The organism is Flavobacterium zubiriense, assembly GCF_041729725.1.
In the GTDB taxonomy this organism is placed as follows: domain Bacteria; phylum Bacteroidota; class Bacteroidia; order Flavobacteriales; family Flavobacteriaceae; genus Flavobacterium; species Flavobacterium zubiriense.
Map to the genome: position 1 here is coordinate 1 of NZ_JBCFQL010000013.1, position 57,671 is coordinate 57,671.

Below are 57,671 nucleotides of genomic sequence, written 5' to 3' on the forward strand. Positions count from 1 at the left end.
GCTTCAAGGGCCTGCATATAAAAATCAAAAACCAGGAAAAAACACTGTAGAACAAGATTTAGTTGAAGTGAAAATTGGTTCTGATAGACAAAAATTAACTGGGCCAGCATACAAAAACCATGGTCCATGGAGTAAAAAAGGCTAATGTATTACTAATTGAATTAGATAGTCCAGAAATTTGTTACTGACTAAAATCTGATTCAACAGCCATTAGAAAACTAAAGAGGCTGTTCGAAAATTATTTTTTCGGACAGCCTTTATTTTGTTTACCCTACCCGATAACTTCGGAGAAAATTTGGATTAATGCTAAATGTTGTGGAGAAACATAAAAACTCATACGTTCTAATTATTTTTTACCGCAGAGAGCGCAAAGATTTTCAACTAAGAATGCTTCAAAAGCATAAAGTTCGCAAAGCTAAGTCAATATAAAGCTTTGCGAACTTTGCCTTTCTATAAAAGCTAAGGGTAAAAAACTTAGCGCTCTCTGTGGTAATTTTTTTCTAACTCCACAGATTTATTATGTTGATCCTGAAATTTACAGTTAACGAACAGCAGTCTTCTTGTAGAGATGCTTCTTTCTTCATTCGCAGGATTATGTTTGCGGATATTAATCTTTATACAATTTAAATAATTCTTCCTCACCTTTTACCGTAATATCAGTATGTTTTTCTTTTCCTTTACTATCTAAATAAACCAATTTATAGGAATTATTTTTTGTTACTTTGAACTTTAAAAATTTATTTAAATCGTCTATAGGCGAAGGCGAATAGCCAAAATCTAATTCTTTCCCTTCTTGTTCTATGCTTATTTTCTCTGACACTCGTTGCAAATTTTTATCTGATTTGTAAAGTTGTAAGCTAATCCATACTTCATCTGGTTTTAAATTTTCTAAAACTTTCTCTTTTTCATACAAATCGATGTATCGTTGAGTAACATTTTCGGCATGAATAGCTTTAGAAAGGGTATCCCATTCTAATCTAAAATAAGTTTCTTTTGGTTTATAAGAAGAAGCATAAATCCAGTGTCTTGGATTGGATACATCAGCTCTTCCTGCATCGGCTAAAAACCAGGCTTTATTTAAATCCTCAGGATAATATTCTGTAAAATACCACTGACCATCCACCCATACTTCTACCCAACTATGATTTCCTTTCATATTTGTCCACATAGGAGTGCCCGCCATTCGAGCTGGAATCCCAACCGATCTCAATGCATCTACCAATAAAAACGAAAGCCCTGTACAAGTAGCCATTTTTTCCTTTATAGATTGAAACGGACTAATATTTACAATACTGCGATTCACATTATAATCAACCGATAAAAGATTCCTGATGTTAGTGCTAACAGCCTTAATTGCTTCCCGAACGTTTTTACTATCCTTAACCAATGGTGAAAATTTTAAATAAAAATCATTTCTCCAGTTATCTCTATTTTCATCAAAGCAATAATAGGGTAATACTTCATTAAAAAAAATGGAATCTGGTAATTTAGCACTCCATGAAAATTCTTTTCTCGCTTTGTAAGCACCATCAATTTGATCCTTAATAAACGGTATTGATAATGATTTCAAGTCTCGTTCAGGCATATATGCTATTAGAAAAGAAGCCGCTTCATAATGACGCATAGGCACCGCATTTAAAAAATATTGCAAGGAGTCCTTTCTATCACCAGATTTCTCTAATGCTTTATGCAATAAGGTATCATATTCTGGTAGAAAAACTCTGTTTTTAATTTGGCTGAACGCAAAAAAAGGAATAATTATAAAAACGAAAATAAAACAACTAAATTTCTTCATGGATTTAAAAATGGGGGTTACATATAAAAACTTTAATAATTCTAAAATTCAATTTATATGCGATTATAGGATTTACGGGCTATGACAAGCTTAAAAAATTGAATTTTGAGAACTAAAACTAGTAAAAAACAATATAATAATTCAACTGAATATTAAAAAGATTCTATATTTAACATATAGAAATACCCTATTTAATAAAGAATAAAATCATGAATAAACAGCTGTCTTAGTGAATTATTAATTTTTAACATCTTAATTTTTTTAAAGAAAAAAATCATTATTCTTTACTGTTTAATCCATAAATTATCTCATTTTTATAAAATTACGCTTTCACCTAGATCCGAAAACAAATTTGAAAAAACCATCAATGATTTTGTCTGAAAAAACTTTACATAAAATTTTAATCGGTGTTGTATAGTCGTAGTTTATAGGTTACCATAATGAGATTGCTTCGCTAGTTAGCTAGTGCTCTTGTACTCATTCTTACTAAAAATGCTAGTCTTACAGTTATTTTTTTAATAGCATTAAATTCTCAAATCTAAATTCTGCTTTCTAAAATCTGAAATCTGTCTTCTAAAGTCGTTTCGCTTCTTCCCAGAAAATATCCATTTCTGATAAGGACATATCCATTAAGGATTTACCTAATTCTCCTGCTTTGCCTTCTAAATATTGAAATCTTTTGATGAACTTTTTGTTCGTTCGTTCTAATGCATCTTCTGGATTAATATTCAGGAAACGGGCATAATTTATCATCGAAAATAATACATCGCCAAATTCGGCTTCCATGGCATCTTGATTTCCTAATTTTACCTCCTCTTGCAGTTCTTGTAATTCTTCCTGCACTTTGTCCCAAACCTGATGTGATTCTTCCCAGTCAAAGCCTACTCCTTTTACCTTATCCTGAATTCTACTGGCTTTTACTAAGGCTGGTAAACTTCTAGGAACGCCTTCCAAAACTGATTTCTTACCTTCCTTGAGTTTTAATTTTTCCCAGTTTTGTTTGACTTCTTCTTCATCTTTCACCACTGTATCGCTGTAAATATGCGGATGACGGTGAATGAGTTTTTCGCAAATTTCGTTGCACACATCGGCAATATCAAAATCATTGGTTTCGCTGCCTATTTTAGCATAAAAAACAATATGCAATAACAAATCCCCCAACTCTTTTTTTACTTCATTCAAATCATTGTCTAAAATGGCATCACCTAATTCGTAAGTTTCTTCAATGGTAAGATGTCTCAGGGTTTGCAAAGTTTGCTTTTTATCCCAAGGACATTTTTCACGCAAATCGTCCATGATATCTAATAATCTTTCAAAGGCCTGTAGTTGTATTTGTCTTGCATTCATGGTGTTTTGTTTTGTGTAAAAATAAGAAATCCTGTGTCCTAATTAGTTTAGAACACAGGATTTTTATAAAAATTCAGAATGTATTTATTCTGTTACTTTTGTAGCTTTTTTTGGTTTTTCTGCCGGAGCTTCGACTTCGGCAGCAACTTCTTCTTCTACTGCTGTTTCAGCTTCAACCAATCCTTTTGCCTGCAAAGTATTGTACCAGTTTAAAATTTTCTTAATATCTGAAGCATATACTCTTTCTTCATCATAAGTTGGCAAAACTTCTTTAAAATAAGCTGCTAAGGCCGCATTGTCTTCTTTGTGCGAAATAGCTGGACCATTATTTTCTTTTTCAGCAATATTACTCATTACTTCTTTTAATGGTTTTTCGCCATCATAAGTATAAACTGAAATCTCAGATAATAAACTCACATTACTTTTTAAATTTACTGTGATTTTTTTTCCATCTGCCAATGATTCTGCTACAAAACCAGTACGTGTTTGTACTTTTAAAACATATAATCCTGGTTTTCCAGAAATGGCTAATATTTTTTCTAAATTCATGCTTTTATTATTATTATTTAAGAATTCATTTTATTACTTATTGCTATTATTCAAAAACAATACCAAAATAGATTTGTCTCAGGATTTTTATCTTCCTTTTTTACCAAAAAATCGCATTCTATATTCCTGAAATGTTTTTCCTTCCATGATATTTTTCAATTTCCCTTTGATTAATCGCTTTTTTAAAGTGGATATTTTATCGGTAAATAAAATACCTTCTATATGATCGTATTCGTGCTGAATTACTCTTGCGATTAATCCATCAAAAACTTCTGTTTTCAAAACAAAATCTTCTTCGCAATATTCGATTGTGACTTTTTCTTTGCGATAAACGTCCTCTCGAACATCAGGAATACTCAAACAACCTTCGTTAAAAGCCCATTCCTCACCTTCTTCCTTAATGATTTTAGCATTAATAAAAGTACGTTTGAATCCTTTTAACTGTTTTTGTTCCTCCGCTTTTAAATCTTCGTCGTCACTAAAAGGCGTTGCATCAATTACAAATAAACGTATCGCTATTCCTACTTGTGGTGCCGCCAGCCCTACTCCAGAAGCGTTGTACATTGTTTCGTACATATTGGCAATTGTTTCTTTCAAATTAGGATATTCGGCTGTTACTTCCTCTCCTACTTTTCTCAAAACGGGATCACCATATCCTACAATTGGTAAAATCATTGTTGTTGTATTAAAAATTATCCCCTTTAAACAAAGGTTTAGACTCCTATAATTTAGGATTGCCAAAAATAGTAAAAATTTAGACAAAGCTTAAAGCGAAAAGAATAAATAGTGTTTTTAAATTAAAATCGGAAAAACACTTCCATTAAACTCATTGATAAATGGCACAATTCATACCTTTGTAAATAATTCTAAAATTATGATTTCGAAAATTCAGAAATTCATTTCGGGTACTGATTTCAGTAATGCGCTGAAAGTAACCATTGCAGCCGTTTCCCCCGTATTATTATTTTCCTATTTTGATCATTTTCAAATTGGTTTTACTATTGCTCTGGGTGCATTTTTTACTTTTCCGAGTGATATTCCAAGTAACTTAAAACATAAAATTAACGGATTATTAGTAACTTCATTAATTATTGCTGGTGTCAATTTGATTATCAATCTTTGCTACCCCTATCCGTTGCTGTTCTATCCTGTACTGGTTTCACTCATTTTTTGTGTATCCATGATTTTAGTGTACGGACAACGTGCCACTATGGTTTCTTTTTCAGCCTTATTGTCTCTTTCTCTGGCTTTTGCGCATTTAAATTCGGGTTGGGAAATGCTCCAATATTCGGGACTTTTATTAATTGGAGGTTTGTTTTACATGCTTATTTCAGTTATTTTTTACTATCTCAAACCCAATCGGTATGTCGAATTACAAATGGCCGAATGCATCCGACTTACAGCAAAATACTTAAAATTACGCGGTGATCTTTGGGAATTGAATTCGAATAGAAAAGCCATAACCAAGAAGCAATTGCATTTCCAAGTGGAACTCAATGTCTTGCACGAAAACATTCGGGAAATACTTGTTACAAGCAGAACAAAATCAGGTTCTTCTTCTCAAAACCGAAAAATGTTATTGAGTTTTATTTCATTAGTTGAAATACTAGAACTTGCAATATCTACTTCTTTCGACCATAATAAGTTGCATCAAAAATTTGATAGTTATCCTAAAGCCCTTGAAAACTATCAAAAATTAGCGTACAACTTAGCTAACAGCTTAAAATTATTATCTAAAAGCATTCAGGAAAGCAAGCCGTATGAATCAAAACACAATCTGATTGAAGATTTACATCAATTTGAAGACACCATAAGCGATTATAAAAAAGAATTACAAACCGATTCTTCTTCGGAAGAGGTTTTAATGCTTATTACTATGCTGCATTATGCCGAAAAACAAGTGGAAAAAATCATCACCTTAGAACGTGCTTACACTTTTAATATCAATTTTGGAGACTTAAAAGGACTTGATAAAGACATTGAAAAATTCATCAAACCACAATATTATCCGTTAAGTACTTTTGTACAAAATTTTAGTTTTTCTTCTACTGTTTTTAGGCATTCACTTAGAATAACCATTACTATTTTGTTAGGTTACATGATAGGGAAAGTGCTTCCTCTGGAAAACGTCTATTGGATTATCCTTACTATTGTAGTGATTATGAAACAAGGATTTGGACTTACAAATGAACGTACGTATCATCGTATTTTTGGAACTTTAGCTGGAGGAATTATTGCTTTCGGTATTCTTTCTGTGGTTCATGATTCATATTTAATTAGTACGATTGCTATTGTTTCAATGCTTTTAGGGTTTTCTTTTAATCCTAGCAATTATAAAATTGGAGCCACTTTTATTACCATTTATGTTATTTTAATCTACGGGATTTTAGCTCCAGATAATGGAAATGTAATTGAGTACCGAATTTTAGACACTATCGTTGGTGCCACTTTATGTTTGCTTGCTAATTATTTTTTATGGCCATCATGGGAGTTTTTAAACCTACCTGCGTATATCAAAAATGCCATTGAAGCCAATCGAAATTATTTGAAACAAATTTCCTTACTGTATAATAAAAAAGGAGAAGTGCCTACTGAATACCGTTTAGCCAGAAAGCAAGCTTTTATTGAAATTGGTAATTTAATGGCTTCTTTTCAGCGCATGTTACAAGAACCAAAATCCAAACAGAATAAGCTTGCTCAATTATATAAACTCACGGTTTTAAATCATTCTTTGTTATCCTCTACAGCATCTTTAGGAACATATATTCAATCACACAAAACAACTGAGGCGTCCAAAGCATTTAATGTTGTTGTCGATAAGGTAATTGAAAACCTAGAGTTTGCCATAAATATTTTGAGTAATCCAAATCCTGATCCCAATACAGTGGCCTCAAATGAAGATTTAAATCAAAGACTTACCGAATTGAAAAACATTCGAGCCAAAGAATTAAAACAAATAAAATTGATTGACGAAGAAGCTTATCAGATCAAGATGCAAGAAGCTCAATTAGTGATCGAACAATTAATTTGGTTGACTAATTTATCTGAAAATATTGTAAAAACAACAGAAATATTAATGGGCATAGAAAAAAATCCCATTAACGGTGGCTAATGGGATTCTTTGTATGTGGTATTGATAAACTATTCTAACTTTAGAATTGTTGCTGTATTTGCTCTAACTTCATCCAGCAGCTCTGGATTTTCATTTAATTTTTGTCCGTAAGAAGGAATCATCATTTTAAACTTTTCTTGCCATTCTGGAGTTTTCATTTGGTCTTTATAACATCTTCCTATTACATCAAGCATAATAGAAACCGCTGTCGAAGCTCCTGGAGAAGCACCTAATAAAACTGATAACGTTCCATCGGAAGAGGTAATTACCTCAGTACCAAATTCTAACTTACCACCTTCTTTTTCATCTTTTTTAATTACCTGAACTCTTTGTCCAGCACGCTCTATAACCCAATCCTTAGATCTTGCGCCCGGGACATATTCTCTTAAAGCTTTCATTCTATCTGCTGGAGATTGACGAACTTGCTCAATAAGATATTTAGTTAAAGGAATATTTTTAATTCCAGCCATAACCATTGGTACAATGTTATCTAATTGAATGGATTTTGGCAAATCAGAATATTTACCATTTTTCAGGAAACGAGTAGAAAAACCTGCAAAAGGTCCAAACAACAATTGTTTTTCGCCATTAATCATTCTCGAATCAATATGAGGAACTGACATTGGTGGTGCACCTACACTTGCTTTACCATATACTTTAGATTCATGTTGAGCAATTACTTCGGGATTTGTACATCTCAACCATTGCCCACTTACTGGGAAACCTCCAAAACCTTTTCCTTCTGGAATATTAGCTTTTTCTAATAATGGTAATGAACCTCCACCTGCTCCAATAAATACAAATTTTGGATAGGCTTTTCTGAAAGATCCATCCGTTAAATTTGTGATTTTTATTCTCCAAGTTTTATCTTGACGTTGTCTTAATTTTTGAACTTCATGATGAAAATACATATTCACCCCTTCCATTTTAGTTAGGTAACTAAACATATTTCGGGTTAATTCCCCAAAATTCACATCAGTTCCTATCGCCATAGAAGTTCCTGCTACCTTTTCTGATTCCTTTCTGCCTTCCATCACTAGAGGCATCCATTTTTTTAATTCTGAAAAATCAGTACTAAATAGCATTTCCTTAAAAAGCGGATTGGCTTGCAAAGCTTTGTAACGTTTTGTTAAATACTCCACATTTTTCTCTCCCCAAACAAAACTGATATGTGGAATTCTTTTAATAAAATTTTCTGGAGCTGATACTTTTTCTTGTTGCACCAAATAAGCCCAAAATTGACGAGAAACCTCAAAAGATTCCGCAATACTGATGGCTTTTTTAGGATCAATGCTTCCATCACTTCCTTCTGGCGTGTAATTCAATTCACAAAATGCAGAATGTCCTGTTCCAGCGTTATTCCACGCATCAGAACTTTCAGCTGCTGCACTATCTAATCTTTCGTAAATATCAATGGTAATATCAGGTTGCAATTCTTTTAAAATTATACCTAAAGTGGCACTCATTATTCCAGCTCCAATAAGAACTACATCACTATGTGAACGTATGGTTGTATCAGACATAATATTTTTTTTTATGATGCGCAAAGATACTTTAATATTATCGTAATTAAAAGACTAATTCAGACCGAAAAAGTTACATTTATCACTAAGTTTCGCCACTTTAACAAAGAATTATTAAAACATTTTGCGTGACAAATAATCTTGTAGCATGATGGTTGCCGAAATTTCGTCAATCAAGGCTTTATTTTGACGCTGCTTTTTCTTTAAACCACTATCTATCATGGTTTGGAAAGCCATTTTAGAAGTAAAACGCTCATCAACCCGAAGCACTTTCATATCTGGAAAATGATTGGTAAAATGCGTTACAAATCCTTTTATGATCGAAGCACTTTCAGAAGGTTGTCCGTTCATTTGTTTGGGTTCGCCAATGAGCACTAACTCTACTTTTTCTTTCGAAAAATAATCTTTCAAAAAATCGATCGCCGTAGCACTGGGAATGGTTGTCAATCCCGAAGCTATAATTTGCATTTCGTCAGTAACAGCAATTCCAGTACGTTTTTGACCGTAGTCTATGGAGAGAATTCTGGGCATTTTATAAAGAGTTTTTATGTTTTAAAATTGCCACAACTGAAACAAATTCCTGTTCGACATTAACTTTATAAACAACTGTGTAACCTTTAAAGACATAATCTCTAATATTCTCATCACCATTAGAATAAATAGATTCTTTATAATGGAATGGTTGTTTCAAATCTTTCTTGATATTTTTAATTAACTCCGTTTTAAAATTTTTTGCAGCAAGAGGTTTGTCTTTAGCTATAAAATTAACTATCTCCCTTAAATCAAAATTAAATTCAATAGTTAATTTAACCTTCATACTTCGAAATAGTTTCATCCAGCAAAATATCCAACTCGTCAAAAGTCGAATAAACCGCAGTTCCATTATCAATTTTATTGATTCGGGACTGAATCATTTTTTTTTCTTCTTCAAAAGTGGAATTATCCTGAACTATTTTTAATTCATCCGAAGAGAATGAACTTAATAATTCTAAAATTTTTTCTTTAATCTCTGATTTAAACTCTAATCTAATCGCTTCCATAACAGTTTCATTTACTGTACAAATATAAGCTTTTCAAACTATTTTTAATACCGGTATTTTTATGCCTCAAAAGTCCCTTCGGAGTGATTCTAATTTTATTTTAAAAAACTATATTTGCCGAAATTTCTTAACTAGCAAAAAGTAACCAACAACCTCATATAATGAGTTCAAAACCAACCTACAGGCCCGATATTGATGGGCTAAGAGCAATCGCAATACTACTTGTCATTATTTTTCATGCTGGATTTTCGCTATTTCCAGGAGGCTTTATTGGTGTTGATGTTTTTTTTGTAATCTCCGGATTTTTAATTACTTCCATAATTGAAAAAGAGATTAAAGAAAATTCCTTTAGCTTCAAAAATTTCTATCTTAGACGCATCAGACGCATAGTACCCGTGTTAGTGTTTATTATGCTAATTATTACTATTCCCGCCTATTTTATTTTGTTTGCCAACAATTTAGAAGCGTATTCTAGAACTTTAATTTACACCTTTCTGTGCGCTAACAATTTTCATTTGTACTTTAATTCGGGAGATTATTTTGCCGAAAGCTCTGATTTGATTCCTTTTTTACACACTTGGTCATTATCGGTTGAAGAGCAATTTTATTTCTTTCTGCCTCCATTTCTTATTTTATTACATAAAAAGGTCAATTCAAAAAAACGCTTCATAATCATTATTTCACTTTGTATCATTGGATTATTATTTTCTATATACCAAAGTTATGCTAATCCAAAAATGGCTTATTTCCTATTGCCTGCAAGGCTTTTTGAACTTTTAATAGGCTGCTGTCTTGCAATATCTTGGGAAAAATTACCAAATTTTAACGTATTCAAGAACCATACTCTATCTATTATTGGGATTTTATTGATCCTTATTCCTGCCATAGTTTTAAACAATTCGAGTGTGTTTCCAGGATTAAATGCACTTTGGCCGTGTCTAGGCACTGCCCTTTTACTAATAACTGGAAAAACAGAAGCGTCCAAAGGTATTGTAAACCAACTTATCCAAAATAAATTAATGGTCGGGATTGGATTAATTTCTTATTCTTTATATCTCTGGCACTGGCCCATATTTGTATTAATTAAATATTTAGGAATTAACCTAGAAGGAATGATACGAATTATAGCCTTAGCCGCTACTTTTCTACTTTCTTACCTTAGTTGGCGTTATATAGAACAACCTTTCCGAACCACTTTGAAATTTGATTTCAAAAAAACGATCCTTATTATTTTTGCTCCTTCTCTAATTATTATTGGAATCATTTATGGAGTTTTAGACGCCAAAGATGGTTTTCCAGAACGTCATCCCGATTTAGCTGAATTCAACCCTAAAAAAAACTACCCAAATAAACTAAGAAGTCAATGCTTTGATAAATTTAAAGTAGGAAATTGTGAAGATTGTTTTTTAGGAATTAAAAAAGACTCGCTAGACGGAATGCTTATTGGAGATTCTTTTGCGAATCATACAGCGGCTTTTCTTGATGTTTTAGCCAAAGATGCTGATTTATACATTCATGATAGTGCAGCTGGCGGATACCCTCTTATGAATGGATTAAATAAAGATGGTTCGGCAAATTTTCCTGAACAATATGCCATAGACCGTTTAAACTATGCTAAAAAATTCAAAACGATTTATATTGCAGCCAATTGGGAAGGACTTTCAGAATCTAAAAATGCACAAACCTACCATAGTACACTACAATCTTTAGGAGAATTGGTAAAAAGTGGAAAAAAAATAATTATTTTTGAGGCCTTAAGAAAAATGACCGCCTTAAATTTGCACCGAGCAAAATTAGTCAAGGCAAAAATACCAGTCTATTTTTCTGAAAAGGACTTTTCTATTACTGAATACAAAAGACCAAACGATTATATTATTGATGTAATTAAACAAAAATTTCCATCAATAATGATTATCGATTTAAACCAACTAATGTGCGAAAATGGAAAATGCGATATTGAATTAAACAATACCATTGTGTATCGAAACGAAGATCACCTCAATACCAGTGGCGCTCAACTATTAGGAGAGCTGTACATAGAAAAATATGGAAATCCCTTAAAAAAAGTAAAATAACAATTAATAAACATAAAATGAATTCATTACAAACAATTATAGAACAAGCTTGGGAAAACAGAGCTTTGTTGCAAGAAGAAACAACAACTAACGCGATTAGAGAAGTAATCGAATTATTAGATTCAGGAAAATTACGTGTAGCTGAACCAAAAGCTGATTCTTCGACTTCACTCAGTACAGGCTCTTGGCAAGTAAACGAATGGGTAAAAAAAGCAGTAGTAATGTACTTCCCTATTCAAAAAATGGAAACTTTAGAAGCTGGAATTTTCGAATACCACGACAAGATGGAACTGAAAAGAGACTACGCCGAAAAAGGAGTTCGTGTAGTTCCTGGAGCTTCTGCTCGTTATGGTTCTTTTATTTCTAGCGGTGTTATCATGATGCCTAGTTATGTAAACATTGGTGCTTATGTTGATGCTGGAACAATGGTAGACACTTGGGCAACTGTAGGTAGTTGTGCTCAAATTGGTAAAGACGTTCATTTGAGTGGTGGTGTTGGTATTGGTGGTGTTTTAGAACCATTACAAGCCGCTCCTGTTATCATTGAAGATGGTGCTTTTGTGGGATCTAGATGTATTGTTGTTGAAGGTGTTCACGTAGGCAAAGAAGCTGTTCTTGGTGCCAATGTATGCTTGACTGCATCAACAAAAATCATTGATGTTACTGGAGATACTCCGGTAGAAATGAAAGGTTTTGTTCCTGCTCGTTCAGTAGTGATCCCTGGAAGTTATACTAAAAAATTCCCTGGAGGAGAATACCAAGTGCCTTGTGCTTTAATCATTGGTACTCGTAAACCATCTACTGATTTGAAAACTTCATTGAATAATGCGTTACGCGAATATGACGTAGCGGTATAAATTCTAAATCTCAATATTTTAAATTCCAAATTCCAATTAATATTGGAGTTTGGAATTTTTATTTTAAAACTAATCTCTAAAATTGATTTTTTTTGCTTCAATTTGTAATAATCTAAATCAATTCCTTTTTCTTAAAGAAATGAAAATACTTGTAATTCAAAACAAAATGATTGGCGATGTACTTGCAAGCTCAAGTATTTGCAACACCTTAAAAAATGAATATCCAGAGGCACAAATAGATTATCTGATTTATACATTTACCAATCCAGTTGTTGAAAACAATCCGAATATTGATGATATCATCCTTTTTACAGATAAAATTAAAAACAGTAAAATTGAACTTTTAAAATTTTGTTTTAAAATTAGAAAATCTAAATATGATGCGGTTGTAGATGCTTATGGAAAACTCGAAAGCAATCTAATGGTATCATTCTCGGGAGCTAAAATGAAAATTGGATTTTACAAATCATACACTAATTTAATTTACACTCATACTTTCAAAGAACATTCAGTCCCAGAAACTTCAGCAGGACTAGCACTTGAAAACAGGATGCTTTTATTACAACCATTTTCCTTAAAAAAGCCATTAAAAATTAAACCTGAAATCTTTTTGAAGGAATCTGAAATAGAAAATGGAAAACAAATTTTAACTGAAAATAATATTGATTTTTCGAAAAAAATATACATGATTGGAGTTTTAGGAAGCGGAACAACAAAAACGTATCCAGGCAAGTATATGGCTGAACTGTTAGATAAAATTGTATCAAATACTGATGCCACACTTTTATTTAATTACATTCCGTCTCAATTAAAAGAAGCACAGGAAATTTTTAATTTATGTGAGCCAAATACACAAAAAAATATAAAAATAGATATTGTTCCTAAAACCATCAGAGAGTTTCTATCAATTACACATCATTGTGATGCGTTAATTGGGAATGAAGGCGGAGCGGTAAATATGGCAAAAGCATTAAATAAACCAACCTTTACTATTTTTTCAACCTGGATAAAAAAAGAAGCCTGGAATAGTTTTGATGATGGAATAAAAAATGTTTCAGTACATTTAAAAGATTTCAAACCTGAATTATATGGTATAAAATCAGCAAAAGAAATGAAAAAACAAGCTATGGATTTATACAAAGCTTTTTCTCCTGATTTAATAATTCCTGACTTAGAAAAATATCTGAAAGCTAATAATTAGAATCAATCCCTGTAGTTGTTTTAACCACCTTATTTTTCTTAGTATTTTCCCTGATTGCGAAGTTTTTCTTCCAGGTTGCTTCGTTTACATAACCTCTTGCGTGGTCTAAATGTACGACTATCGCGCTATAGCGAATTTGTTTCGATTTCAGCCCTTTATTAAAAAGCCTTTCTCCTAATTCCCTATCCTGTCCTCCATATTGCATTTCCTGATTAAAGCCATTGATAAAAACCAAATCTTCTTTCCAGCCTGATGCATTATGTCCGTTCCAGGTAGCTTTTGTAGGCGTTACAAAATTTAGAAATTTTGACAGAAAACCAGAAGCAGTGAGTTTAGAATTTTTAAATGATTTTTTTAAACCGTTTTTTACAAGCCATTTTGCATTAAAACAGTTTTGCTCTAAAATATCATTTTTGGTAATTGCTTTTGAAATATCCATCGGAAGCATAAAATAACCTCCTGAAAGAAAATATCCTTTTTCTCTGTAATTTAAATGTGTTGCCACAAAATCTTTTCTCGGAATGCAGTCTCCATCAGTAAAAACAAGATAATCTGAATTTGAAGCCATTATCGCTTTATTCAAAATCTGAGATTTTTGAAAACCATTATCTTCTTGCCAAACGTGTATTAAAGGCATGGTAATCTGAGGTCTTAGAGTATCCAATAATTCTTTGGTTTTTGACTTCGAACCATCATCAGCAACAATAATTTCGAAATTAGTTTCGGTTTGAACACTTAATCCCCAAATAACTTTTTCAAGCCATTCTTCGGCATTATAAGTACTCATTATTACAGATGCTTTCATATTTTACAGCTAATAACTATTATTTTTTCCAAAATTTTATTTTCTTTTTCAATCTTTTTTTTCGAGCAAATTTTTCTTGAAATTCATGGGTTTCCTGCCACATTTTATTAAAAATTTCAGCTTCAGATTTTTCAGTGTACCATTTTGAATATTCGTTACTCATTATGGCAATCATCACCTTTTGAGGTGTTAGCCGATTAAAATTTTTCATCCTTGAATTAAAGTCCATTGATTCATGGAAATTCATTCTGTTTAAATCTACCAGAAAAAATTGATACTTGCCATCAGTGGATTTTTTAATTAAGGTGTTTCCTGGTGAGTGATCTAAAAATTCTATTCCTTTCTCGTGCAAACCAAACGTAAATTGTGTGAACTCCCGGATAATTAATTCTCTATTTTGGAAATCTTTATTTTCAACAATATCTCTAAACTCGAACACATTTTCTAAATGTTCGCAAACGTAATAACTGTCTTTTAAACCTATAGCATCATAATTCTCAAAAAAAGCAATAGGCTTTGGAGTTCCAATTTGCATTTCGATTAATTTAGAGGCAAATTCAAAAGAACGCCTGGCTTTTGATTTTCTGAAATATTTATAAGCGATCTTATTAATTAAATGAGGAGTCTTAAACGATTTAATATTGATTGTTTTTCCATTTAAATCGAAAAGCTTGATTATATTGCGATTTCCATCTCCAAAAACAACTCCTTGTGAATTAAAGTTTTTAATTGCACTAACTAAATAATTTTCTTTTTCAACAAAGGCAGGATGGATTTTTAGTTGCATATATAAACGTAAAAGGCTAACAAAAGTAAATATTTCATTTTATTAATCCAATTTAAGTTTTACTTTTACAAAACTATATTCTTTGTACCGCTTTTTTATTTCCCTCTATTAGGGAAGGCTTTGGACTACCTCCAGTTGAGGCGATGAGTTTTGAAAAACCTGTATTTTTATCAAACAGGGCTTCCTTACCAGAAATTGGCGGAGAATCTTCTTATTATTGGAAAGATTTTGATTCTGAATATATGAAAAACAAACTAATTGAAGGTTTAAATCATTTTTACAACAATCAATATGAAAATGAAACTATTGTAAAAAAGAGGCTCGGGTTTTGATTGGAATATTGCCGCTGCACAATATTTGAAGGTTTATCAAAATATATTAATTTAATATTATATTTTTGCAAAAATTAATATTAGTAATCTTTTACAGCTTTTTGTTCAATGAATATGGTGATATTTTTTTCTTAACTCAGCCTCAAAAATTATAATCTCTCTATGTCAATTAAAATATTAAATGTTACATCTATAAAAGAATTAAGAGGTGGAGATGCACAAATGTATACTGTATATAATCTTTTGAAAAACAAAAATGATTTAAAACAGTATATTTTATGTCCTGAAAATTCAGTATTGGCTAAAATTTGCAAGGAGGACAATGTTAACTGCTTTACTTACAAAAAAAATAAGTTTAAACTTCTCAACCTTACTTTTGCTATTATAAAAATTTGTAAAAAAGAATCTATAGATATACTTCACATTCATGATTCATCGGCCTTGAATTCTGGTTTAATTGCAAAAAAGTTTATTAATAAATCAGTTTCATTAATTTTAAGCCGAAAAAGAAATAATAAAATAAAAGACAAATTTCTAAACAGATATAAATACTCTCATCCAAATATTAAAAAGATAATTTGTGTATCAAAAGCTGTTGAAGCAATTTTTGAAAACATTATACCTAATAAGGAACGTTTATTAACTATATACGACTCAATAGATGTGGAGAAATTCACTTCTAAAAATAGCCAAAATCTTTTACACAAAGAATTTGACTTCACTCCAGACACAAAAATAATTGGAAACATAGCTGGTTTAACCAATCAAAAGGATATTTATACTTTTATTGATACAGCAAAAAAAATTAAATCTAAAAACAACTTTACTTTTCCTGTGAAATTTATTGTAGTTGGAGATGGCCCCCTAAAAAAAGATTTAATCGATTATGCCAATATAAATGATTTACAGGAAGACTTATTCTTTACCGGCTATAGAAGCAATATAGCCGATTTATTGCCTGAATTTAATATCTTTCTAATCACTGCAATTACAGAAGGACTACCTCTAACTATTTATGAAGCATTTGCTTCGAAGATTCCTGTGGTAGCAACAAAAGCAGGTGGTATTCCGGAAATTATAATAAATAACGAAACTGGATTTGTAACTGAGTTAAAAAACAGTGACGGCCTTTCAGATTTAGTTATTGAACTTTTAAAAAACCCTGATTTAGAAGAAAAAATAAAAACAAATGCATATAAGTTGGTCAAAGAAAATCATGACTTAAATAATATGCAAAAACATTATTATAATTTTTATAAATCTCTAGTGTAAAAAACTAGAATCAAAATTCAAAAACCTCTGAAATCCAATAATTTATAGAATATTTTTTTAATATTTCAGGAGCAATTTCAACATACTTACCTTCAAAAAAATCTTTTGGAATCTGGTAATTCTCTTCGGTAATCACAAAAATATTATTTGGATTATAAAAATCATAAGTTACAATATCCTGATTATTTGTAATTAATTTTTTACTGTATCCTAAAGCTTCAAAAACACGAAAACTTAAACCAGACTGATTTTTCTTTTGTAAATCTACCAGAGCCAGACTTTCAGACAAAATATTTTTCACTTCAGGTATGGACAAATAACAATCTGAAAATTCTATTAAATCATGAAAAATGGGTTTATCTTTTTTGACTATAAAACGAAAAGCTACATTAATCTCATTTAAATAGTTTGCTAAATTTTCTAAAAAAGGAAATCTTTTGTCGTAAGAAGAAATATTAAAAGCCAAATTAGTAATAGGTTTTTCTTCAATTTTGTCATCATAGATATAATTTGTAAGGAAGGCAAAATTATATTTTTCTACGTCTTTTTTGTCATAACTGTATACAATATCAAAATACTTTAATGTTTTCTTCTGGTTTTTAAAGTTATCAATGCCATCAAATAAATAACATACCAGTTTAGAACTTCTTTCTTTTAAGTACAATAAAGCTGATTTTGAAATCTTATCAGGCCTTATGACTAATATTTGATCAAACGAATTTTTAGAGAGTTGTTCTTTAATATAATCAGTTCTGTTTATTTCTTTCAGACTCGGTAAAGAAAACGCTTTTCTAAAAGCATTTCCAATTCGTGAAAATTTATTTTTATATGAAAAAGGTATTGAATCAATATTAATATATACTAAATCAACATTATCTGCTGCATTCAGTTTAACAGCTAAATAATCAATATAGCCAAATGAGTGTGTCGTAATGATGGCAATTCTTTTATTCTTGAGCATCTTTAAATTTATTTACTATAATAATATTGAAGTTCATTTAATTGAATAAACTTAAAATTTTTGATTCAATTGTAAGAGTAGAAAACGGTTCAATAACTTTTTGAGAATCATTGCTTATTTGTTTCCAAAGTATTTCATTTTCATAAATTGAGATAATATTGTTAACAATTTCCTGCGTATTATTTCCAATTAATAATGCCGCATTTTTACCAAAATCAAATCCTTCAGCACCAATATCGGTTGTAACTAATGGCAAACCGTATTCTAAACTTTGTCCTATTTTACCTTTTATACCTGCACCATAGCGCAATGGCGCTACAAAAACCTTGGAATTTAAAAAATACGGAGCAATATCTTCGATATATCCGAGTATTTTAAATCTTTCAGAATTTAATTTTTCAATAACCTCAGGTACATTACTGCCAATAATATCTATTGAGATATCCGGTTTAGTTTTCCATAATAAAGGCATAATTTCTTCATATAAATACTGCACAGCATCGACATTAGGTTTATGATCTAAACCACCAATGAATAACAAATTCTTACGCTCTTTAAAATTTTTAAATTCAACATTTTCAATATACTGATGAATGTTTCCTATAGCTATTGTTTTTTCGGCATTATCATAATATTCTTTTAAGTTTTGCTTTTCTATTTCTGAGATAACAATGATTTTATCTGCTTTTTGACAATTATCAAGCTCTAAATTCAACATTTTTTTGGCTTTCTTCATAATTTCAGCATTGCCGGACAGCTCAGATTCCCTTTTAAATCTTAAGTAATGAAAATCAACCATGTCAAAAAACATTTTTATTGAAGGTTTGTGTTCTTTAATAATCGGATAATATTTTTTAAAAATTTCTGGTCGATGCAACCATGCGTAGCTTACTTTAGGGAGAATCATTTTTAAAAAATCATTTTTTGTAATCAAATCACCATAATTATCTATTGATGGTTCATACACTATAACACCTAATTCTTTAAAAAATGAAACATACTCTAATTTATAACGATATTCTTTAAAATCTGAAAGTAAAAAAACACCAATTTGATTACCTATTAGCAATTTGATAATTTCAGTTAATCTTCTCGAACCAGAATCCTTGTCATATTCAGGTATTTTGGTGTCAACAATTAAAACATAGTTTTTATATTGCAAATCGTTAATGAAATTGATTTGCTTTTTTGCTTTTTTAAGCTTTTGAGCCAACATTTTTAGCCTAAAATACAACTTAACTGATTTATACATTTTATGCGATTTAATAATATTCTAAATTGAAAATTATCATCAAAGTAACTATTTTAAAAAACAAGAAACTATATAAACTTTCTTTTTTTTGGTAAAAAAGATTAGAATTGCTGAAATCAGCTAATAAAGAGTAGTTTACAAGAACCGAAAGTGGTATCGGTAACGATTTAGTAATGGTGCTTACTGCACTCGCTTTCATCTGATTACCTTGTAAATCATTAATGCAAATGTAATATTAATGGGTAAGGTACACTACTGCTTTACCCTTTTTTTCGTTCAATATGCGAAAAAAGTTCCCCCATAGGGGGCAATCTGTGATATTGGCTTCGATACTATTTCCAAAATTTGGCGTATCAACATTAGTTGCATCTCTGAAACAAATAGTGCGCGTGCAAGATATTCACGGCATATTTTCCTTTGTGGAGGTTTTAAAAGTAATCTCGCCTTGCAAAATCATTTCTTTACTATCTTCTTATTATCCATTTATACATCTCAAACCACAAAACCGAAGCCGCTGCAATTAAAAATGACATTCCTAATTCCGAGATGTTCAATCCGGTTACGTGAAAGAAATCGGCAAAAAGTGGTATATACAATATGGCAAAAAGTAATGCCAACGTGGCTCCGATGATAACTGGAAATAAACGGTTTTTGTATTTGAAGCTGTCAAATATACTATAAACGCGAGAGCGGTTCACCAGGCTCAAAAATATATTGGCAAAAATTAAGGTAGTAAAAACCATTGCTCTTGTAGTTTCTTCGTTGCTTCCTTTTTGAACGGCAAATTGATAAACGAATAATACACCTGCTGTAATTATCAGACCTTGAATAATGCTGATGCTTAATTCTTTCCGGTTCAGAAAGGTTTCTGTCATTTTTCGTGGCTTTTGTAACATTGCATTTTTCTCTATCGGTTCGTTTTCATAGACAATGGAACAGGTTGGTCCCATAATGAGCTCCAGAAAAATAACGTGTACCGGCGTAAAAATATGCGGGTAAATCCAACCTAAAAACAAAGGCAGTGAAACGGTCAGAATAATCGGGATATGAATGGAAATGATGTACTGAATGGCTTTTTTGATATTGGCGTAAATCCGTCGCCCTGCAGCAATTCCTGTAATGAGTTTGTCTAAATCATCGTTGGTAATAACCAGTGAAGCTGCTGCTTTGGCTATTTCTGTTCCTTTGTTTCCCATAGCGACACCAATATGAGCGGCTTTTAGTGCAGGGGCATCGTTCACACCATCACCCAACATAGCCACCACTTCTCCGTTTTGCTTCAAAGCGTTTACCATTGCCAGCTTTGCTTCGGGAAACATCCTTGTAAATAAAGTTGTTGTCTTTGAAAACTCTATCAATTCCGCATCGGAATGATGAATGATTTCAGCACCATTAACAGCCGGAGTATGATTGATAATCCCAGCTTGCCGGGCAATGGCATTTGTGGTGTCAGCATTGTCGCCTGTGATCACTTTTACTTTAATTCCGGCATCGTAAATTTTCCGGAATACCTGCTGGATATTTTTTTTAGGTGGGTCGTAAAATACCGTAAATCCTAAAAAGTCAAAATTGAAATCCTGCTGTTTTTCGGGAAAATTGTTTCCATTAAAATAACATTTGGCAACGCCTAATATCCGGTAACCTTGTTTGCCAAAATCACTAATATGCTGACGCAGTTTGTCTTTTTCGTGTTCCGAAAGATTGGAAACAGCAAGAATGGCTTCGGGAGCACCTTTGGCTGCCACTATTCTTTCGCCTGAATGGTTTTCAAAAAGATGCGTCATCATCGGAGGTTTACCGTCCAACGGATATTCGTGCACCATTTGAAAATCTTTCCGTCGGTCATTCGGTTGAGCTTGCTCATAAATCTGATGAAGTGTTTTTTCCATCGGATCAAACGGAACGGGTTCACTGCTCCACATCGCAAACTCAATGAGTTCGGAAAGTTCGGGTGCATTGAAACGTTCTTCGTCAAAAACCTGATTGGATTTGTAATCGAAAAGGGCTTGCAGTCGCATGGAGTTTTCAGTAATTGTTCCGGTTTTATCTGTACAAATTACAGTAGTGCTTCCCAGTGTTTCTACCACGCTGCTACGCTTGATTATTATACCTTCACGCATTAGTTTCCACGCTCCCAATGCCATAAACGTAGTGAAAGCCACGGGAATTTCTTCCGGTAAAATGGACATTGCCAAAGTCAGCCCGACCAATAGACTTTCTATAATATTCCGTGATTGCCAGAAACTGTATGCCCAAACCATCAGAAAAAACACTATTCCAATAACTGCCATCCATTTTACAAATTTGGTAATCTGGATTTGCAGTGGTGAACGCTCTTCTTTAATCTCCTGAATAGATTTCCCGATTTTCCCCAACTTCGTTTCTGAACCGATTTTTTCTACTTTAAAAACCGCCAGTCCTGAAACTGTCAAAGTACCGCTATATATTTTTCTGTCTTCGGTATCCTGATTTTTAAACACCGAAAAACTTTCTCCTGTAAGAGAGGCTTCATTTACGGAAAAATCATTGCTGTGCACTATTTCACCATCGGCATTAATCATTTTTCCTTCCTCAGTAATGCACAAATCGCCCACGGCAATTTCGTGGGTAGGAATTTGTATTACTTTTGAATTTCGGATAACCGTGCTAAGCGGTTCGTTCAGTTTTTCCAGTGCTTCCAGTGCCTTTTTGCTGCGATTGTCCTGATAGAATGAGATGCCTGAAACAGCTATGATTGCTCCAAACATAAAAGCCGCTTCGGAATAATTGCCCACAGTCACATAGATAACAGCCACTGCAATGAGTAAAAGCAACATCGGTTCTTTGAGAATAGCCAATAACATATTGTACCAGGTATTCTTTTTTATACTGTCTGAGTGGTTATAACCAAATTTACTTTGGGAAATTTTTACATCTTCTTCCGAAAGACCTGTGAGATGTTTTGGGATATTATAGGTTGTCATAATTTTTAATTTTAGATGATTAGTTTCAAGTATTGAAACTGCTTTTGGAATAACTAAATTAGTAGGTTACCAATTATTTTTTTTATGAATTATCTATTTAATCTCCGCCAATCATTTTTGACGTTATTCCCTTTTTGCCTGTTAATTCTGCTATAACAATTCCTGTAATGTGTACCAATATAAAAATCGGAAACCAGTATATCGCCAGCTTATGTACGGTTTCCATAGGCTCTTTCCATTCCCCGTTACCCCATTTGAGATAAAATCCGGTGATACCGGCAATAATGGCAAACACATAAAATAATATATATGTCATCCCTTGCAGACGTTCTTTTATGGACTGTGTTCCGATAAAAGGATTGGGGAAACGAACTCCTTTCATCAACATATAAGCAATCCTCATTAAGAAGATGAAAATGATGACATACGATGCGTATTCGTGCCATTGCCACATAGGATTAAGAATATCATTAACTATAGTCATTGTCTGTTCCTACGTCATCACTCCGGGAGCATCCTGCTCGATGACCGCAACAATGGGCTTTCTACCCATCCATTGCATTCTTAAAAATCCGGTGATGAACAGTACGGTCATCAGAAGTCCCAATGACCAGTGCAATATTCTATGAGTTACAGTAAACTCTTTCTTAATAATTGTTTTCATTGTTTTAAAATGTTTTAATAATTGTAAGTCCAACAGTTTTGGATTGATAGAAAGGAACAACAGACAATGCTTCCCTTTCTTCTTTCGACGAAAACCATTTCGATGTGAGAGGAAACAGCCAATAGGCAATCTCGGTGGACAAGATACCAATACCTGCCCCCGCAACAATATCACCGACCCAATGCTTATCGTTGAACACCCTGTATATTCCTGTCATAGCTGCCAGAGGATACCCTGATATGCTAAGTCAGAAATTACTGTCCTTATATTCCCTGAACATAAAATGGGCTGATGAGAAAGCCGTAGCCGTATGTCCGGAAGGGAAAGAAAAATTATTGGAACCATCGGGGCGTTCTTCGCCTACGAATTGTTTTGTGGGCAATACCAATGCTGCAGAGATTAATTGAGACGTAGCATAGATAATGGTTCTATCTTTAAAATTATGTTTTCCTTTAACTCCGGCAAGATTAAGTCCATATACCGCTGCTGCCGGAGCATATTGCATATAATTGTCTATGGTTGCTCCGGCAATGATATGTTCCCGTGTTTCGTAGCGTGTGGACTGGTTCAATGACTTTAAATCATCAGACATCAAACTCAATGCTCCGTATGAAATCAAAACAGAAGGAACGATCAGTTTCTTTGCCGAAAATTTATACGCTTTATCTTCAATGCTTAATGTGTCTTTGCCTACTGTTTGAGCTTTTAAGCTCAACGCATACAAGAAAGTAATCAATAACAATATAGGTTTCATCTTAATCTTCTGCTTTATTTTTCAATGCCATTAACAATGTATAGGCTCCTTTTTGGGCGATTTTTTTACCGCTTAATTGGTTTTCATTGACAATCTCTATCCAGCCATCTCCAGAGGAACCGATTTCTACTGCTGTCATTCTGAAACTGTTCTTTTCCAGTACTTCAAAGACATAATGTTTTCCTTCAAAAGTCACAACGCTTTCCTCCGGAATTGCTAATGCTTTGATTTCGGGTATGGGAACTTCGGCATTCATATAAAGACCAGGAATAAGTTTTGCGTTGTTTTCCGTGAAATGGGCGTGAACCTCCACCGCCCCGTCTTGGAAAATATTTTTACCGATTAGAATGATTTCGCCTCCATATTTCTTCTCCGGATTGCTGTTGGTGTATTGACCTGAAAAACTTCTTTGATGAAGTTGACCATTGTTTATTACTGAATTTAATCTACAAAAAAGTGAAATGCAAAGCTACGATGCAACTGATACGCAAATGGCTCAGAGCACCGATTAAAATCAACGGAAAGCTACAAAAGAGAAGAAAAGGCGTTCCGCAAGGAAGTCCTTTAAGTCCATTATTGTCGAACATTCTACTGCATCAATTGGATAAGGAAATGACTCGAAGAGGACATAAATTTGTGCGTTATGCGGATGATTTTAGTATCTATTGCAAAAGCCACAATCAAGCCAAAGCTACTAGAGTGGTAATTGAAAAGTTTCTGAAAAACAAACTCAAATTAACTATAAATGAAGAAAAGAGCGGGATTAGAAAACCAATCAACTTCACAATTTTGGGTTTTGGATTTGTGTCTACGTACGAGAAAGGAAGCAAGAATCAATACCAACTCATTGTATCGGAAAAAGCATGGAAGAAACTAAAAGAACGACTTAAAACAATCACTCGAAAAACTACACCTGCCACCTTTGAAGAGCGTATTGCCAAGATAAAAGAAGTGCAACGAGGATGGTTAAACTATTTTCAAGGCACAAGTATTTTAGGTAAATTAAGCGATTTAGACGGTTGGCTACGAAACCGACTGCGCTACTGCATTTGGCATCATTGGAAAAAACCCGAAAGGAAAAGGAAAAACCTGATTCGATTAGGTGTAGACCAAGACCATGCCTACGCTTGGAGCAGAACGAGAAAAGGTGGTTGGGCAATAGCAAAAAGTCCTATTTTAGGCACTACCATTACTTTACAACGCTTGAAGAAAAGAGGTTATATTTCCTTAACCGAATTACATTTACAGCTTAACCCATCTCTTTGCGAACCGCCGAGTACGTGACCCGTACGCTCGGTGGTGTTTGAAATAAGTGTTTATTTTTTATAGGTATTTCAAGATATCGCTTCGCTAAGTTGAGAGGCGCACTCCGTCAGTTTCTGGCGGAGCCGTCTACTCGATTACCCAACGTCATTTTTTTATTTTTAAATTCATTATTAAAACATTATTAACTCTCTTTTTTCTTTTTATTTAACAACTCTCTTAGAATCCATTTTTCGATACTAATTACAACAAAAATCAATGAACCAGCTACAAACGAAATAAATAAACCTTTCCCATCGAGAGACGCTGTTCCAAACACTTTTTGCATAAACGGGGTGTATAAAAACATTGCTTGCAGAAGCATTATTGACCCAATACCCAAAAAGATAAAGCCATTACTGAAAAGACCAATTTTAAAAACCGATTCTTTCAGAGACCTACAGTTTATCAAATAAAATATTTGGAAAAATATAATAAATGTTACTGCTATACTTTGGGAACGAGCCAACGCATCTGTTTGTGCCATTCCGGTTGAAAGTGAATAAGAGTACTCCCAGCTAAAAAGCACGATAGTTCCAACTGTCATAAGTATCGAAACAAAAAACACCCTAAAAGTTACAAATCCGTTGAAAAGAGCTTCATCGGGTTTACGAGGGGGACGGTTCATTACATTAGGTTCTTTTACTTCGAATGCAAGCGGCAAAGCCAATGCTATGGCTGCAACCAAGTTTATCCACAACAATTGTACTGGCAACATAGGAAGCAATAGTTCTTTCGTTATAGGATTAAAAGGAAAGAATATAATGCCATAAATCAATATAAATGCAAGTCCCAAGTTGGTTGGAAGCAAGAATGCGAGAGACTTTAGCAGATTGTCGTAAACCCTTCGCCCTTCTTCAACAGCTGCTGCTATACTCGAAAAATTATCATCGGCAAGTACAATGTCTGCAGATTCTTTCGACACAGAAGTTCCGGTAATTCCCATCGCAACACCAACATTTGATTGCTTGAGCGATGGGGCATCGTTTACGCCATCACCGGTCATTGCAACAACATCATTGGCTTTTTGCAAGGCTTTTACCAAACGAAGTTTGTGTTCGGGGGCTACACGGGCAAAAATATTGGTTGATTGTATGGTTTTATCAAGTTCAGCATCGCTCATTTTCGACAAATCCACTCCTGTTACAACAGTCCCATTGGCCGAGAGGTTTAATTCCATGCCAATAGCACGTGCTGTGGCATGGTGGTCGCCAGTAATCATTTTTACTGTTATTCCCGCATTATGACATGCTTTTATAGCTTCGATTGCTTCGGTGCGTGGCGGGTCAATCATACCTATCAAGCCGATAAACTCAAATCCGTTTTCAATATCATCTACCGATATTTCATCACTTTTACTTTGAGTTTTTTGAGCTATGGCAAGCACTCGCATCCCTTTCGAACCAAGCAATTCTATTTGAGAAATAATCTTTTGTGTATCCAAGTTTACACCACCAACATGTGTTGAACAACGTTTTAGCACAACCTCTGGTGCCCCTTTAAGAATAATATTGTCGTTAAGGGTTGCCATGTATTGCTTTTCAGAGTCGAAAGGCACAACATCTTTTCTTGGTATTTCCTGACGTAAACCATCAATTGAAATCCCCGCTTTTGCAGCTGCAACGACCAAAGCAACCTCGGTAGGGTCGCCCGAGATACTGTATTCGTTTGCGGTATAAAGCACATTTGCATCACTACAAAGCACAGCTTTTTTAAGCAAAAGCAACATATCTTCGGGTAAAGCTGCTAGTTCAGCATTGTTTTGTTTGAAAACACCAGCTTTATGATAACCAACACCTGTTACTTGTATGCTATAGTTATAGTTCCACAATTCACTTACAGTCATTTCGTTTCGTGTAAGTGTTCCAGTTTTATCAGAGCAAATAACAGTTGTACTTCCTAAAGTTTCAACCGCAGGAAGTTTACGAATAATGGCGTTTCGTTTTGCCATACGTTGTACCCCAATGGCAAGGGAAATGGTAACAACAGCCGGGAGACCTTCAGGGATAGCACCAACTGCCAAAGCTATTGCAAAAATTAAGCTTTCTTTAAGTGCATCGAACAATAATACCCCTTGCCCCAATGCACGGTATGTTCCAATAAACATAATAATTGCAGTGATAGCAACAATACCAATGGTTAAGTATTTGCCAATAACACCTAACTTTTTTGTTAATGGCGTATCTAAATCAACGGTTTCGTTAAGCATATCGGATATTTTACCAAGTTCGGTATCCATACCCGTTTTTACAACCACTGCCGTAGCAGTGCCTGAAACTACTAAAGTGCCACTATATACCATACATTTTCTGTCGCCAATTACAGCATCGGGAGTTACAGCTTCGGTAGTTTTTTGAGACGGCACCGATTCTCCTGTTAAAGCAGCTTCTTCTACTTGTAGGTTTTTTTGCTGTATTATCCTCATGTCGGCAGGGATGCGGTCGCCGGCAGCCACCTGAACAATATCGCCGGGAACAATCTCAGAAACAGGTATGGTTATTATATTGCCATTTCGAATTACTGTAGCATTTTCGGGAACCATGTTACTTAGAGCTTCAATGGCTTTACCTGCTTTGTATTCCTGAATAAAGCCAATAATTGAGTTTACTACCACTACGGCAAGCACTACCATTCCATCGGTAATTTTACCCAATGCGGTAGCCAACGTGCTTGAACCAATTAAAACCCAAATCAATGGATTGTTAATTTGCCGCCAAAGCACTTTTAAAATGCCATCTTTATTTTTACGTTTAAGTTCGTTTGCTCCGTACTTTTGACGTCTTGTTTCTACTTCTTCTAATTCAAGCCCTTGTAATGAACTCTCAAAATTTTCAAGAACCTCTTTATAGTCAATGACATGCCATTTCCCGCTTTCGTTTTTTACCATCTTTGAGAACAAATAAGTTTGTTAATAAAAATTCACATTGTAATGCTTTCAACTATTTTTTTAAAAGCTAAAATTATAGTCGAAAAAAATAATCCAAAATATATAAAAGCTCCCAAAACGGAAAAATATCCAAGAAGAATTATAATTCCGTCTTTCTGAATAATTCCTATTGATAGAAAAAGAATAATTAATGCCGGCAAAGTATTACTAAAGGGCATTAGTCCTAAAGGTATCATTAGCAAAATAGAACCAAACAAAATCAAAAAACCATTGATTTTATTTGCAATTTTGTTACATGTTATGAGTCTAAAACGATGCGGCTTGCTTATTTTTTCTAAAAAATAAAACCACTTTAACCCTTTGTTTAAAGCAGTGCGTAACTTTTCCGATGGGAATGACTTGTTTTTTATAGAAGAAGGTAACCACAAACTTTTATTTAAGAAATTACTTATTCCTATAAAAAAAATTATGCCTCCAAAAACAGTACTAATACCAGGTATTGACACTGGAATTAGAAATATTATAGATAATATTGATGCAAATATTAATAAACCGTCGTTTCCTAATAGGTTTATTATTTCAGATAATGTCAGATTTCTGTCAGGTATTTTACTAATTATTTTTTTTACTTTTTCTAATAATGTATTGTCAAAAAAATCATCTTTTTTCAAAAAGACAACTAATTCTCTATTTTTAACTTGCAACTCTTGTGACATAAAAATAAATTATTTCCAAACAGATTCAATAGAATTACTTTTAAAAGTCAAAAAGCTCTCCTAAGAGTCCTTTCTTTTTTTTGTAACGATAATCATTGTCCCTTGAATGATATTGCTTGCCATGAAACATATCGTCTTGTGGGATTTTAAGATTTTGAGTTGTCCGTTCAATGATTTTATCAAGTTCACCGCGGTCAAGCCAAACACCTCGGCATTCAGGACAGTAGTCAATCTCTATTCCGTTACGGTCTGTCATAACCAGATTTACATCTTTGCAATTTGGACATTTCATTTTTTTAGTATTTAGTTGGTTAATAATTATTTGCTTAAAGGTTTTGTAACTTTATTAACTACAGAATCAAGTTTAGTGGATGATTTCTGTATAAGTGAATCAAGTTTTATTACCTTTTGATGTTCTTTATCGATTAGCGAATCGAGAGTTAGAACTTTATCGACCTCTTGGTTTAGCAATGAGTCTAATGATTCTGTTTTTTTTAGTAACTGTTCCATCTTTTCGTCAACTTTTTTGCTTACATCGCTGCAAGAAAAAAATGTAATCGAAAAGAATGCTAGAAAGATGCTTATTTTCAAAACTTTTCCCATAATTGTGTTTTTTTAGTGTTTCTCAAAAATACTTAATTTATAGTTTTATTTATACGCTGTCCATTTCTTTATTATGTTGGGTAACGTTTTGTGGCTTGCTTTCAGTGGCGTTGCACCAACACCAAGCCATTGCAAATATTTAAATTAAACAACTTCGCCATTTCAAAAATTCCCGAAGCCAGCCATATTTTTAAACCGCTGTGTGTGCCCTGCATATGCAGGACACACCCCGAAAGCTTTTCAAATAGTTCAAAAATACAAATTTAGTTTTACGAACCAAGTTTTCGGGGTGTTATTTTTCCAGAGGGTGCAAGTTCCTTACGAGCGGATTGAAATCCCGAATCGTTAGCACGTCGCAAGCTGGTTTATCGTGAGATATGCAGTGAAGGAAGCGAAACGGCAAAAGTCTGTACCGACGAACAGAAAGTACATAAGAGGCATAGCAATAAGGATGAGTATCCACAGCAATACGAAGTCCAAAACAGTGTTCTGAACATGCTATTAAATCAGATTATTGTTATGTAGATGTACCGGTGATAGACTGAAGGAAAAAGCATTTACCAGGGGAGGTCTTGGCGATTACGAGTTAATCAAGCCAAGAAGTCAGCAGAGGTCATAGTACTTGAAGGCAAACGAGGTGTAAATAGAAACTGCATAGGACTCACAAACAAGGAAGGACTGAACGTAAAGAGGTTTTCAATAAGTAACGGAATCTCGCCAAGGCGGATAGCCTTACTTAACGAAAACAGGTTAAAACAAGCTAAAATGATAACAAGAGTAGTACAACCGTTTCATCTTCACAAAGCATTGGAACACGTGATTGCCAATAAAGGCAGTGCGGGTGTTGATGGTGTTTCTATCCGAGAACTCCGCAAGGTGTTTTCAGAAAAGAAACTACAACTGATTGAAGCAATCAAACAAGGCAACTATCAAGTACAACCCATTTTAGGTATTGAAATTCCGAAAGGAAATGGGAAAACCCGATTATTGGGCGTTCCCACCACTACAGAGCGTGTCTTGCAACAAGCTGTAGCACAAAACCTTGCACCACTTTTTGAACCCGAATTTAGTAATTACAGCTATGGATTTAGACCACACAAGAACGCCCGACAAGCCGTTGGACAATCTCGGGATTACATCCATTCAGGATTAAACCACATTGTGGATATTGACCTGAAAAACTTCTTTGATGAAGTTGACCATTGTTTATTACTGAATTTAATCTACAAAAAAGTGAAATGCAAAGCTACGATGCAACTGATACGCAAATGGCTCAGAGCACCGATTAAAATCAACGGAAAGCTACAAAAGAGAAGAAAAGGCGTTCCGCAAGGAAGTCCTTTAAGTCCATTATTGTCGAACATTCTACTGCATCAATTGGATAAGGAAATGACTCGAAGAGGACATAAATTTGTGCGTTATGCGGATGATTTTAGTATCTATTGCAAAAGCCACAATCAAGCCAAAGCTACTAGAGTGGTAATTGAAAAGTTTCTGAAAAACAAACTCAAATTAACTATAAATGAAGAAAAGAGCGGGATTAGAAAACCAATCAACTTCACAATTTTGGGTTTTGGATTTGTGTCTACGTACGAGAAAGGAAGCAAGAATCAATACCAACTCATTGTATCGGAAAAAGCATGGAAGAAACTAAAAGAACGACTTAAAACAATCACTCGAAAAACTACACCTGCCACCTTTGAAGAGCGTATTGCCAAGATAAAAGAAGTGCAACGAGGATGGTTAAACTATTTTCAAGGCACAAGTATTTTAGGTAAATTAAGCGATTTAGACGGTTGGCTACGAAACCGACTGCGCTACTGCATTTGGCATCATTGGAAAAAACCCGAAAGGAAAAGGAAAAACCTGATTCGATTAGGTGTAGACCAAGACCATGCCTACGCTTGGAGCAGAACGAGAAAAGGTGGTTGGGCAATAGCAAAAAGTCCTATTTTAGGCACTACCATTACTTTACAACGCTTGAAGAAAAGAGGTTATATTTCCTTAACCGAATTACATTTACAGCTTAACCCATCTCTTTGCGAACCGCCGAGTACGTGACCCGTACGCTCGGTGGTGTTTGAAATAAGTGTTTATTTTTTATAGGTATTTCAAGATATCGCTTCGCTAAGTTGAGAGGCGCACTCCGTCAGTTTCTGGCGGAGCCGTCTACTCGATTATAGCCAGTTTTCTCCTACAAAAATGTTACTTCACCAGTATCCATATCGTAAACAGCTCCAACAATTTTGATTTGTCCACTGTCTTCCATTTCTTTTAAAATTGGACTATTTTGTCTGATTTGTTCGATGGTATTTTTTACATTACTCTCACATACTTGATGCACGAACTCTGGATTACCTGATGTACGGTCGCCTTCGTAAGTAACTTTCTCAACTGCTGGACGAATTTTAGATAACATTGCAGTGATGTTGCCCAACTTTACATCATCAATGGCAGATTTTACTGCTCCACAATGTTCGTGTCCAAGTACAAGAATAACTTTTGCACCTGCTACTTTGCAACCAAATTCCATACTTCCAAGTAAGTCTTCGTTTACAAAATTACCTGCAACTCTGCCAACAAAAATGTCTCCAATCCCTCTGTCGAAGACATCTTCAACAGGTACTCGACTGTCAATGCAAGAAAGTACAACTGCCTTTGGAAACTGGCCACTAGCAGTTTTTCTTACTTGTGCCGAATGGTCTCTGGCAGTAATATCATTATTTACAAACCTTTCGTTACCTTCTTTGAAAGTCTGAATGATTTGGTCTGGAGTAAGAGCGTCCCTTTGCTCTTTGGTTAGCACTTCTTGTACCAATGCTTTGGCTTGATTCACTGCTGATTCATTTGCCGAGGTCTCACTCGGTTTTGGGTTGTTACAAGCTGTTAAAAAAGCGAGAGCAAGCCCTGGAATGATTAAAAACTTTTTTGTCATTATGTTTATTGTTTAATTTTGCCTACTTTGTAAAACGGTGTTCGGCTTTTCCGTTTTTTTAAAAGTTTACGAATGTTATTAGATTCAATTGGTTTCTTGACACACTGTTAGTTGTTTGATTCATTACGCCAATTTCTGTTCGTACAGTTTTGGAAAACCTATATCCAACACCACCATAGAATCGATTGCGGTCAAAAAAGTTTTGCTCTGTATTCACGAAAATTTCATTGTAAATCGAAAGATAAACAGTCTTGTCCTGCATTTGTTTGTGATTCAAGGCAATGTTTGTAGACAAGAAGTATCTTAACCGAAGTCTAAAATCATCTTCAAAAAATCGTTGTTCAAAACGATAGCGGTGTTGTAATGAAATTCGACCAAAACTCTGTCTGGTGATGAACTGTTGATAAATTCTGTGCTCATTGAAGTTAGCCTTATTCTCAGTACCTGCAATGTAGGGTTCGCTATAAATAAAACCGTAACCAAGATGAATGTTGTTATTATTTTCTGTTAGGTTGTAGCCGATACCTGTTCTTAAAAGTAATTGTTCAGTGTCCCCAATAAAGTTGAAGTTTCGGTACTGTACTTCGTGATGCCAGTTCCAACGATTGTCTATTTTTTTGTCGCCAAAATAGATTAACCAGTTACCAAAGTCGCTTTGTTGAGCCATCAAGGTCAATGGAAAAAAGGCTAATAGTGTTAAAATTCTCTTCATTCTGTGTCTGTTTTAAAATTGGCTATAACGTCAGTCTGTGAAAAAAGTACACAAACTCCTTTCAAATATAGTTAATATTTCATAAATTCATAAGGTATTCATAATTCACGGTTTTATGCCTATAATCAATGGTTTAGACAGACATCAACTTACATTCTCTAGTTTAGAAGCTGCAATTGCTACCGATAATGATGTCCGATTTATAGATGCTTTTGTAGAAAAATTAGATCTTCAGCAACTAGGTGTTCGCTCTTTAACTTCCTCGGATAAAAAGAAAGAAGGTCGGTCATCTTTTAGTGATTCTTTATTTCTCAAACTCTATCTTTACGCTTACCTCAATGGCATTCGCAGCAGCAGAAAGCTTGAGCGTGAAGCCATCCGAAATATAGAATTGCAATGGTTGTTGCAGGGACTACATCCCAATTACCATTCCATAGCCGACTTTCGTAAAATCAATGCGACGGCGCTACAAAATCTGTTTAAACTATTTGTTTCATTTCTGAAAGATGTAGGATTAGTAGGCGGAAAAGTAATCGCCGTAGATGGCACCAAAATTAGAGGCAACAACAGCAAAAAAAATAATTACAATCCTAAAAAGATCCAACGCCACTTGGATTACATAGCACAAAAAAGCAAGGCATTGCTAGAAGAATTTGAGCAGACCGATGCCTCCGAAGATGAAGCGATAAGCCTTGGTGATGTGCAAGAAAAACTAGCTCGATTACAGCAACATAAGATAAAATACCAAGCCTTACAAGATCAGCTGGCTCAAAGCCAAGAACCACAAGTAAGCACAACAGATCCAGATGCGAGAGCCTTATTGGTAAGAGGAGTTGTTGTAGAAGTGGGTTATAATGTGCAGGCAGCCGTGGATCAAGAGCATAAATTAGTAGTGGCTACACACACGATCAATCGCAATGATAAAAATGCCTTGTATGCTATCAGCAAAGAAGCAAAAGATAATATCGAAGCAAAACAATTAACGGTCTTAGCTGCAAAAAACGGCTATAGTATACCACCTTCAGCGGATTAAAGTGAGCATAGCGCAACGGCTCAAAGTGACCCACCTTCAGCGGGTGAAAGTGAACCACTAAAAATCGATTCTATCTGTATATATTTTCCGATCTTTTTTTAACAAAAAGATTAATATAACCAAAAGTGGCTAATAAAGGTATGCGTCCGATAGAACCATATTTTAACAGATGGATGTAGTTCGTAATCTTGTTTCATGAAAAATGAGACAGAAAAAATGCGCGAACTGTACGATCAGTGGCAGACGCAAGGGATAAGCAAACAGGCTTTTTGCAATCAGAATGGTATGGGGTACCATAAATTCAATTACTGGGTTAAAAAATTCCGCGGCAAGAATGTGGCCACTGTGGCACCGGCCCGTGGGTTCAGTCAGATATCAGTTCCGCAACCAGGATTAATTGCGCCAGACCAACAGGCGCTGGCCGCAATAACTTTTCCATCCGGAGCACGTATAGAGCTATTCGGTTCTTTGGACGCATCATTTATAAGGAAGCTCATTCTTTAAAATGCTGGCCTTATCTAATAGTTGCCGGTACTTCCTGTACCGGAGCCCAACTGACATGCGCTATGGTATATACAGTTTGGCGGGTCTGGTCCGGAATGAATTAGGCTTTGATCCATCGAGCGGCGATGTTTTCGTTTTCTTAGGTAAACGACTTAATCAAATCCGGCTCTTGCAGTGGGACCGGGACGGGTTTGCCATGTATGTCAAAAAGCTGGAACAGGGCACTTTTGAATGGCCAAAGTCAGAAAATATAGCCATCACCAGCCAGCAACTGACACTTCTTTTACAGGGCGTAATGCTGGATTCCGTCCGCCTCAGAAAACGTTATCAGCACACAAAACAAGACGGGAAATTCGTGAAAAAAGTGCCATAATAGCTTGTATGGGCGTATTTTAAGCCGTATCTTCGGGTATGGAAGACACGGCGACGGACTATAAATTACTTTATGAACAAGCGCTTGCTGCACATAAAAAGTCGCTGGAATTAATATCGGAAAAGGATGAGCAGATCCTGGCCTTGAACTTTGAGCTTGATAAATACAAGCGGTATATATTCGGCAAAAAGAACGAAAAACTTGCCAGCATACACACAGATATAAAACAGATTGACCTGTTTGAGCTAGGAACCGACCAGCAGCAACAAGAGGAGCTTTCTGAGCAAGCAGTTGAAGTTGTAAAGGAAAAAACTCCCGCTAAAAAACGTGAAAAGGGAACGGGGAGAATGCTGCTTCCTGAGAACTTACGCCGTGAGATCATCATCATTGAACCTACCGAAGACGTTACCGGCTGCACTATAATCGGAGAAGAGGTCACTGAGGTGTTAGACCTGATTCCTGCTGAGTTTTTTGTGAAGCGTTATATCCGTTACAAATATGCCCGTGCCAATGGTGAGGGCATCATAACCGCATCTCTTCCAGACCGTGTAATAGATAAGGGCATTCCTTCGGAAGCAGTTATTGCCCAAATGGTTGTTGATAAATATGTTTTTGGGCTTCCCCTTCACCGGCAGATAGACAAATACAGACGGTTAGGAGTAAATGTTCCTGCTTCCACGGCCTCTGACTGGATTATGCGAGGCTGGCAGCACCTGGCTCCCTTATGGGAGCTCTTGAAACTGTTGGTTCTCAACCAGAAATATTTACAGCTAGACGAATCCCCACTAAAAGTGCTTGATAGAGATCATAAAAATGGGATCCATCAGGGCTACATGTGGATATATAATGCCCCTTGTGATAAGCTTACGCTGTTTGACTACCGGAAAGGTCGCGATCAAAGTGGGCCCAGGCAGATGCTGGAGGGATATACCGGTATACTGCAAGTGGATGGCTATTCGGTGTACGAAAAGCTTTTTGGTAATCATTCTGACATTCTTTTGGTCTACTGCATGGCTCATTCTCGCCGCCGATTCGTAGACGCTCTTAAATATGATAAGGAAAGAGCTACTTACGTGCTCGAACGCATGCAAGTTCTCTACGCTCTCGAACAACAAATGCGGGAAGAGCAACTGGATTGGGAAGAAAAGACAAAGTTAAGACAGGAAAAGTCAGTTCCGGTTCTTTTGGAATTAAAGGAGTGGATGACACAACAGCTCCCACTCGTAATCCCTAAAAGTCCACTGGGTCAGGCCATTGCTTACAGCTTATCTCGCTGGGAAGGACTGAGTGCGTATGCATTGCATGGTCAGATTGAGATCGACAATAACCTCGCGGAGAACGTAATTAGGCCTCTTGCAATCGGAAGAAAAGCATTTTTGTTCGCTGGTTCCCACCAGGCAGCAGAAATGACAGCAGCTATGTACTCCTTTATGGCTACGTGTAAGAAGAACGGTATTGATGAACAAGAATGGCTGAAAGATGTCTTTGAAAGGATCCAATCACATAAGCATAAAGATCTTTATCAACTGCTTCCAAATAACTGGATTAAGTTCCGGAATCCGAACGGTTAACTTACTTGACAAAATGCCAAACTACACAATACGGGTTCGTCGGATGCATACTAATAAAGAGTAGTTTACAAGAGAGAAAAACTCTATCGGTAACGATTTAGTAATGGTGCTTACTGCACTTGTTTTCACCTGATTACCTTGTAAATCAATATTGCAAATATAAAAAATAAAGGGTAAAGAGTATTGGTTATTTATCCTTTATTTTTACCCTTTCCTTCTACTTAATAACAAATAAAATCTCCCCACTGGGGAGAAACTGTGATAATAGTTTCAATATTATTCCCAAATTTTGACATATCAACAATAGATGAAACTCCGAAACAAATTGTGAGAACCTCTAAACGACTATGCTATGGAAATCGTGTTGAATAAAATATTATCGCAAATTCATTATCAAGAAGACAAACTATCTTCTCAAATGATGCCAACAGCGGATGAGGCTTATCAAATGACGTTGTTCCTCAACGAAATGTTATGTGCCATAAAAACCAAAGTCTTACAAGCCGGATTTAGGGATCAAAACCAGGAGATTGAATTTTTTAGGAATATTAAACCGCAAATATTAGGAAAGCTAATTTACTACAATAAAGTATTCCGCATAGAAACAACCTGTCCTGTCAATAACGGCAAAATACATCAAAACTATTATGAGAACCTATTAAAAAACCTCAAATCAGAATATAAAGAAAATATTTGCAATGAAGATTTTTACAGATACTACCGTGCTGGTAGAACAGATCGTGACCATACTTATTTCAAGCTTGGAAAGATCAATTATCACGATGGTTTAAAGAGCGGTGTATTTGAAATAGACCTTAGTTTCTCAACGTATTATGATAATAAGATAGCACATATTATTGCCAATGAATTACTTTATACTTATATGCTCAGCAAAATCAATCCCGAAGAAAACCCAGATACGATTTTACAAAATTTAGATACAAACAAGGATATTTCGTGGACCAATTCTCAAAATGCACTTATCGAACTGATATATGCTCTGTATGCTTCAAATTCCATTGCATACGGAAAAATAGGCATCCGAAAATTAGCTTTGATTTTTCAAGTGCTATTCCGAACTCCCTTAAATGATATTCATCATTCTTTCCACCGAATGAAAACAAGAGCAGGTTCAAGAACTGCATTTTTAGACCAACTCAAAATATCCCTCGAAGAATATATGGATAAAGACCTTTAGCTATATCAAAAATAACCGTTTGAAAGCAGTACCAAAACGTACTGCTTTTTTCTTTGCCCATATCTGCCAATTGGCAAATGCTCTCAAAACTTCATTACAAAATATCCAAAATCCCATAAAAACCTTGTTAAACAAGGGTTTTCCCTAATTGTAAAAATTTTAAAAAAACAGACAAACCAATTGGCAAGGCTTGGCAGACAAACACTGCCACCTTTCACAATTTTGCATAGTGAACTTTAAAAAGCTATGCAATGAAAATAATAACCATCGAAGAAGACGTGTGGATACAGCTAAATAGCCGTATCAATGCCATTGCCGACTATTTGAAAAGACAGGAAGATAAAAGCTATGATGACCTGTGGCTCAATAACCACGAGGTATGCCAATACCTGCATATCAGCGAAAAAACCTTATGGCGTATGAGAACCAAAGGCGAGATTAGTTATTCAAAAATCTACGGTCAATATTTCTACACCATGGGATCCATAAAAGATATGCTTAATGCCAACGCCATACAGAGTAGTGAGGAATTTGTACAGGAGCTTATGGCAAAAGGTAAAAGCTATATAGAAAAAGGCAGAAAGCTAAAGACAGATAAAAAATAGGTATGAACCCTTAAAAATATCATTATGAATATTGACAGAATGGAATTTTTGGCGTGGATGGAACGCTTAATGGGACGTCTTGATATGCTGGGCGATAATATAGATGATTTACAGAAGAAACGTAATAGCATAGATGGCGAGGAACTGCTCGATAACCAGGATTTACTTCAGATGCTGAAAATCAGCAACCGTTCCCTGCAACGGTATCGCTCCATCGGCAAACTGCCCTATTATACTATTAGTGGAAAGCTTTATTACAAATTGTCTGATGTTCATCAATTCATCAGAGATAGCTTTAACCCACCCACAATTAAGATGAACGTCAATAAGTGACAAACACTGCCTTTGAGTGCCAAGTAATGCAATTCAGTGAAGGCTTCCTTTACATTCGGCATTGAATTTTAAAATTTTCAGACTATGAGTGAAGAAACAACAAATAAGCAGGAAATGCCCGAACAGTTATCGGACATATTGCTGGTGCTGGATAAAGAAAAAATGAAAATCCAAGCCGTAAAGAGTATAGACGAAAACGGGAAAATGGAAACTGTTGATCCCACGAAGAAAAACCAAAACCAGTTTATGCGTGTGGACAAAAGTGGTGATTTCTTTTCGAACTTCTTCTCCAATTTTTTCAGCCAGCTAAAGAACCCTACCAATTTTTCATTCTTTAAAGTGCCTGCACCTGTCGCTGTTGAAAAAGCACAGGAAATGCAAAAGCAGGTTGACAAGCCAACTCCTGAAGGCGAAAAAATAATGAAAGAGCACGAAGTAAAAATAGAACAGCAATCGGATAAAAAACAAGTAAATCAAAATAATATGGCAACAACAGAAACAACACAGCAAGCAAGCGAATACCGCTACAAACCGGAGCAGATTGATTGGGATACTATGACCAATCTCGGATTAAGCAAGGAATACCTTGAAAAGAGAAACCTACTTGAACCTTTATTGAAAGGTTACAAAACGAATGAACTCTTACCGATTGGTGTCAACCTCGGTGGTACAATTCTTCGTACAGATGCCCGCTTGTCTTTACAGCAAGCCGAAGACGGAAAAGTTGTGGTAGGAATACACGGCATCAAAAAAGAACCCAATTTGCATTTTGAATTTTTCGGGCACAAGTTTACGGATGAAGACAAAAAGAACCTGCTCGAAACTGGTAATATGGGGCGTGTGGTAGATTTGAAAAATTCCAAAACTGGCGAACTGATGCCTTCCATTATCAGTATAGACAGACTAACGAATGATGTAATTGCATTGAGGACGGATTTTATAAAAGTTCCAGATGAAATTAAAGGCGTGAAATTGGACGATGCCCAGAAACAAACCTTAATGGAGGGTAAACCGCTAAAGTTAGAGGGTATGATTTCTACCAAAGGAACAGAATTTTCGGCAACAGTACAATTCAATGCAGACAAGCGATATGTGGAGTTTCTGTTTGACCGCAACAATTCTAACAGGCAAACCCAAAGCAATGGACAAACTCAAAACAATCAGCAAAACCAATCTCAGGAAGCTCCAAAAACATTCAGAGGTAAAGAATTGACCGATGATCAACATAAGGATTTTAAAGCCGGTCAAACCATCTACATTGATGGATTGAAAGATAAAAAAGGGCAACCATATCAAGGTTATATCACTTTCAATAAAGAAAATGGAAAAACCAATTTTGAATTTCCAAATCAATACAAGGAAAGAGTAAAACCAACCGAAGCCCATAAAACGCAAACTGCTGTCAATTCGGAGGGCAAGACCAATGAAGCGACCAAAAATATCAAAGAGCCTTTGAAGTCTGGTCAACAAACACCGAAAAACAAACAACAGCAGGAACAACAGGAAAAGCCCAAAGCTCCAGCAAAAACCAGAGGCAAAAAAATATCTTAAAGTATGAAAACAATCATTGCAGAAAAACCAAGCGTAGCAAGGGAAATAGCCGGACTTTTGGGAGCATCTGATAAAAAGGAGGGCTACCTTACAGGCAACGGCTATTTTGTTACCTGGGCATTCGGACATTTAATAGGGTTGGGAATGCCCGAAGATTATGGAATTTCGGGATTTGATAAAACAGCGTTACCAATTTTACCCAATTCTTTTTTATTAACTGTTCGCAAAGTAAAAAAAGATAAAGGCTATACAGCCGATACAGGAGCGTTAAAGCAACTAAAAATTATTGAACAGCTTTTCAATAAAAGCGAGAGCATTATTGTGGCTACCGATGCAGGCCGTGAAGGCGAATTGATATTTCGTTACATCTACGAATACCTGAAATGCAACAAACCGTTTGAACGGCTTTGGATAAGTTCGTTGACCGAAAAAGCCATCAAGCAAGGATTTGAAAACCTAAAACAAGGAAAAGAATTTGACGGATTATACCAAGCAGCACAAGGCAGAAGCCGAGCTGATTGGTTGGTAGGCATTAATGCAACACAAGCATTGAGCATTGCCGCAGGAAATGGTATCTATTCCCTCGGAAGAGTGCAAACGCCTACCTTGGCTTTGATATGCAAACGTTATTTGGAAAACAAGAATTTCAAGGTTAAGAATTATTGGCAGATACAGCTATCGCATAATAAAGAGTTGATAGATTTTAAAAGTATTTCCAAAACAAAATGGGAAGACCAAAAACTTGCCGTTGATACGCTGAAAGCCATTCAACGAAACGAAACTACAACAATTACATCAGTAGAAACCAAAAGCGTTACGGAACAACCGCCTTTGCTATTCGATCTTACCGGATTGCAGAAAGAAGCCAATAAAAAACTGAATTTGTCTGCTGACGAAACCCTAAATATTGCTCAAAGCCTCTATGAAAAGAAGTTTATCACTTATCCACGTACCGGAAGCAAATATATTCCTGAGGATATGTGGGCAGAAATCCCCAATCTTGTAAGGGCTTTACAGGACAGAGAAAGCTGCAAACAAGCGATTACAAAAATGAAATGGGGTCGCTTCAATAAACGTATTGTGAACGATTTGCGTGTTACCGATCACCACGGTTTGTTGATTACAGATAAAATTCCTTCAGCACTGAATGCAAAGGAAAATTCCGTTTATGATATGATTGCCTTTCGATTGCTCGAAGCCCTTTCACAAGCCTGCATCAAGGAGATAACCGATGTTGCTTTACAGTCATTGCATTATGATTTTACCGCAAAAGGCTGTAAGATAATTGAACCTGGTTGGCGTTCCATCAAAGGGAATTTCTCCGATGATGATATTGAGCCTGTACAGGATTTACCTGAACTAAATAAGGGCGATGAACTCAAAATAAAAGAAGCTTCCGTTCTCGAAAAGAAAACCAAACCACCTGTACTTTATACCGAAGCAGGACTTTTATCAGCTATGGAAAGTGCTGGAAGAGAAATAGAAAATGAAGAAGAACGGAAAGCGTTGCAAAACATCGGTATCGGCACTCCCGCTACAAGGGCCTCCATCATCGAAACCCTGTTTACTCGAAATTATATCCAACGAGATAAGAAATCTTTAATACCAACTGAGAAAGGATTACAGGTTTACGAATTAGTCAAAAATCGCAAAATTGCAGACGTGGCAATGACAGCCGAATGGGAACTCACATTGCAGAAAATCGAAAACAACGAAGCAGATGCAAGGGTGTTTCAAAAGGAAATGGAAAATTACGCCTCATCTATTACCAATGAGCTGTTGCAGACTTCCATTGCCCAAAACAACTTGCCAAAACTCATTTGCCCGAAATGCAAAAGCCAGCAACTCATTATCCGTGATAAAATCGTGAAGTGTACTGATGAGGCTTGTAATTGGGTTCAGTTCCGTAATGTGTGTGGTATACAAATCGGCATAACCGATATTGAAAATCTTGTCAATAAAAAGAAAACTTCACTTATCAAAGGAATGAAAAGCAAAGCAGGAAAAAAATTCGATGCTTATATCGTGTTGAATGAAAATGCCGAAAGTTCCTTTGAGTTTGATAAAAATAAAAGCTACAAAAAGTGATGGAAAATAAACTTATCATTACCAGCAAGGAAATAGAAAACCAAATCTATACTGTAAGAGGGCAACAAGTGATGCTCGACAGCGACCTTGCAAGGATTTATCAGGTAGAGACCAAAGTCTTCAATCAGGCAGTAAAACGTAACGCAGGTCGTTTCCCTGAAAACTTTCGTTTCCAATTGGCACAGGAGGAATTTGATGCCATCAACTTGAGGTCACAATTTGTGACCTCAAGTTTGAATTATGGTGGCAGGCGTTATCTGCCCTACGTTTTCACTGAACAAGGTATTGCAATGCTGGCTTCGGTACTCCGCTCAACGGTAGCTATAAAGGTCAGCATTGAGATTATGAATGCTTTTGTTGAAATGCGAAGAATGCTAATGAGCAATGCTTCGCTTTTTCATCGTCTGGATAAAATTGAACTGAAACAATTAGAAGCTGACCAAAAATTTGAAGAGATTTTTAAGGCTTTGGAAAGCGATAAACTCCACAGCGAAAAAGGGATTTTCTATGATGGACAGATTTTCGATGCTTATAGCTTTGTTTCTGATATTATACGAAGTGCCAAAAGTTCTATTATCTTGCTGGATAATTATGTGGACGATACGGTGTTGACTTTATTAGGTAAACGGAATAATAATGTAACGGCAACAGTATATACCAAAAACATCAGCAATCACCTACGGCTGGATGTACAACGGTACAACAGCCAATATCCTCAGATTGAAGTTAAATTATTTGCAGATGCCCACGACCGGTTTTTGATTATTGACAGTACGGAACTTTATCATATTGGGGCATCACTCAAAGACCTGGGCAAGAAATGGTTTGCCTTTTCGAGAATGGATATTGAGGTTGGTAGGATGTTACAAATTTTGAATGATCAATAACCCCTCCAATTTGGAGGGGTTATTGATTATATTTGTAATTGAGCAGTAATGCTCTTATAATAAACTTTTAGGGCATCCCGCTCATCTTTTCCAACATAACTATTGTGAGCAACCAAACAACGTATTTTGTATAATTCATCAACCATTACGTTTAGCCAATGTTCATTTTGCTTCGGAAAATACTTTCCAAAGACTGACCAATTTCCAACTATTATTTTACCTAATTCAATAAAATCACAATAAAACAAATCATTACCACCTCGTAATGGTAAATATTTACTTTCTTGTTCGCTCTTTTTTAATTTATCTATTGTGTCTTGTACTTTTCTTGGAATATTTACAGTTTCTGTCTTCATAATCTCTTCAATGAATTTTCTTAATGAATTTTCAATACAATATAAATACAAGTAAACTTCCGACATTTCTCTTCCTTTTTGTTGAATATCTTGAGGTAAAAGATTTAGATGGCCAAAGTTTACATTTTGTTGTATTTCTTCTATACTATCCATTAGAGAATTTTCATCAGAAATTAGTGGATAGAATATCTCATTAATATATTTTCTGCGCTCAGCATATCCTCCTTTAGCTTGCATCTCTCTTCTAAATTCTTGAAGTGTAACACAAGTTTTAAATTCTCTCGGTTGGTTAGAAAGAAACTTGGTCGATTGTTTAAGTTCATTTTTTAAACTTTTGTATTCTGCTTCATTTTCGCTTGATATAGAAACATCAGTTGAAGCACCGGTAAGAAGTATTTTTAAACGCTCAATATTGTCTGTGTAATTCATTTTTTTGATATAATCATCAATACTTTGAAATAAGTTGTATTAATGAGTGGTTCTATGGTTACAAAAATACAAATTAATTTCTCCTGTATTTTATAAGTACACGCCAAATCCATCCTCTCGAAGCCAAACTCTACCACTTATACAAAGGCTCTTCTAAACTGTTATAATTTTAAAACTCTAATAAATTATAGTATGGATACACAACAAAAAGACCTATCATATTTCAGGTTACGACTACAAGAATTATTAAATACCAGCTTCCCAGAAAAAGCAAACGACCAAAAATTTATTGAACAACGTTCCTTGTGGGCTACTAATGCCTACGAGGGCGCTTTTCGTTCGGGAAATACTATTGAACAATGCAACGAAATAGCCAATTACATTCTTTTTGAGGGCTTGCACTTCTCCAAATTCGATACAGTTTTCCAAGTCGTATGCAATGAGTTTGATACCATAATGGCGGATGAGGAACTGCGACCGTTCGCTCTTAAAATGTTCCCTGTTTGTGAGCCGGCTTTCTCCGGCTATCAACTAACCGATGATTTCGCTTATAACACAGAGTACGACCTACTCTATACCGAAATAACAGGAACCATCGCAATATGGATAGAGGAAAATGGGCTTCAGTAAGAAGCAACATCTCCAAAAGAACATTGATGCCCTGCGAATTGCTTTTAGACTAGAAAAGGAGAAACGACAAGCCACAGTAGGCGAAAGACTGCTAATGATGCAATACAGCGGATTTGGCGGTCTTAAATTCGTGCTGAACCCCATAGCGAACGAAATAGACATCAATCATTGGAGAAAAACGGAACATGAGCTTTTCCCGATTACGCAGGAACTCCACCAGCTACTCAAGGAAAATTCCGAAGACGAAAAGCAATACCGCAGGTATGTGGACGGTATGAAAAGCTCTGTTCTGACGGCTTTTTATACACCACCACAAATCATTGATACGATTTCCGCAACCTTGCGTGAAAGCGGTTTAAACATTAATAAGTTCCTTGAACCCTCCGCAGGTATCGGCTCATTTATACAATCCTTTTCAGAAAATCAAAAAGCCAGTGTTACTGCCTATGAAAAAGACTTGCTCACAGGCAAGATTTTAAATCAGCTTTATCCCGATAGCAATATCCGTATAAGTGGTTTTGAGGAAATACCCGAAAAGGAACAAAACAGCTATGATGTAATCGCCAGTAATATTCCATTTGGCGATACTTCTGTATTCGACCTTTCCTACTCCCGAAGCAAGGACAGTGCAAAAGTGCAGGCTTCCCGAAGCATACACAATTATTTTTTCCTGAAAGGTGCTGATATGTTGCGTGAGGGTGGCTTGTTGGCTTACATTACTTCGCAGGGTATTCTCAATAGCCCAAAGAACGAACCGATACGCAGGGCGTTGATGCAGGATAACAATTTGGTTTCAGTCGTTCGATTGCCCAATAACCTGTTTACGGAATATGCAGGAACGGAGGTCGGAAGCGATCTGATTATTCTGCAAAAGAACACGGCGAAACAAAGTCTGACCGAAAGGGAAGACCTGTTTTGCCAAAGCAGGCAAACAGAATACAATACTCCTGGCAATGCACTCTTTCAGGATAGCGCAAGGATTGTACATACCGATCGGAAATTAGATACCGACCCTTATGGACAATCTGCACTAATTTATACACACAAAGACGGGGTTGAGGGAATTGCTAAAGACCTCAAACAAATGCTTATCAATGATTTTGGGAAGCATCTTAATTTGAATTTATACAAAGGCGAACGGAACGATGAACCTATAATACAAATTCCCGCTACTCCAAAGGTAAAGCCTCCAATTGTCGAACCCGTAGCCATTCAGCCACAGCTTGTACCAACTCCTGCAAGTAATCAAGACACTACACAGGAATTGAAACAGCTAAGCATTTTTGACCTGTTTGAAAATGCGTACGAACCTGTTATGGTTGTTGCTCCGCCCAAAAGAACAACACAAGTTAAAAGGCAAAGCATCAACAAAATTAGCCGTGCAATAGGTCGCCAACCTGACCTGTTCGGTAGTTCGATGCAGCAGCCTTATGCGCCACCTGTTACTAATAGTGTCACCAATGGAAATACATCTACCAATGGCAAAAAACAGGAAGCTATTGGCGACCTGTTTTCAACAATAAACGGGAATGGTCAAACTGATAAGCCAGTCGTTCCCGATACTATTCCAGAACCTGCTCCTTATAGTGGCAAACTGCATCCATTCTACCGTAACGATTGCCTAGTCGCAGATAATGGTTGGGTCGGTCATCTGCAAGATATAGATACATCAAATGAAAAAGCAATTTTTCATCCTTTGCAATTACCGACTTCACAGAAAGCAAGAGCCGAAGCATACATTGCGTTACGTGATGTTTACCAAGAGCTTTACAACAAAGAGGCAAAGTTTCAGACCGAACACAAAGGAGAAAGGGAAAACCTTAACCGTCTTTATGATGAGTTTGTCAAAAAGTACGGTAACCTCAACAGTGCCGATAACATCAAACTCATAAAAACGGATAGCTCCGGTAAGGAGATCCCTTATCTGGAGCGTGTGGTTGGTGGTGTGGTACACAAAGCCGATATATTCAGCCGCCCTGTTAGTTTTTCTACCATAACCATAGCAACGGACAATCCCGAAGAAGCGTTAGCGGCTGCGCTGAACAAATACGGAAGCGTGGATTTGGACTATATGTCCGAAATCAGCGGTATGACGGACGAGGCTTTAAAAGAAGCATTACACGGTCGTATTTACTACAATCCTTTGCAAAAAGAATATGAAATATCTGAACGCTGGATTGCAGGGAACGTGGTAGAAAAAGCCCAAGAGATACAGAACTACATTGAAAACAATCCCAATGATATCGAAGCCAAAACAAGCCTTACTGTTTTGGAAGAAGCCCGACCAAGACGAATTGAGTTTGAGGAACTCGATTTTAATTTAGGTGAACGCTGGATACCCACTGGTATTTATGCCCGTTTTGCTTCACATCTTTTTGATACGGACGTACTAGTTCATTATTCTGAAAGTTCGGATGACTTTTCCGTAAAGTGCGACCGTAAGAATTTGCATATATGGGAAAAATACGCTGTCAAAGCTGAAAGCCGGACGTTTGACGGTATTGCCCTGCTTAAACACGCCCTTGTCAATACCACGCCTGATATTACTAAAAAAATTACGGTTGGCGACCAAGAAGTCAAGGTACGGGATATGGAAGCCATACAAATGGCGAACACCAAGATTGACGAAATCCGTACCGCATTTACCGAATGGCTACACGCCCAAAACGATGAGTTTAAAAACAGGCTGACCGACCAATACAACGATACTTTTAATTGCTTCGTTCGACCGAACTATAACGGAAGCCATCAGGACTTTCCGGGTTTAGACCGTAAGGCATTAGGTATTGAAGACTTGTATTCGAGCCAAAAAGACACCGTTTGGATGATAAAACTGAACAATGGTGCTATCTGCGACCACGAAGTAGGTGCAGGAAAAACGTTGGTAATGTGTACCGCAGCACAGGAAATGAAGCGTTTGGGCTTAGCCCATAAACCTATGATTATCGGGCTGAAAAGCAATGTTCACGAAATTGCCGAAGCCTACCGCACTGCCTATCCACACTCTAAAATTCTGTTTCCAGGCAAAGAGGATTTTACACCTCAAAAGCGGATGAGGATTTTCGGGGATATTAAAAACAATGATTGGGATTGCGTAATCCTCACACACGACCAATTTGGGATGATACCGCAATCGCCCGAAATACAAAAGGAAATTCTCCAAATCGAATTGGATAGTGTAGAACGAAACCTCGATGCACTACAATCACAAGGCAAGGAAGTGACCAGGGGTATGCTTGCTGGAGTAATCAAGCGGAAAGAAAACCTCGAAGTTAAACTCAAAACCCTGCAACACGATATTGAAAATCGCAAAGATGACGTAGTGGATTTTAAGATGATGGGCATTGACCATTTGCTTGTGGACGAAAGCCATCAATTCAAAAACTTGATGTTTAACACAAGACATTCCAGAGTTGCAGGATTGGGTAATGTTGACGGAAGCCAAAAGGCAATCAACCTTTTGTTTGCTATCCGCACCATTCAGGAACGCATTAATGCGGATATGGGAGCAACTTTCCTTTCCGGAACGACCATCAGTAATTCGTTAACCGAACTGTACCTATTATTCAAATACCTCAGACCAAGAGCAATGGAAAAACAGGGCATTCATTCTTTTGATGCCTGGGCTGCTATTTACGCAAGGAAAACAACCGATTATGAATTTTCGGTTGCCAATAATATTGTTGCAAAAGAACGTTTCCGCTATTTTATCAAAGTGCCGGAGTTGGCGCAATTCTATTCAGAAATAACGGATTACCGAACGGCTAAGGATATAGGCATTGACCGCCCTAACAAGAATGAGGTATTATATAACATACCACCTACACCCGATCAGGAAGTGTTTATTCAAAAACTAATGGAATTTGCCAAATCGGGAAATGCTTCTTTATTAGGAAGAGCTCCTTTATCTCCATCTGAAGAAAAGGCAAAAATGCTCATCGCTACTGATTATGCCCGTAAGATGTCTTTGGATATGCGGATGGTAAGCGGTGCGTATGATGACCACCCCGACAATAAGGCTTCGCATTGTGCGGACAACATTGCTAAATATTACAACCAATATAATGCACAAAAAGGAACGCAGTTTGTTTTCTCCGATTTGGGAACCTACAAGCCAGGCGAATGGAATGTGTATTCCGAAATCAAACGCAAGCTTGTGGAAGACCACGGTATCCCTGCGAACGAAGTACGTTTTATTCAGGAAGCAAAAAATGACAAGCAACGCAAAGAGCTTATCAAAGGAATGAATGAAGGTAAAATCCGCATACTTTTCGGTTCTACAAGTATGTTGGGCACAGGAGTTAACGCACAAAAAAGAGCCGTTGCTGTTCACCATTTGGATACACCGTGGCGACCAAGTGACCTTGCCCAAAGGGACGGCAGAGCTGTTCGCAAAGGCAATGAAATTGCCAAGTTCTTCGCAGGTAATAAAGTAGATGTAATCATTTATGCCGTAGAAAAATCATTGGACAGCTATAAGTTTAACCTACTATACAATAAACAACTATTCATAGACCAATTGAAAAACAACAATCTCGGCAAACGAACCATTGACGAGGGCAGTATGGACGAAAAATCGGGAATGAATTTTTCGGAATATGTGGCTATCCTATCAGGAAATACCGACCTGTTGGATAAAGCTAAATTAGAAAAACAGATTGCGGGGTTAGAAAGCGAAAAACAGGCGTTCAACCGTTCAAAGTATAGTGCGAAGTACAAATTGGAAGACTATACGGCTGAACTTGATAAAGCCCAATCCCGCTTTGACCGTATGAGCCTTGATTGGAATAATCTACAAGGGCGTATTCAAAAACGTTCGGATGGTACAATTGCAAATCCTGTACAGTTGGACGGTTTACCGCCCAATGCGGATATAAAACAAATCGGTGCAAAGCTTAACCAGCTTGCGGACAAAGCCCGCACCGGAGGTCAGTATGAAGAAATAGGAAGCCTGTACGGATTTACCTTGTATGTCAAAACCGAAATGTCCGAAAAGGAGGGCGTGGATATACGGGTAAACCGCTTTTTAGTGCAGGGAGAGGGCAATATCAAATATACCTACAACAACGGTTTAATTGCTAAAGATGAGAAGCTGGCGGCTATGAACTTTCTTAATGCACTGGAGAAATTGCCGGGCTATATCGAGCAGGAGCAAAAGAAAATTGCGGAAATACAGAAGGATTTACCTGTTCTTCAGAACGTGGTAAACGGTATGTGGTCTAAAGAGAGCCGATTGAGCGAACTCAAAACGGAACTGGCTGCCGTTGAACGGAAGATACAGTTGTCTATCACTCCGGAACCTAAAGAAGAACCAGCAGAACAAACCGAAAAACAGAAGCAAACTATAAAAATTTCAAAAGAGAATGAACAAACAAAAGCTATTACAATTCATCTATCAAGAGGAATTTAATAAGAAAGTTATTTTACTTCATCCTCCTCATCCATTTTTTTGATCAAAGTATCACGCATACTATCAAGAAATTTTGTCCTGTTCACTTTTCGTGATTTAAGCTCCATAAATGTATGATAGAAATCCCCCAAATCAATATTAAAGGTACATTCGAATGTTTTAGCAATCAGTTTTAAATCGGCATTACCATTATCAAATACTCCTTGTGAATATAGGCCGTAAACCAATTCGGTTAAAGCAGTTTTACTTCCAGTCCAATTTAATGAAGAATAATCAAATACTTTTTTCTGATTTTTATTATTCAGTTGGTCTTCGAGATATACTTGTATCAAATCATTGGCAATTATTTTAGCTACTTTATAGTCGTGTGAAGTTGTAAAATTGTGATCAGTTTCAAAATAGTAAGTATCTATGCTTAATCTCACATCATAACCACCTCTTACAAAATACCTCTCATCAAGATAGATGCTATTGGTTCTATAATACTTATAAAATTCGAGGTTGTTATCAAAAAATCTTTTTAGTTTTGCTAATTCATTGTCAATATACTTCTTTATTGTTTTCCCATTTCCATAAGGCTTTTTGGTTTCTATCTTATAAATAGCATTGTAATAAATTAATTTGGACAGAATAACAGGTTTCAACTTTTTAAAGAAGTAGATTTCTTCTTGTTTATTTTTAAAACCTCGTTTTAATACAAATTCTTTTAACTTTGATAAGCAATCTACTATAAGCACAATAACTTCCTGTGGCAGTAAGATTGGGTCATCTACTTCCAATGTCAACTCCTTGATTTTTTCTTCGAGTTTCTGTACGCATTCATTATAGTATTTTTCCATAGATTTTAGTTTAAGATTAAAATCGTAATGGGTAAGAACCCCGATATAATTTTAGCTATGTGGTTTTCATTGCAAAAAGATTTATGGTGTTAGGAATTTGTTTTTAAATAATCAACAAGAGCTTGTACCGCAGTTACTTTTAAATGTGTTCTGTTGGTTCCATATTTTTCTGACACACCTTGTTCAGTGATATAGGCAACCTTATATGTTTTTTGTTTTTTTAAATGTTCGTTCTCGTAGTAGATTTCCTCAATACGATAGCCATACGGATTTTCAATGTGGAATTTGATCTGTAATCCTAAATATCGTTTACAGTAACCGCCCATTTGTTTCATAGGATTAGCTGAAAAAGTACGTTCAAAGTTTTCTTCCAACATATCAATGATCTCTTGTCCCGTCATATCAACGGTAGAAATGATTGGGTTCATAGGAACCATACTGTACAAATCCCACATCGTAATATTTCCTTTATCAATAGGCGCACCGTAACGCCATCCGTTAGAAAATGCTATGTTTACACCAGCAGCCTTGCTAATTGCTTTTAATAACAGATTATCCATAGATGATGAGAAAGCATCATACCGATGTAATATGGTATTCGTTCTCCCAACAACATCTTCTTGCAAGTTTCTGTATGAAGCCATAATGTCATTTACAATATGTTCTACTGGTTTATGGCTCGCAACATCTTCGTTCACTTCTATAAGCTTGTATTGATAATTTATAATTTTATTATCTACGATGGAAAGTTTAAGATGTCCCACAAAAGAGCCGTGGCAACCACACTGTATTATTATGGTATCTTTTACTTTTACAGGTTCATATATTCTGTTGTGGGTGTGCGCACTTAAACATATATCAATTCCTGTTGTACTTTTAAGTAATTCAATATCCTGCGGGTAGCCATTGTGCGAAAGTAATATGACCAAACTTGCTCCCAATCCCTTTACTTCTTTTACATAACCGTTTATTTCATCCATTCCGTCAGTTACATAAATTCCTTGTTTGAACTTAGCAGGCATCGTCTTATCGATAATATTGGCACAAATACCGATTACAGCAATTTTTTGATTACCTACCTCAATAAATGAATACGGTTTCAGCAGTAGGGTACCGTCATCCTTATAAACATTGACACCTAATACGGGATAATTAAGTAGTTTATCTAATGCTAAAAGATGTTCCGGCCTATAGGCAAAATCCCAATGTCCCACCATTGCACTAAAACTAAGTTTGTTTAAAATTGGAATTAGTACTTCGCCTCTGGAAGCCACTACGGGTAAGGTTCCGTGAAAGGTATCGCCTCCGTCAAAAAACAAGGTGTGTTCATTCTCTTTTCTTATCTTCTCGAAAACAGAGGCGATTTTTGCATAGCCTCCTGCTGTTTTAATAAATTCCCCGTCCTTACCATAAAATAGTTCTGGGTGTGGTTCAAGATAACCGTGTACATCATTTATAAATCCTATTGATAATTCCATTATATATAATTTAAAGTTTTAAAGCATTTTTGATTATGGATGAACAATTGCCCAGCCTTCGTATTGCCTTAATATAATTTCTCCATTACCGCTAGGGACGTAGTTCACAAAATCAAACAATTCGTTCTTGTCAATTTTTCGTTCTTCCATTGTTTTAGAACACTGGACAAATAAAACGCCCTTATCTTTGAGTGCAACCAATAATTTTTGGTAGCTGTTAGCTTTTTTATACATTTCCACACCGTCAGAAAACGCAAGGACTTCTATCTGTAATTTACCTTTCAACCGTGGGTCACTTAGTACATTATTGATGTTGCGAAGGATCCCCTTTATTTTTTTATCCTCTGCTTCGTTCAAGATATAAAGCGCATTGTAATGTTTTTTGTATGCTTTCGCGGGCTCAAAAGTGGTATCTGGTTTTTGTTGCGCAAAAATGCTAATAGACATAAAACATAGTACGGCTATTAGCAAAGCTTGTAGTTTTTTCATTTTATTGTTTTTATTGTTCATTTATTAATTCTTCTATTTCCTTTACAAATTTTTCAGATGCGTAATTGGCAAATCCGGTATGATGAAGCCTGACTTTACCTTTCTTATCCAATACTACGGTTGTTGGTAATGAACCGGAAAACACTTCCGTTGGAACATTACCGCTGGACTGATACATTGGAACTGAAAAATTTTCTTTTTCCAGATATGCCCTTCCCGCAGCCGGGTCATTGTCCTCGTTGAGGGTTAGAAAGAAAATGCCAGGGTTATCCTTAAATTGGGTATACAGAGTTTCAATAGATGGAAATTCAGCCCGACAGGGTGGACACCAAGATGCCCAAAAATTGATAAACACTACTTTTCCTCTTAATGATGAGGTATTTTGTATGCTCCCTTTTCCGTCCGTAAAAGTAAAATCAGTATTTGTAAGGCTTACTGTATCCGCATCCTTTTTGTCTATACTCGCGTTAAAAATTCCTGTTGACATTAGTTGGCGCAGCACAAATGATTTTGCATCGGGGCTGATAAGCAATATCCCGACGGCAATTACCATAAATATGGTAAATGCATTTTTCTTAATGTACTGTAGCTTTTTCTGTGGTGGTTTCTTATTAGAAACTTCTTTATTGTTAGTCATAATTCATTCTTTTATCAATTAGTTACTATCTACAAGTTCATTCACAACTTTGATGATCTCGGGACTTGTATAATCCCTACCACCTTCGATACGGGCAATCATATCTCCGCTTTTGTCTAGTATGACCGTAGTTGGAATTGAACTGCCTAAATATTCAGAAGGTATATTGCTGGCTGGAACATATACAGGCAAATCATACTTATTCTTCTCCATAAATGCAGTGGATTTTTCCATCTTGTTGTCTACATCTACCATCAGGAATACGATGTCGTTATTGCCTTTGTACTTTGCTTTTAGTTCGTTAATGGTAGGCATTTCCTGAATGCAGGGCGGACACCAAGTTGCCCAAAAGTTGATAAATACTACCTTACCTTTTAATGAACTTAACGATACGGTTTTTCCATCTTTATCAGTAAAGGAAAGGCTGGCAGTTGTTGAGACCTGTGCTTCCGTTGTCCCAACTCCTGTCGTCGTCGAATGCTCGCTCTCTACCTTATTTTCTTTCTTCTTATCCGTATTCCCGCAAGCAGCCAGCGATATAGCTGTGATTATGAAAAGACCAGAACGAATTGCCAAATTTTTAAATTGCATTTTCATACTAAATGATTTTAATTACTTATTCTATAAATTTTTACTCTTGTATTTGTTAATTGCAGATTGAATAAAACCGTAATAGCTTTTCTGATTGTAATCTGCTCCAGTAGGTTTGATCAGTATTTCCTCGTTAGATGGGTCTAAAAGTACATAGTGAGGTTGCGAATTGGAGTTAAACTTACTCGCCTGAAAATCGCTCCATTTATTTCCTATGGTACGTATATTTTTGCCACTAAATGATGATACAAATTGTTCTGCCTGTGGTAATTCTGTTTTATCGTCCACATAAAGTTGGATGATGATAAGTTCTTCGTTCAATAGCTTGTGTACGTCTTTATCAGACCACACGGATGCTTCCATCTTACGGCAATTAACACAGGCATGCCCTGTGAAATCGAGCATGACAGGTTTGCCCACTTTCTTTCCATATTCTATTCCCTCCTCATAGTCAAAAAAGACATTAAGGTTTAAGGGTGCGTGGAATATATCCGAATATTTGCGGGCTTTGCTATCGACGACATTATTTGTCTCTGTCCTACCAAATGAAGAAGTATACAGGTCAAAATCTTGTGTTGTCTGTGGTGGTAAAAATGCCGAAATGGATTTTAAAGGTGCTCCCCACAATCCAGGAACCATATACAGGGTAAACGATAGTACAAGTATTGACAGTACCATTCTCGGCAGGCTCAATGTATCCATTGGACTATCATTCGGAAACCGAATTTTTCCTAATAAATAGAAACCTAAATATCCGAAGATTATAATCCAAAGTGCTAAAAAGACTTCTCTGTCGAACCAATTCCAATGATATGCCAGATCCACATTGCTCAAAAACTTCAAAGCAAGAGCTAATTCTAAAAATCCGAGTGTGATTTTTACGCTATTCAGCCAACCTCCCGAAGATGGAAGGCTTTTTAAAAGGCTTGGGAACATTGCAAAAAGCGTGAACGGTATTGCTAATGCCAATGCAAAGCCGAGCATCCCAATGGCGGGACCTAAAAGTTCCCCCATTGTTGCAGCCTGTACCAGCAACGTTCCGATAATTGGACCAGTACAGGAAAAGGACACTACGGCTAATGTTGCTGCCATAAAGAAAAGCCCTAGCAAACCTCCTCGATCAGCTTTACGGTCTAACTTGTTCGCTAGCGAGGCAGGCAATGTAAGCTCAAATGCACCGAAAAAGGAAAAGGCAAATACAACTAAAAGAGCGAAGAAAGCAAAATTAAAAATCCCGTTTGTAGATAGACTGTTGAGTGCATCCGCACCGAAAATTAGCGTAATGAAAATACCCAATAGAACGTAAATGAGTATGATAGACAATCCATATATCATTGCTTGGATTACCGCCCTGCGTTTCGTATGACCGCTTTTGGTAAAGAAACTTACCGTTAAGGGCAGCATCGGAAAAATGCAGGGCATCAACAATGCTGCAAAGCCGCCGATAAAACCCGCAATAAAGATTGCCCAAAGGGAACTTTTATCGGTTGTAGCTTCATTCTTTTGCAATGTTACCCCGTTTTCATTAGTTAGCAAAGTTTCTGGCTCTTTGGATGTTGCAATACTTTCCTTCTGAACGGGCTGCTGCTCGGTTATTTCTGTAAACTCCACATCATCATGCGATACGAGGCTGTCTGTCTGCGCATTTGCAGTAACAGCCACCAAACCAAAGATGAATAGTACCGTTAATATTTTTGATATTAATCTCATATTAAATTCTTTATTTTATGGGAATGCTGAACGCCACTTCTTCAGGCGGTAAGCATTGCTTATCGTTACAAACCATATAGGTAAGCGTACCTTTTACCGTAGGCGCATTGCTTGTTAATTTTACCTTTTGCTGGAAAACCACTAATTTTTCATAATAACCCACTTCCATATCAAAAGTCGTGTCGTGTTTGACAATTGGTTTAGCCGCCTGAACCTTTCCGCTTAACTGATAAGCTTTTGACGAATGGAAAGAAAAACTTGTAGGCTGTGGACCGTTTTTAGGAACCGTTTGCGAATAGATATGCCAGCCATCGTTTATTGTTGCCTTAAAGAACAATACAGCTTCTTTATCACTAACGCGTTTAGAAGCATACGACCACTTCACAGGCTTTAGTATTTGTCCGAAAGAGGCGGCACTTGCGAATAAAAATGCCACAAAAAATATTATCTTTTTCATTGTTTTACTAATTATTTTTCTTTTAATAGTTTAGTCACTAGGTCAACCACTTCCTTTGACGAATAGTCAGCTCCGCCAACATGCCTTGCGATGATATTGTTTTGCTTATCTACGATAATAGTAGTAGGGATAGAGCCTGAAAATAACTCACGGGGTATTTCGCCATCGGGAACATAAACTGGCAAATCAAATTTTTTGCTTTTCATCCACTCTTTTGATTTTTCTATTTTTCCGTCCACATCTACCATTAGAAATACGACATCTTTATTGTCCTTAAAAATCTTACGCAGTTCATTAATCGATGGCATTTCGTGAATGCAAGGCGGACACCAAGTAGCCCAAAGATTAATGAAAACGACCTTTCCTTTTAAGGATTTTAACGAAATGGTTTTACCGTTTTCGTCCTTAAACTTTAAATCTGGCGTTTCTTGAGAATTGGTTACTAATTTCTGTTCGATATTTATTTGTTGATTTGCGCTCACAGTTGCATTAATGCCATTTCGATTTATTGATGCGTATGCCCATCCCGTAATTGCTATTAATGGAAGTATGGCTATTTTTTTGATATTCATTTTCATAATACTATTTTTTTATTTTCCCTTCTTTGATTTCTTCAGATGGTTTGATAATGATTTTGTCGGCCAGAGAAAGATTACCAAAAACCTCTGTAATTGTATCTAAACGGATACCTTCCTTTACAGCAATCCGTTTTACTTCGTTGTTATTCAATGTTAGTACATACGTTCCAGATTGGGTGTTTAGAACACTCTTGCTTTGTACCCAGTTAGACACGTTTTTACGTTTTAATTTCAACTTGACCTGCGCATAATCACCTCCCTGCAATTCGCCCGATGTATTATTTACGTCAAACTCAAGTGTTAGCGAGCGATCATGTTGGTCGAGCAATCCAGATGTTCGAGATAGTTTGGCATCAAACGTCTTACCTGGCTGCGAGCTTACGGTAAAAGAAGCAGACATACCGTCATAAACAGATGATGCGTGTTTTTCCGGTAGGGATAAGGTAAGGCGGAGTTTATTACTCTGTGCCATCATAAACAAAGGTGTATTACCTCCTGTTCCGGCTAATGCCCCAACAGAAACATTCCTTTGGGTTATTATGCCATCAAACGGTGCTGTAAGGCGAAGGTACTTTTGTAACTGTGAAGAATGTGCCGTTCCCGCTTTAGAAGCATCAAAAGCAGACTTGGCACTTTCCATCGCACTTTTAGCTCTGTCAAGTTCGATATCCGCAACCGCTCCCGTTGTTTTGGAAGCCGTTACCAATCTGTCATAAGCCTGTTTTGCATACAGGTAATCACTATAAACCTTTTGCTCTGTAGATTTATCAGAAAGATACTGTTGTTGCATTTCAGGAGCTTCGAGTACGGCTAAAAGCTGACCTTTGCGAACTCGATCGCCTCGGTCAACATACATTTGTTTTACAAATCCTGTAACCTTTGCATAGACCGCTACCTGCTCGAAAGGTTTGAGTTCTGCTGGAACGGCTATTTCGTACTCGGGATTGATGACCTGTAGAGGAGCCGTTTTATAGTTTACAGGTTTTGCCTGCTTATTTTGCGTTTGTCCTTTTTCCTGCTCTTTTTGTGAACAAGCGGATAGCAACAATACCATTGATATGGTAAATGCCAGTATGGTTGTTGATTTTTTATTGATTGAAATGCTGTGATACATTGTTTTTGTTTTTAAGTTTATTATATCGTTTGTTTATCGGACTGTTCTGCATAATACCTACTATCTTCATCATCAGGGTCTAACGAAGGACTGATTATTGAAGTCCTCGACATTAGGGAAGAAAAGAAATGCGGAACTAATAACAAGATGGTTACAGTGGAAGCAATCAGCCCCCCGATAACAGCTCTTCCCAAGGGTGCTACTTGTTCGGCTCCATCGCCTAAGCCCATTGCCATTGGTAACATTCCGGCAAGCATCGCCGCTGCTGTCATCAACACTGGTCTTAACCTCGACGAAGCAGCGAGCCTTGCTGCATTAGCAGGCTTAAGTGCCAGTTTTTTTCGATAATGTTCGGCTTGATTAACC

The 57,671-nt window shown here is 36.1% G+C and carries 55 protein-coding genes (1 of these 55 running past the window's edge); 20 read left to right on the top strand and 35 right to left on the bottom strand.

The annotated features are described in order from the left end of the window. Positions 1-607: 607 nt before the first annotated feature. The 4 genes from AAGV28_RS12310 to def form a co-directional block, all read right to left on the bottom strand. The gene (locus tag AAGV28_RS12310) at positions 608-1,795 is read right to left on the bottom strand and encodes a transglutaminase-like domain-containing protein (RefSeq protein ID WP_373391640.1); all 1,188 of its coding nucleotides are present in this window, start codon (positions 1,793-1,795) and stop codon (positions 608-610) included. 573 nt (positions 1,796-2,368) lie between these two features. Further along, the gene (mazG, locus tag AAGV28_RS12315) at positions 2,369-3,142 is read right to left on the bottom strand and encodes a nucleoside triphosphate pyrophosphohydrolase (RefSeq protein WP_373407108.1); all 774 of its coding nucleotides are present in this window, start codon (positions 3,140-3,142) and stop codon (positions 2,369-2,371) included. Positions 3,143-3,226: 84 nt separating this feature from the next. Further along, a complete protein-coding gene (locus tag AAGV28_RS12320) occupies positions 3,227-3,691 on the bottom strand; it encodes a DUF5606 family protein (RefSeq protein ID WP_373407109.1) in 465 nt (154 codons plus the stop codon). Positions 3,692-3,778: 87 nt separating this feature from the next. Next, on the bottom strand, positions 3,779-4,366 hold the full coding sequence (gene def, locus AAGV28_RS12325; protein ID WP_373407110.1) for a peptide deformylase: 588 nt from the start codon (positions 4,364-4,366) through the stop codon (positions 3,779-3,781). A gap of 199 nt (positions 4,367-4,565) precedes the next feature. Here def and AAGV28_RS12330 point away from each other — a divergent pair, with 199 nt between their 5' ends. Continuing rightward, complete coding sequence (locus tag AAGV28_RS12330) at positions 4,566-6,803, top strand: FUSC family protein (RefSeq protein ID WP_373407111.1); 2,238 nt, start codon at positions 4,566-4,568, stop codon at positions 6,801-6,803. A 29-nt stretch (positions 6,804-6,832) separates the two neighbouring features. On the opposite strand, the gene AAGV28_RS12335 is transcribed toward AAGV28_RS12330, so the two are convergent. The 4 genes from AAGV28_RS12335 to AAGV28_RS12350 all read right to left on the bottom strand — a co-directional run bounded on the left by AAGV28_RS12335 (position 6,833) and on the right by AAGV28_RS12350 (position 9,366). After that, a complete protein-coding gene (locus tag AAGV28_RS12335; RefSeq protein WP_373407184.1) occupies positions 6,833-8,341 on the bottom strand; it encodes a malate:quinone oxidoreductase in 1,509 nt (502 codons plus the stop codon). A gap of 99 nt (positions 8,342-8,440) precedes the next feature. Beyond that, the gene (gene ruvX / locus AAGV28_RS12340; protein ID WP_373407112.1) at positions 8,441-8,857 is read right to left on the bottom strand and encodes a Holliday junction resolvase RuvX; all 417 of its coding nucleotides are present in this window, start codon (positions 8,855-8,857) and stop codon (positions 8,441-8,443) included. Between the two features lies 1 nt (position 8,858). Further along, positions 8,859-9,143, bottom strand: a complete 285-nt coding sequence (locus AAGV28_RS12345) for a type II toxin-antitoxin system RelE/ParE family toxin (protein ID WP_373407113.1) — start codon at positions 9,141-9,143, stop codon at positions 8,859-8,861. Further along, complete coding sequence (locus AAGV28_RS12350) at positions 9,133-9,366, bottom strand: hypothetical protein (RefSeq protein WP_373407114.1); 234 nt, start codon at positions 9,364-9,366, stop codon at positions 9,133-9,135. Before AAGV28_RS12350 ends, AAGV28_RS12345 begins: the two co-directional genes overlap by 11 nt. A gap of 161 nt (positions 9,367-9,527) precedes the next feature. Here AAGV28_RS12350 and AAGV28_RS12355 point away from each other — a divergent pair, with 161 nt between their 5' ends. The 3 genes from AAGV28_RS12355 to AAGV28_RS12365 all read left to right on the top strand — a co-directional run bounded on the left by AAGV28_RS12355 (position 9,528) and on the right by AAGV28_RS12365 (position 13,499). Further along, positions 9,528-11,441, top strand: coding sequence for an acyltransferase family protein (locus AAGV28_RS12355; protein WP_373407115.1), 1,914 nt, complete (start codon positions 9,528-9,530; stop codon positions 11,439-11,441). A 17-nt stretch (positions 11,442-11,458) separates the two neighbouring features. Next, positions 11,459-12,298, top strand: coding sequence for a 2,3,4,5-tetrahydropyridine-2,6-dicarboxylate N-succinyltransferase (locus AAGV28_RS12360; protein WP_373407116.1), 840 nt, complete (start codon positions 11,459-11,461; stop codon positions 12,296-12,298). 139 nt (positions 12,299-12,437) lie between these two features. After that, positions 12,438-13,499 carry a glycosyltransferase family 9 protein gene (locus AAGV28_RS12365; RefSeq protein WP_373407117.1) on the top strand — a complete coding sequence of 354 codons (1,062 nt, stop codon included), beginning with the start codon at positions 12,438-12,440 and terminating at the stop codon, positions 13,497-13,499. Here AAGV28_RS12365 and AAGV28_RS12370 read toward each other — a convergent pair. Beyond that, positions 13,489-14,304 carry a glycosyltransferase family 2 protein gene (locus AAGV28_RS12370; RefSeq protein ID WP_373407118.1) on the bottom strand — a complete coding sequence of 272 codons (816 nt, stop codon included), beginning with the start codon at positions 14,302-14,304 and terminating at the stop codon, positions 13,489-13,491. The genes AAGV28_RS12365 and AAGV28_RS12370 overlap by 11 nt on opposite strands. Before the next feature lie 19 nt (positions 14,305-14,323). Continuing rightward, positions 14,324-15,091, bottom strand: coding sequence for a lipopolysaccharide kinase InaA family protein (locus tag AAGV28_RS12375; RefSeq protein ID WP_373407119.1), 768 nt, complete (start codon positions 15,089-15,091; stop codon positions 14,324-14,326). Positions 15,092-15,198: 107 nt separating this feature from the next. On the opposite strand from AAGV28_RS12375, the gene AAGV28_RS12380 reads away from it, so the two are divergent. Then, positions 15,199-15,423, top strand: a complete 225-nt coding sequence (locus AAGV28_RS12380) for a hypothetical protein (protein WP_373407185.1) — start codon at positions 15,199-15,201, stop codon at positions 15,421-15,423. A gap of 162 nt (positions 15,424-15,585) precedes the next feature. Next, positions 15,586-16,695, top strand: coding sequence for a glycosyltransferase family 4 protein (locus tag AAGV28_RS12385; RefSeq protein WP_373407120.1), 1,110 nt, complete (start codon positions 15,586-15,588; stop codon positions 16,693-16,695). 10 nt (positions 16,696-16,705) lie between these two features. Here AAGV28_RS12385 and AAGV28_RS12390 read toward each other — a convergent pair whose 3' ends face one another. The 8 genes from AAGV28_RS12390 to AAGV28_RS12425 all read right to left on the bottom strand — a co-directional run bounded on the left by AAGV28_RS12390 (position 16,706) and on the right by AAGV28_RS12425 (position 23,602). Next, positions 16,706-17,656: a hypothetical protein gene (locus AAGV28_RS12390; protein ID WP_373407121.1), complete on the bottom strand. Its 951-nt coding sequence runs from the start codon at positions 17,654-17,656 to the stop codon at positions 16,706-16,708. A 37-nt stretch (positions 17,657-17,693) separates the two neighbouring features. Then, a complete protein-coding gene (locus AAGV28_RS12395; protein ID WP_373407122.1) occupies positions 17,694-18,908 on the bottom strand; it encodes a glycosyltransferase in 1,215 nt (404 codons plus the stop codon). A gap of 464 nt (positions 18,909-19,372) precedes the next feature. Continuing rightward, the gene (locus AAGV28_RS12400) at positions 19,373-21,871 is read right to left on the bottom strand and encodes a cation-translocating P-type ATPase (protein ID WP_373407123.1); all 2,499 of its coding nucleotides are present in this window, start codon (positions 21,869-21,871) and stop codon (positions 19,373-19,375) included. Positions 21,872-21,968: 97 nt separating this feature from the next. Continuing rightward, positions 21,969-22,355, bottom strand: coding sequence for a cytochrome b/b6 domain-containing protein (locus AAGV28_RS12405; RefSeq protein WP_373407124.1), 387 nt, complete (start codon positions 22,353-22,355; stop codon positions 21,969-21,971). Between the two features lie 9 nt (positions 22,356-22,364). After that, positions 22,365-22,535 carry a hypothetical protein gene (locus tag AAGV28_RS12410; RefSeq protein ID WP_373407125.1) on the bottom strand — a complete coding sequence of 57 codons (171 nt, stop codon included), beginning with the start codon at positions 22,533-22,535 and terminating at the stop codon, positions 22,365-22,367. Positions 22,536-22,539: 4 nt separating this feature from the next. After that, the gene (locus AAGV28_RS12415) at positions 22,540-22,776 is read right to left on the bottom strand and encodes a phosphatase PAP2 family protein (protein ID WP_373407186.1); all 237 of its coding nucleotides are present in this window, start codon (positions 22,774-22,776) and stop codon (positions 22,540-22,542) included. 6 nt (positions 22,777-22,782) lie between these two features. Continuing rightward, positions 22,783-23,289 (bottom strand): phosphatase PAP2 family protein, encoded by a 507-nt coding sequence (locus AAGV28_RS12420; protein ID WP_373407126.1) that lies wholly within the window; start codon positions 23,287-23,289, stop codon positions 22,783-22,785. A 1-nt stretch (position 23,290) separates the two neighbouring features. Next, on the bottom strand, positions 23,291-23,602 hold the full coding sequence (locus tag AAGV28_RS12425; protein WP_373407127.1) for an efflux RND transporter periplasmic adaptor subunit: 312 nt from the start codon (positions 23,600-23,602) through the stop codon (positions 23,291-23,293). A 50-nt stretch (positions 23,603-23,652) separates the two neighbouring features. On the opposite strand from AAGV28_RS12425, the gene AAGV28_RS12430 reads away from it, so the two are divergent. After that, on the top strand, positions 23,653-24,573 hold the full coding sequence (locus AAGV28_RS12430) for a reverse transcriptase domain-containing protein (RefSeq protein ID WP_373407187.1): 921 nt from the start codon (positions 23,653-23,655) through the stop codon (positions 24,571-24,573). 163 nt (positions 24,574-24,736) lie between these two features. Here the strand turns inward: AAGV28_RS12430 and AAGV28_RS12435 are convergent, their stop codons facing one another. From AAGV28_RS12435 to AAGV28_RS12450, 4 genes are read right to left on the bottom strand one after another with little or no spacing between them, the layout of a single operon-like run. Continuing rightward, complete coding sequence (locus AAGV28_RS12435; RefSeq protein WP_136878590.1) at positions 24,737-27,478, bottom strand: cation-translocating P-type ATPase; 2,742 nt, start codon at positions 27,476-27,478, stop codon at positions 24,737-24,739. Between the two features lie 32 nt (positions 27,479-27,510). Then, a complete protein-coding gene (locus AAGV28_RS12440; protein WP_136878591.1) occupies positions 27,511-28,194 on the bottom strand; it encodes an exopolysaccharide biosynthesis protein in 684 nt (227 codons plus the stop codon). A gap of 40 nt (positions 28,195-28,234) precedes the next feature. Then, positions 28,235-28,486, bottom strand: a complete 252-nt coding sequence (locus AAGV28_RS12445) for a TFIIB-type zinc ribbon-containing protein (RefSeq protein ID WP_068179646.1) — start codon at positions 28,484-28,486, stop codon at positions 28,235-28,237. Positions 28,487-28,512: 26 nt separating this feature from the next. Further along, positions 28,513-28,797, bottom strand: coding sequence for a hypothetical protein (locus AAGV28_RS12450; protein WP_068179644.1), 285 nt, complete (start codon positions 28,795-28,797; stop codon positions 28,513-28,515). A 765-nt stretch (positions 28,798-29,562) separates the two neighbouring features. On the opposite strand from AAGV28_RS12450, the gene ltrA reads away from it, so the two are divergent. Beyond that, entirely contained in the window at positions 29,563-30,858 is a 1,296-nt protein-coding gene (gene ltrA / locus AAGV28_RS12455) for a group II intron reverse transcriptase/maturase (protein WP_373407128.1), read from the top strand. A 133-nt stretch (positions 30,859-30,991) separates the two neighbouring features. Here ltrA and AAGV28_RS12460 read toward each other — a convergent pair whose 3' ends face one another. Both AAGV28_RS12460 and AAGV28_RS12465 read right to left on the bottom strand, forming a co-directional pair. Beyond that, positions 30,992-31,732 (bottom strand): carbonic anhydrase family protein, encoded by a 741-nt coding sequence (locus AAGV28_RS12460; RefSeq protein ID WP_373407129.1) that lies wholly within the window; start codon positions 31,730-31,732, stop codon positions 30,992-30,994. A gap of 58 nt (positions 31,733-31,790) precedes the next feature. Then, complete coding sequence (locus tag AAGV28_RS12465; protein WP_136878594.1) at positions 31,791-32,444, bottom strand: DUF2490 domain-containing protein; 654 nt, start codon at positions 32,442-32,444, stop codon at positions 31,791-31,793. A 115-nt stretch (positions 32,445-32,559) separates the two neighbouring features. Here AAGV28_RS12465 and AAGV28_RS12470 point away from each other — a divergent pair, with 115 nt between their 5' ends. The 10 genes from AAGV28_RS12470 (at position 32,560) to AAGV28_RS12515 (ending at position 42,587) form a co-directional block, all read left to right on the top strand. Beyond that, the gene (locus AAGV28_RS12470; protein ID WP_136878593.1) at positions 32,560-33,477 is read left to right on the top strand and encodes a transposase; all 918 of its coding nucleotides are present in this window, start codon (positions 32,560-32,562) and stop codon (positions 33,475-33,477) included. 195 nt (positions 33,478-33,672) lie between these two features. Beyond that, on the top strand, positions 33,673-33,981 hold the full coding sequence (tnpA, locus tag AAGV28_RS12475) for an IS66 family insertion sequence element accessory protein TnpA (protein ID WP_373407130.1): 309 nt from the start codon (positions 33,673-33,675) through the stop codon (positions 33,979-33,981). Between the two features lies 1 nt (position 33,982). Beyond that, positions 33,983-34,354 (top strand): IS66 family insertion sequence element accessory protein TnpB, encoded by a 372-nt coding sequence (tnpB, locus tag AAGV28_RS12480; RefSeq protein ID WP_373407131.1) that lies wholly within the window; start codon positions 33,983-33,985, stop codon positions 34,352-34,354. 38 nt (positions 34,355-34,392) lie between these two features. Continuing rightward, complete coding sequence (gene tnpC, locus AAGV28_RS12485) at positions 34,393-35,925, top strand: IS66 family transposase (protein WP_373407132.1); 1,533 nt, start codon at positions 34,393-34,395, stop codon at positions 35,923-35,925. A 352-nt stretch (positions 35,926-36,277) separates the two neighbouring features. Continuing rightward, positions 36,278-37,123, top strand: coding sequence for an RteC domain-containing protein (locus AAGV28_RS12490; protein ID WP_373407133.1), 846 nt, complete (start codon positions 36,278-36,280; stop codon positions 37,121-37,123). 251 nt (positions 37,124-37,374) lie between these two features. After that, a complete protein-coding gene (locus AAGV28_RS12495) occupies positions 37,375-37,728 on the top strand; it encodes a helix-turn-helix domain-containing protein (protein WP_034871389.1) in 354 nt (117 codons plus the stop codon). Positions 37,729-37,752: 24 nt separating this feature from the next. Then, a complete protein-coding gene (locus AAGV28_RS12500) occupies positions 37,753-38,061 on the top strand; it encodes a helix-turn-helix domain-containing protein (RefSeq protein ID WP_034871390.1) in 309 nt (102 codons plus the stop codon). Between the two features lie 84 nt (positions 38,062-38,145). Beyond that, positions 38,146-39,612, top strand: a complete 1,467-nt coding sequence (locus tag AAGV28_RS12505; protein ID WP_034871391.1) for a DUF3945 domain-containing protein — start codon at positions 38,146-38,148, stop codon at positions 39,610-39,612. Between the two features lie 3 nt (positions 39,613-39,615). Then, on the top strand, positions 39,616-41,700 hold the full coding sequence (locus AAGV28_RS12510; protein ID WP_037441084.1) for a type IA DNA topoisomerase: 2,085 nt from the start codon (positions 39,616-39,618) through the stop codon (positions 41,698-41,700). Continuing rightward, the gene (locus AAGV28_RS12515) at positions 41,700-42,587 is read left to right on the top strand and encodes an ORF6N domain-containing protein (RefSeq protein ID WP_041516058.1); all 888 of its coding nucleotides are present in this window, start codon (positions 41,700-41,702) and stop codon (positions 42,585-42,587) included. The genes AAGV28_RS12510 and AAGV28_RS12515 overlap by 1 nt, the downstream gene beginning before the upstream one ends. A gap of 26 nt (positions 42,588-42,613) precedes the next feature. On the opposite strand, the gene AAGV28_RS12520 is transcribed toward AAGV28_RS12515, so the two are convergent. Then, on the bottom strand, positions 42,614-43,372 hold the full coding sequence (locus AAGV28_RS12520; RefSeq protein WP_041516057.1) for a Swt1 family HEPN domain-containing protein: 759 nt from the start codon (positions 43,370-43,372) through the stop codon (positions 42,614-42,616). Positions 43,373-43,564: 192 nt separating this feature from the next. Here AAGV28_RS12520 and AAGV28_RS12525 point away from each other — a divergent pair, with 192 nt between their 5' ends. Next, positions 43,565-44,002 carry a DUF1896 domain-containing protein gene (locus AAGV28_RS12525; protein ID WP_041516056.1) on the top strand — a complete coding sequence of 146 codons (438 nt, stop codon included), beginning with the start codon at positions 43,565-43,567 and terminating at the stop codon, positions 44,000-44,002. Continuing rightward, positions 43,989-49,412 carry an N-6 DNA methylase gene (locus tag AAGV28_RS12530; RefSeq protein ID WP_041516055.1) on the top strand — a complete coding sequence of 1,808 codons (5,424 nt, stop codon included), beginning with the start codon at positions 43,989-43,991 and terminating at the stop codon, positions 49,410-49,412. Before AAGV28_RS12525 ends, AAGV28_RS12530 begins: the two co-directional genes overlap by 14 nt. 8 nt (positions 49,413-49,420) lie before the next feature. Here the strand turns inward: AAGV28_RS12530 and AAGV28_RS12535 are convergent, their stop codons facing one another. From AAGV28_RS12535 to AAGV28_RS12580, 10 genes are all read right to left on the bottom strand, one after another. Further along, positions 49,421-50,251: an RteC domain-containing protein gene (locus AAGV28_RS12535; protein WP_041516054.1), complete on the bottom strand. Its 831-nt coding sequence runs from the start codon at positions 50,249-50,251 to the stop codon at positions 49,421-49,423. Between the two features lie 89 nt (positions 50,252-50,340). Then, positions 50,341-51,729, bottom strand: coding sequence for a bifunctional metallophosphatase/5'-nucleotidase (locus tag AAGV28_RS12540; protein WP_041516053.1), 1,389 nt, complete (start codon positions 51,727-51,729; stop codon positions 50,341-50,343). Between the two features lie 33 nt (positions 51,730-51,762). Next, complete coding sequence (locus AAGV28_RS12545) at positions 51,763-52,218, bottom strand: DsrE family protein (protein WP_041516145.1); 456 nt, start codon at positions 52,216-52,218, stop codon at positions 51,763-51,765. A 10-nt stretch (positions 52,219-52,228) separates the two neighbouring features. Continuing rightward, positions 52,229-52,855, bottom strand: a complete 627-nt coding sequence (locus AAGV28_RS12550) for a TlpA family protein disulfide reductase (RefSeq protein ID WP_041516052.1) — start codon at positions 52,853-52,855, stop codon at positions 52,229-52,231. Between the two features lie 18 nt (positions 52,856-52,873). Next, the gene (locus tag AAGV28_RS12555) at positions 52,874-53,452 is read right to left on the bottom strand and encodes a TlpA family protein disulfide reductase (RefSeq protein WP_041516051.1); all 579 of its coding nucleotides are present in this window, start codon (positions 53,450-53,452) and stop codon (positions 52,874-52,876) included. Between the two features lie 24 nt (positions 53,453-53,476). Next, the gene (locus AAGV28_RS12560; RefSeq protein ID WP_041516050.1) at positions 53,477-55,156 is read right to left on the bottom strand and encodes a protein-disulfide reductase DsbD family protein; all 1,680 of its coding nucleotides are present in this window, start codon (positions 55,154-55,156) and stop codon (positions 53,477-53,479) included. 10 nt (positions 55,157-55,166) lie between these two features. Next, entirely contained in the window at positions 55,167-55,613 is a 447-nt protein-coding gene (locus tag AAGV28_RS12565; protein WP_041516049.1) for a protein-disulfide reductase DsbD N-terminal domain-containing protein, read from the bottom strand. Positions 55,614-55,624: 11 nt separating this feature from the next. Further along, positions 55,625-56,191 (bottom strand): TlpA family protein disulfide reductase, encoded by a 567-nt coding sequence (locus AAGV28_RS12570; protein ID WP_041516048.1) that lies wholly within the window; start codon positions 56,189-56,191, stop codon positions 55,625-55,627. Positions 56,192-56,195: 4 nt separating this feature from the next. Then, positions 56,196-57,305 carry an efflux RND transporter periplasmic adaptor subunit gene (locus tag AAGV28_RS12575; RefSeq protein WP_052480059.1) on the bottom strand — a complete coding sequence of 370 codons (1,110 nt, stop codon included), beginning with the start codon at positions 57,303-57,305 and terminating at the stop codon, positions 56,196-56,198. A 20-nt stretch (positions 57,306-57,325) separates the two neighbouring features. Next, positions 57,326-57,671, bottom strand: partial view of an efflux RND transporter permease subunit gene (locus tag AAGV28_RS12580; protein WP_103913867.1) — the 3' portion only. The gene runs 2,831 nt beyond the window's last position; the window shows 346 of its 3,177 coding nt (coding positions 2,832-3,177); the start codon falls outside the window, past its right edge; it ends in the stop codon at positions 57,326-57,328.

What these genes read in the sequence shown, in the direction of transcription:
- AAGV28_RS12310 (WP_373391640.1), bottom strand. Translation starts at nt 1,795, where the DNA reads ATGAAGAAATTTAGTTGTTTTATTTTCGTTTTTATAATTATTCCTTTT.
- mazG (WP_373407108.1), bottom strand. Translation starts at nt 3,142, where the DNA reads ATGAATGCAAGACAAATACAACTACAGGCCTTTGAAAGATTATTAGAT.
- AAGV28_RS12320 (WP_373407109.1), bottom strand. Translation starts at nt 3,691, where the DNA reads ATGAATTTAGAAAAAATATTAGCCATTTCTGGAAAACCAGGATTATAT.
- def (WP_373407110.1), bottom strand. Translation starts at nt 4,366, where the DNA reads ATGATTTTACCAATTGTAGGATATGGTGATCCCGTTTTGAGAAAAGTA.
- AAGV28_RS12330 (WP_373407111.1), top strand. Translation starts at nt 4,566, where the DNA reads ATGATTTCGAAAATTCAGAAATTCATTTCGGGTACTGATTTCAGTAAT.
- ruvX (WP_373407112.1), bottom strand. Translation starts at nt 8,857, where the DNA reads ATGCCCAGAATTCTCTCCATAGACTACGGTCAAAAACGTACTGGAATT.
- AAGV28_RS12345 (WP_373407113.1), bottom strand. Translation starts at nt 9,143, where the DNA reads ATGAAGGTTAAATTAACTATTGAATTTAATTTTGATTTAAGGGAGATA.
- AAGV28_RS12350 (WP_373407114.1), bottom strand. Translation starts at nt 9,366, where the DNA reads ATGGAAGCGATTAGATTAGAGTTTAAATCAGAGATTAAAGAAAAAATT.
- AAGV28_RS12355 (WP_373407115.1), top strand. Translation starts at nt 9,528, where the DNA reads ATGAGTTCAAAACCAACCTACAGGCCCGATATTGATGGGCTAAGAGCA.
- AAGV28_RS12360 (WP_373407116.1), top strand. Translation starts at nt 11,459, where the DNA reads ATGAATTCATTACAAACAATTATAGAACAAGCTTGGGAAAACAGAGCT.
- AAGV28_RS12365 (WP_373407117.1), top strand. Translation starts at nt 12,438, where the DNA reads ATGAAAATACTTGTAATTCAAAACAAAATGATTGGCGATGTACTTGCA.
- AAGV28_RS12370 (WP_373407118.1), bottom strand. Translation starts at nt 14,304, where the DNA reads ATGAAAGCATCTGTAATAATGAGTACTTATAATGCCGAAGAATGGCTT.
- AAGV28_RS12375 (WP_373407119.1), bottom strand. Translation starts at nt 15,091, where the DNA reads ATGCAACTAAAAATCCATCCTGCCTTTGTTGAAAAAGAAAATTATTTA.
- AAGV28_RS12385 (WP_373407120.1), top strand. Translation starts at nt 15,586, where the DNA reads ATGTCAATTAAAATATTAAATGTTACATCTATAAAAGAATTAAGAGGT.
- AAGV28_RS12390 (WP_373407121.1), bottom strand. Translation starts at nt 17,656, where the DNA reads ATGCTCAAGAATAAAAGAATTGCCATCATTACGACACACTCATTTGGC.
- AAGV28_RS12395 (WP_373407122.1), bottom strand. Translation starts at nt 18,908, where the DNA reads ATGTATAAATCAGTTAAGTTGTATTTTAGGCTAAAAATGTTGGCTCAA.
- AAGV28_RS12400 (WP_373407123.1), bottom strand. Translation starts at nt 21,871, where the DNA reads ATGACAACCTATAATATCCCAAAACATCTCACAGGTCTTTCGGAAGAA.
- AAGV28_RS12405 (WP_373407124.1), bottom strand. Translation starts at nt 22,355, where the DNA reads ATGACTATAGTTAATGATATTCTTAATCCTATGTGGCAATGGCACGAA.
- AAGV28_RS12410 (WP_373407125.1), bottom strand. Translation starts at nt 22,535, where the DNA reads ATGAAAACAATTATTAAGAAAGAGTTTACTGTAACTCATAGAATATTG.
- AAGV28_RS12420 (WP_373407126.1), bottom strand. Translation starts at nt 23,289, where the DNA reads ATGAAACCTATATTGTTATTGATTACTTTCTTGTATGCGTTGAGCTTA.
- AAGV28_RS12435 (WP_136878590.1), bottom strand. Translation starts at nt 27,478, where the DNA reads ATGGTAAAAAACGAAAGCGGGAAATGGCATGTCATTGACTATAAAGAG.
- AAGV28_RS12440 (WP_136878591.1), bottom strand. Translation starts at nt 28,194, where the DNA reads ATGTCACAAGAGTTGCAAGTTAAAAATAGAGAATTAGTTGTCTTTTTG.
- AAGV28_RS12445 (WP_068179646.1), bottom strand. Translation starts at nt 28,486, where the DNA reads ATGAAATGTCCAAATTGCAAAGATGTAAATCTGGTTATGACAGACCGT.
- AAGV28_RS12450 (WP_068179644.1), bottom strand. Translation starts at nt 28,797, where the DNA reads ATGGGAAAAGTTTTGAAAATAAGCATCTTTCTAGCATTCTTTTCGATT.
- ltrA (WP_373407128.1), top strand. Translation starts at nt 29,563, where the DNA reads ATGATAACAAGAGTAGTACAACCGTTTCATCTTCACAAAGCATTGGAA.
- AAGV28_RS12460 (WP_373407129.1), bottom strand. Translation starts at nt 31,732, where the DNA reads ATGACAAAAAAGTTTTTAATCATTCCAGGGCTTGCTCTCGCTTTTTTA.
- AAGV28_RS12465 (WP_136878594.1), bottom strand. Translation starts at nt 32,444, where the DNA reads ATGAAGAGAATTTTAACACTATTAGCCTTTTTTCCATTGACCTTGATG.
- AAGV28_RS12470 (WP_136878593.1), top strand. Translation starts at nt 32,560, where the DNA reads ATGCCTATAATCAATGGTTTAGACAGACATCAACTTACATTCTCTAGT.
- tnpA (WP_373407130.1), top strand. Translation starts at nt 33,673, where the DNA reads ATGAAAAATGAGACAGAAAAAATGCGCGAACTGTACGATCAGTGGCAG.
- tnpB (WP_373407131.1), top strand. Translation starts at nt 33,983, where the DNA reads ATGCTGGCCTTATCTAATAGTTGCCGGTACTTCCTGTACCGGAGCCCA.
- tnpC (WP_373407132.1), top strand. Translation starts at nt 34,393, where the DNA reads ATGGAAGACACGGCGACGGACTATAAATTACTTTATGAACAAGCGCTT.
- AAGV28_RS12490 (WP_373407133.1), top strand. Translation starts at nt 36,278, where the DNA reads ATGGAAATCGTGTTGAATAAAATATTATCGCAAATTCATTATCAAGAA.
- AAGV28_RS12495 (WP_034871389.1), top strand. Translation starts at nt 37,375, where the DNA reads ATGAAAATAATAACCATCGAAGAAGACGTGTGGATACAGCTAAATAGC.
- AAGV28_RS12500 (WP_034871390.1), top strand. Translation starts at nt 37,753, where the DNA reads ATGAATATTGACAGAATGGAATTTTTGGCGTGGATGGAACGCTTAATG.
- AAGV28_RS12505 (WP_034871391.1), top strand. Translation starts at nt 38,146, where the DNA reads ATGAGTGAAGAAACAACAAATAAGCAGGAAATGCCCGAACAGTTATCG.
- AAGV28_RS12510 (WP_037441084.1), top strand. Translation starts at nt 39,616, where the DNA reads ATGAAAACAATCATTGCAGAAAAACCAAGCGTAGCAAGGGAAATAGCC.
- AAGV28_RS12515 (WP_041516058.1), top strand. Translation starts at nt 41,700, where the DNA reads ATGGAAAATAAACTTATCATTACCAGCAAGGAAATAGAAAACCAAATC.
- AAGV28_RS12520 (WP_041516057.1), bottom strand. Translation starts at nt 43,372, where the DNA reads ATGAATTACACAGACAATATTGAGCGTTTAAAAATACTTCTTACCGGT.
- AAGV28_RS12525 (WP_041516056.1), top strand. Translation starts at nt 43,565, where the DNA reads ATGGATACACAACAAAAAGACCTATCATATTTCAGGTTACGACTACAA.
- AAGV28_RS12530 (WP_041516055.1), top strand. Translation starts at nt 43,989, where the DNA reads ATGGGCTTCAGTAAGAAGCAACATCTCCAAAAGAACATTGATGCCCTG.
- AAGV28_RS12535 (WP_041516054.1), bottom strand. Translation starts at nt 50,251, where the DNA reads ATGGAAAAATACTATAATGAATGCGTACAGAAACTCGAAGAAAAAATC.
- AAGV28_RS12540 (WP_041516053.1), bottom strand. Translation starts at nt 51,729, where the DNA reads ATGGAATTATCAATAGGATTTATAAATGATGTACACGGTTATCTTGAA.
- AAGV28_RS12545 (WP_041516145.1), bottom strand. Translation starts at nt 52,218, where the DNA reads ATGAAAAAACTACAAGCTTTGCTAATAGCCGTACTATGTTTTATGTCT.
- AAGV28_RS12550 (WP_041516052.1), bottom strand. Translation starts at nt 52,855, where the DNA reads ATGACTAACAATAAAGAAGTTTCTAATAAGAAACCACCACAGAAAAAG.
- AAGV28_RS12555 (WP_041516051.1), bottom strand. Translation starts at nt 53,452, where the DNA reads ATGAAAATGCAATTTAAAAATTTGGCAATTCGTTCTGGTCTTTTCATA.
- AAGV28_RS12560 (WP_041516050.1), bottom strand. Translation starts at nt 55,156, where the DNA reads ATGAGATTAATATCAAAAATATTAACGGTACTATTCATCTTTGGTTTG.
- AAGV28_RS12565 (WP_041516049.1), bottom strand. Translation starts at nt 55,613, where the DNA reads ATGAAAAAGATAATATTTTTTGTGGCATTTTTATTCGCAAGTGCCGCC.
- AAGV28_RS12570 (WP_041516048.1), bottom strand. Translation starts at nt 56,191, where the DNA reads ATGAAAATGAATATCAAAAAAATAGCCATACTTCCATTAATAGCAATT.
- AAGV28_RS12575 (WP_052480059.1), bottom strand. Translation starts at nt 57,305, where the DNA reads ATGTATCACAGCATTTCAATCAATAAAAAATCAACAACCATACTGGCA.